This is a genomic window from Symplocastrum torsivum (genome assembly GCF_059505465.1).
In genome coordinates, this window is record NZ_JCACKQ010000113.1 from 147,810 (window position 1) to 205,480 (window position 57,671).

The window sequence follows — 57,671 nt, forward strand, 5'->3', positions numbered from 1 at the left end:
CAACAGTTCAACGAGGAATTTGGCTCTCAACATCAGATTATTGAGGCGGCTGAGTACCAAGTCCGAAAATTTCCCCAGGGTTAACACTATGCACCCGCCACAGGAGTGGGATGTTTAACTGAACGCGCTACTTACCTACCGATGCTAAATTGTCCTCGCTGTCATCAATCTCTCAATAGCAAAGCAGTTACTTGTTCCCATTGCGGAACGGTTCTCAAAGCCTATGGTCATCCCGGCATTACCTTGCATCGGGCAACAAGTGATCAGCCGTTGTGCGAAACTTGCAGCTATCAGGCAGACGATACCTGTACCTTTCCCCAACGTCCCTACGCCAAGGAGTGTACTCTCTACGATGACATTACCCAACCTAAGGTAGTCGCTAACCAACGTTATACTCCTCGTCAGAATCCACTGCAATCGCTCAAGTTCTGGTGCCAGCGAAATCCGGCTTGGTTGGGTTTGTTGGGATTACTAACCGCGAGTTTTCTACTTACACTACTTGCCGCATCTCGATAGGCTTAGGGCACACTAACAGTGGCTGAAGTGGCTTCTGTGGAAGGTGAGCTGTCTCTTTTAAGAGGCTGATTAACCGGAGTTTTTTTTTCCTTAAATACGTCTAAATCAAACCAGAAGGTTGTACCAACACCAACTTCGCTGACTAAGTGTACCCGGCTATGATGTTTCTGAATGATGTTTCTGACGATTGAAAGACCCAAACCCGTTCCTTCAAGGGTATGAACTCGGTTTTCTACACGGAAAAATCGGTCAAAAATCGCCTCTTGGTCTTCGGCATCAATACCAATTCCCGTATCTGAAATTTCTACCCGCACTTGAGCTGTTTCGTGGTGATGAGGGTCTGATTCCAGCAGATAGGCACGAATCATCACTCGTCCGCCTGGTTCCGTAAATTTTAGAGAGTTGCCTACCAAGTTCGCAAAAACTTGAAGCAACAAATCGTAGTGACCTAGAACAGGTGGTAAATCTGGGGCAATATCTTGAGCGAGTTCAATGCCTTTATCACGCGCATTTAGCTGATAGGTGCGTAGCGTCTGCTCTACAGGCTGAACGATATCTACGGGTTCAAAATGATAAAGCCGACACGATTCAAGGCGTGATAAATCTAAAACATCATTGACCAGACGAGTAAGCCTATCTGTCTCGCGATTGGCGGTTTCAAGGAACTCCCGACGCTCTGTTTCGCTGAGGTCTTCGCCATACTCGTGGAGGGTTTCGATAAATGATTTGATGTTAAACAGAGGCGTTCTCAGTTCATGGGAGACATTGCTGATGAACTGGCTTTTTGCCTCGTTTAGTTCTACCTCGCGGGTAATATCCTGTACGGTCATCGCAATGCCCTTGACACTCTCTCGGTATTGGTCGAGGACACTGGTTAAAAGGATGCGGACGGTACGAGGCGTTGGTTCATTAAGCGTGATTCGGAACTCTTCGCCTTCGCGTTCTCGTTCTGCGGAAGTTTGCCCAGCCGCAATTTGATAAAGCGATCGCGTTAGTTCCATTGTTACGGCGCTAGGCAGGTGATGCAAGACATTTTCACCCACAACGTCTGTCCCTTCCCAACTGAAAATCCGACGTGCTGTTGGATTGACCAAAACAACATCGAAATTGGTATCAATTAAGACAGCGCCATCAGCAATAGTAGAAACGAGGGTCTCTAGTTTGGCTTTTTCAGCCGTCAGTTCTTCAATATTTTGCTCTTCATAACGCTCCAACCGCTCTGCCATCTCGTTGAAGCTGAAAATCAGTTCACCCAGTTCCCCTTTTAAGGGCAGGTCGATCCGCTGCTTAAAGTTGCCAGTGGCAATATTTTTGACACCCCTTAGCAGTTCCTGAATTGGCTTGGTGATCATCAGGGCGTTAAAGACTGCCCCTAAAATCACCATCACCCAGATCGAGATAAAAACCGCGATCGTCACGTCTCGTGTCAAATTTGAGGAGGCAACCACCGTAGGATTAGGGTTGATCCCGATCGCTAACACCCCTAAGTACTTCCCTTCTTGCATCAGAGGCACAAAGACATCGGTCACTTCCCCATCCGGGGTTAGGTGCTGTCGCACCATCGGGACTTCAGAGTTCTTGGCGTAGTCTTCAGGTAGCTCAATCCAACGTTGAATCGTTAGAGAATTTTGCACTTCCGATTCCGAGAAAGGAATCCCAAAGAAAATTTGACCCGCCTCATCTGCGTAAATCATGTAGCGCACACTGGAGGTGCTGCTATAGAAGCGGTGGGAAAAGCGAGCGACTTCCGTCAGATTGTCTTCTGCAATCAGGGGTGCAACATTGGATGCCAACAATAAACCTAGATCACGACCAAAACGAGTGTCGTTCATTCTAGCGTCCTGTTGAATTGTGTTCACCGCCCAGAATGTCAAACCACTCATGATCAAAGAGACGACAAGGGTTGCCGCCGCCATGAGCCGGGTCTGGAGAGTAAACTCTGACCACCAATGTGCGATAACTTCTCGGATGGTTTTTAGCAAAGCGAACAAGGGTGATTCACTACAATCAACAGGAAAACTACAACAGCCTACTTAAAGGTAGATACTTTAGTCGAGACAACGCTGCTTAAAAAGAAGCGTCCCCCAATTATATATATATGCTTAGCTTGAAGCTGATGTTATATCAGGAGAACTGATCGCATCAAGGTCGTTATAATCTCAAACGAGTAAGGGGAAAGCGGCACAAAGCTAGCTCCTAGAGAGCCACTACGCTGAGACTTTATGAGCGCTATGTGTTCAACTTCACCCATCTTCGCTAAGGGAAACCGTTGCCTATCCTTTCTCTAAGTAGACTAACTGGGTAGGGAGCCAGCACCGCTGACACGATGACCGATATCTTTACGGTAATACATTCCTTCAAACTGGATACAAGCGATCGCCTCATAAGATGAAGCGATCGCCTCATCAAACGTCTCACCTGTCGCCGTCACACCAAGCACCCGACCGCCATCAGTAAGCAACTGTTGCTGCTTTAGCTTAGTTCCTGCACAAAAAACCGTTGCTCCTAGTTCCTCGGCTTGCTCAATTCCAGTAATCACATCACCCTTCTTATAGACTCCGGGATAGCCTTGAGCCGCAGCAATCACACAAGCGGCTGTCCCGGATTTCCAGGTTATCGGCGGCATTTGCTCCAGTCGTTGCTGGCTACAAGCAAGAAGCAGCTCTTCTAAAGGAGTCTCCAACAAAGGTAGAATCGCTTGAGTTTCCGGGTCACCAAAGCGACAATTAAACTCCAGAACCGTCGGATTACCTTGTGGGGTAATCATTAATCCTGCGTAAAGAACCCCTCGATAGTCAATCCCTCGTTGACGTAGAGCCTCAACTGTAGGCTGAAGGACTTCTCGCTCAATACGTTCCATCAAAGCCGGAGTAACAATTGGGGCAGGGCAATAAGCTCCCATTCCACCCGTATTTTCCCCAGTATCCCCCTCACCAATTCGCTTGTGATCTTGAGCCGGAAGTAAAGGGCGAACGCTCACGCCATCTGTTAGAGCTAAAACAGAAACTTCTTGACCCGTTACGCACTCTTCAATCACCACAGTTTTAAACCCATTTTTGAAGAGTGATTCAACAGCCGCTTGTGCCTCTTCAACAGAGGCAGCAACGATGACACCTTTGCCTGCCGCCAAGCCATCTGCTTTCACAACAATTGGGGCCCCTTGAGCCTTTACATAAGCGATCGCCGCTTCAGCTTCAGTAAATACCGCAAACTGAGGCGTTGGAATGCCCGCCGACTGCATCAACGTCTTAGCCCAGTATTTACTGGACTCAATCCTCGCTCCTTCTTTCGTTGGACCAAAAACCGTCAGACCTTGTTGTTGGAGATAGTCTGTGATTCCCAACGAAAGGGGAAGTTCGGGTCCAACAACAACCAACGAGATATTGTGAACCAGAGCAAACCGGGCAATTCCCTCAAAATCATCCACACGTAAGGGAAGATTCTGGCAACCCTTTGTAGTTGCTGTGCCACCGTTACCAGGAATACATACCACCTGCTGAATACGTTGAGATTGCAGCAGTTTCCAGGCGAGGGCGTGTTCACGACCCCCATTGCCAACCACCAAAATCTTCACTTTAGCCTTGCGCTCCAGAAGAATTGAACTTTAAGGGGAATCACGACCAACTACGGTCTGCAGCCGTCTGTTTTATCAACAAATTCAAAGCGTGCAGAACGCCTGACTCAAAAGTCCCAAGCTTTATGAGTCGAGCAAATGTCCTCCATTATGCCATGGGATTACCAGTTGACCCAGAAAAGGTCTCAAGTTAGCTGGCTATTGCTCACTCTGAAACACAGCAAAAGTAGCTTCCTGGAGAGATGAGGTACAACGGGAGGCGTGTGAAATAAGAGACAGAGCCTGGAAAACAAAAAAGCTGATAGCTGATAGCTGACGGCTTTCTGCTCTAATTACTCAGGGCTTTTTGCTGCTGATAGCGCTCCTTAAACTGGCGCTGTTGTTTGTTGTGATCCACAATCGGGGCTGGATAATCAAGAGCGTAGCGCTCCATGGGTGGTATATCTCCACTGAGCAAGTATTCTGTATCCACAGAGCGCAATTCTGGGAGCCATTCTCGAATGTATTCACCTTCTGGGTCAAATTTCTTGGCTTGACTAGCTGGGTTAAAAATTCGTACAGGTTTAGGGTCCATACCACTGGAAGCACTCCACTGCCAGCCGCCGTTGTTGGCTGAGAGGTCGCCATCATACAAGTTCTGCATGAAGTATTTTTCTCCCAAGCGTGGGTCAATCAAGAGGTCTTTGGTGAGGAAGCTAGCCACAATCATCCGACAACGATTGTGCATCCAGCCGATTGTCTTCATCTGCCGCATCGCTGCGTCCACAATGGGATATCCAGTTCTCCCTTCACACCAAGCTTGGAAGTACTCTGGGTTATTGTCGTAGGGGAAGTTTTTCAGGGTTTTGCGGAAGGCTCCTTCTGCTAGTTCTGGGAAGTTATACATCGCATGTTGATAGAACTCCCGCCATGCGAGTTCCTGTTGCCATGCCTTGATACTGGCTTCGGTTTCATCACTACGGCTAGCTTCTAAAGCCGTTAGAGTGGCTGCCCAAACTGTACGAACGCCAATGACACCGAATTTTAACGCGGCACTAAGTTGGGATGTACCGTGAACACCAGGAAAGTTGCGCTGTTCTTTGTACTCAGTAATGGACTGACGACAAAATTCCTCTAGTTTTTCCTGAGCGGCTGTTTCGCCTGGTGCTGTCACCAGTTCAGTATCCCAAGCAAAACCCAACTCTTTCGCTGTTGGTAGCTCAAGAGTTCCAGCTTGTTGTGCTGTCTCCTTTTCTTGTTGGGTTAGTCCTTCTACATCGGTGAGGGTTTCTACAGGCTGTGCTTTTGGTTTGCTACTCCAGTTGCGCCAAAAGGGTGTGTAAACTGTGTATGGCTGGTTTGAACCAGTCCGAATGTCTTCTGGTGGGTGTAATAGCTGATCCCAATTGTTATGTACCTGAATGCCCTTTTCTTTTAGGGCAATCATGACAGTGCGATCGCGTTCTTTGGCATAAGGCTCAACATCCCAATTCCAGAAAACAGCCTTAGCATTGAGAGCTGTTGCTAAAGCTGGGATCGCTTGAGTCGGTTTTGCTCGAAGAATCAACAATTGGCTACCCGCTTTGCTGTAGCGTTCTTTAAGTGACTGCAAGCTGCCAATCATGTAAGTTACTCTTGCTAGGGCAACATCATCCCGTTCCAGAATATCCGGGTCGAGACAGAAAACTCCCACCACTTTTTTAGTTTGTCGTCGGGCCGCAGCAAGTCCAATATTGTCTGATAAACGTAAATCGCGCCGATGCCAAAACAGAATTAAGTCAGACATGCAATCAATGCTTCAGTTAATTAGCTTCTTTTGCCAGCTTAGAGCTTACCGATATTTTCTCGCTACCCATTGAAAAAGCTGAGGATTTGTCCCGGATACCCTCTTGCCTTTGCTGTAACTTGCAACAGCGTCATTAGCTGTAGCGCAGTTTCACTGTCATATTTAGCCGCAGTGAAACAAAGTCTGCACTCTAGAAAAGGTCTGCCTTTAGCTCTTGAGTAGCAGTGGTCAAAGCCAGGATTTGAGGCTAGGTTTGTACTTCTTAATTCTGTCAGGGTGACCACGGCTGATCGAAAAGTTGACGGCTTGCACAAGCTATGACCTGCCGTCTTGGTGTTTGGAGGAGTGAAGGAGACATAATCCGTGGCAAACCGTCACCTGTTTGCTTGGCAACGAAGCTTATCGATTGCCTTAGTTTTAGCTGTACTTGGTTTTGTAGCTGGCTTTGGTTGGAGAGTCGATCACTCGACGAATCAGAAGACTGTATTACCAGTCAGCACGGGGATGCAGCAAGACAAAGCAGGGCTAGAAACCTCAAAGGCTAAAGCTATAAAAGTGCAGCAAGATGCGGCACATCAAAAAGCGATCGCTAAACTAGCACAAGAAGAAAAAGTAAAACGTCTCAACGCTGCTATCCCTGTCCAATTTCAAGGAAAAACGATTCGTGAGGTCAAGCTGAAGGGTAAAGACAATTCCAATACCCAAGTCAGGCAGACAAAAGCGATCGCACCACCCAAGCTAATCGCACTAACGTTTGACGATGGTCCTTGGCCCCAAATGACCTCAAAAGTTTTAGATATTCTCAAAAAACAAAACGTCAAAGCTACCTTTTTTGTGGTAGGAAAGCAGGTAGAAAAGCATCCACATCTAGTAAAGCAGACTGTAGCAGAAGGTCATGCGATTGGCAACCATAGCTGGAGTCATCAGTATCATCATTACAGCCCGTCAGCCGCCGCTCACGAACTCGATAAAACAGCCGCTTTGGTTCATAAACTAACGGGTGTCAAGACATCTCTTTTCAGACCGCCTGCTGGCATTTTGAATAATGGATTAGTGGCTTCTGCTCACCAGAAGAAATATGCTGTCGTGATGTGGTCTGTAGATTCAAAAGACTGGCGTTCTGGACGTACTACCAAGCAAGCACTAGTTGACAATTCGCTCAAGGAAGCCAACTCTGGGGGAATTGTCTTGCTGCACGATGGAGGAGGCGATCGCTCAGAGACAATTGAGGCTTTACCGCAATTAATTACGCAACTAAAAAAGCACGGCTACACCTTTGTAACCGTGCCAGAACTTCTAGAAAAGGGGGTTAGTTTTTAGTTTTTTGTTGTTAGTTATTTGTTAAAAAGTACCAATAACCAACAACTAACAACCAATTACTGAACTGGAGTTAACTCTCTTTCTGCCACAGCGTCAGCGTTAGCTTCTGGGGTATCAGCTTCCGAAGGCGGTACAACTTGCCAGAACTGCGGCAGGTATTCCGACCAGTAAGCCAAAATAGTCTTAGCTCTGGGGCTGCCAGTACGTTCAGCGTGGGCTTGGATTAAGTCCTTGAGCTGTAGCTCACCAACAGAGCTAGTAACCCGTTGAATTTTAACAATTTCCGGGTTGACTTTTGCAGGGAAACTCCCATCTTTATCCAAGAAGTAGGCTAGACCCCCGGTCATCCCAGCACCGACATTACGACCGACATTGCCTAAGACAACGATTACACCACCCGTCATGTATTCACAACAGTGGTCACCTGCTCCCTCAATTACTGCCTGACCTTTCGAGTTACGAACACCAAACCGCTCACCTGCGCCCCCGTTGGCAAACAAAGTGCCGCCAGTCGCCCCGTAGAGGCAGGTATTGCCTACAATCACGTTTTTGGCAGGGTCATAAGTCACTTCTGCTGGCGGCTTGATGATAATCTCGCCCCCGTGCATTCCCTTACCAACGTAGTCGTTGGCTTCACCTTCTAAGATGAGTGTCATTCCAGGGAGGTTGAAGGCACCAAAGCTTTGACCAGCAGCCCCTTTGAAGTTGAGGGTAATTTGCCCTCCGAATCCGGTATCTCCGTACTTTTTGGCGATCGCACCCGCAATGCGAGTTCCTACAGTTCTGTCGGTGTTTATGATGCCGACATCCTGAGTTACAGTGCCTTGGTTGCTAATCGCGTCCTGGATGGCGCTATCTGTGAGTAGCTGATCATCCAGAACTGGACCATTACTATGGACAGGTTCATGCTTCAGCCAACTGCGATCGCTTCTGGTGTCCGGCAAATTAATCAGACAATCCAGATTTAAAGCCGCTGTCTTGGTTAGATTAACACCTTCCCGAACTTTCAACAGGTCAGCGCGACCAATGATTTCTTCTAGTGACCGATAGCCTAGTCGTGCCAAAAGCGATCGCACTTCCTCGGCTACGAAGAAGAAGAAGTTGACTACATGCTCTGGAATACCTGTAAAGCGCTTACGCAGTTCTTCTCGCTGAGTGGCAACACCGACTGGGCAGTTATTCGTGTGGCAAATCCGCGCCATGATACAGCCTTCAGCAATCATCGCGACAGAACCAAAGCCATATTCTTCTGCGCCCATCAGCGCCGCCATCATGACATCCCAGCCTGTTTTGAGACCACCATCAGCGCGGAGCAAGACGCGATCGCGTAGCTGATTTTCCAATAGCACCCGATGTACTTCTGTTAGCCCTAATTCCCAAGGTGAACCGGCGTGCTTGATTGAGCTAAGGGGAGATGCACCCGTACCGCCATCATGACCAGAAATCTGGATGACATCAGCATTCGCCTTAGCAACCCCAGCCGCAATAGTCCCAATGCCAATTTCCGCTACCAGCTTCACAGATACTCTGGCTTCAGGATTAATCTGGTGCAGGTCAAAGATCAACTGCGCCAAGTCCTCAATCGAATAAATATCGTGGTGAGGTGGGGGAGAAATTAGCGGCACTCCTGCCTTAGATCGCCGTAGCATCGCAATATAGGGGCTAACCTTCGTCCCGGGTAGCTGACCTCCTTCTCCAGGTTTAGCACCCTGAGCCATTTTGATTTCAAGCTGCTTGGCGTTCATCAAGTACTCTGGCGTTACACCAAAGCGACCTGAGGCAACCTGCTTAATCGCAGAACTGACTGTATCGCCATTTCTCAAGCCCTTGAGGTGGGGGAACAGTTGCGAATGTCCTGTTTCATCGACATCATCAAGGACTTTGAACCGCACGGGGTCTTCGCCACCTTCACCGGAGTTGGATTTACCCCCAATCCGATTCATGGCGATCGCTAAAGTCTCATGGGCTTCTCGTGAGAGTGAACCAAGGGACATCGCACCCGTACAGAACCGATGGACGATTTCCGCCGCTGATTGTACTTCTTCAATGGGGATAGAAGTGCGATCGCTCTTGAAGTCCAACAAATCCCGAAGTGCTGTCGGTGGACGCTGCTCGAATAGCTGCGTATAGAGCTTGTAGTGGTCGTAGTTCTTCCCATCTGCGACTGCCTTGTGCAGCGCCTTAGACGATTCAGGGCTGTTCATGTGGTACTCGCCCCTGGGCTTGGCATTGATAAAACCGTAGTTCTCCAGCTTCTTGCTAGTTAATTCCGGGAATGCCCGATGGTGGAACGAAATAACTTCCCGCGCCAAATCCGCAATGCTCAAACCACCCAACCGCGATGTTGTTCCGGCAAAAGCAAGGTTCAACAAATCCGTACCAATACCAAGTGCCTCGAATATCTGAGCCGCCTGGTAAGAGGTTAGTAGAGAAATCCCCATTTTTGAGAGGATTTTCAACAGACCCCCTTCCACCGCCTTACGGTAGTTTTTCTGAGCCTCTTCTAACGAGACAGTCTCAATCTTGCCTCCTTCCATTAGTTTCTGAGTCTTGGGATTAGAGATCCACTGACGTACAGATTCCAAAGCTAAGTAAGGACAAACTGCAGATGCACCATAGCCAATTAAGCAGCCAAAGTGATGAGTATCCCAACACTGAGCCGTATCAACAATCAGTGACGCTTTCATCCGCAGTCCTTGGCGGATGAGATGATGGTGTACTGCACCCACTGCCAAAAGTGGTGGAATGTAGCTGTAGTTCTCGCTGAGACCGCCACCCGTTCTGTCACTTAAAATCAGAATCTTCTTCCCAGCACGCACAACCTCAGCAGCTTGCTCGCATAGCTGACACACAGCCGCCTCTAACCCGCTTGGACCCGCTGGAATTTCAAACAAGGTTGATAGCTCAGCCGTTTCAAACCCTGAGGTTTTGACCGCTTCCAACTCTGCCTCATTGAGGACTGGTGTCTCCAGCTTCAACAGTCGAGCATACTCAGCACGAGCATCTAAGAGATTCCCTCGCTCACCTAGCTGCATACTCAACGACATCACCAAACTTTCCCGCAACGGGTCAATCGGTGGGTTCGTCACCTGAGCAAAGCGCTGCTTGAAATAGTCATAGAGCAAACGCGGCTTATCCGACAGTACAGCTAAGGGAACGTCATCTCCCATGCAGAACGTGGGTTCCTTGCCTTGAGTAGTCATCGGCTGGATGATCATCTCGACATCCTCCGCCGTGTAGCCAAAGGCAATCTGCTGGCGCAGTAACACGGATGTCTCTAGCTTAGGAGCTGATTCAAAGGGTTGAGGCTTCAGCTCGACTCGATGCTGCTGTAGCCACTGACCATATGGCTCTTGGGTAGCCACCCGTTGCTTGATTTCCCAGTTTTTCAGAACCTCATGGGTTTCTAAGTCCACGGCAATCATCTGCCCTGGTCCCAATCGACCCTTCTCGACAATTTCTGCTTCGGGTAAGTCTACGACCCCTGCTTCTGAGGAAACGACAACATAGCCATCCTTGGTAATGCTGTAACGAGCCGGTCGTAGCCCATTACGGTCAAGCGTGGCTCCCACAGTCTTACCATCACTAAATACCAACAGAGCAGGACCATCCCACGGTTCCTGAATCCCACTGTAGTACTCGTAAAAGTCAACAATTTCTGGGTGTTTTTCCAAATCCGGCTGATTGAGGTATGCCTCTGGCACCATAATCATCAACGCTTCTAGCGGGCTGCGACCGGAGTGTACGAGTAACTCCAGCACGTTGTCTAGCGTCGCTGAATCACTATTATCGGGATTGACAATCGGCTTCAGGTCATCCAATTCTGTATTTGATGCTGACTCACGCCTACTCTCTACCGCTCCGCTATCTGAAGGCATACTGAGTGCTGCCTCTTGAGTCCTGATTTCTGACTCCTGAGTCCTAACTCCCCACAGAGGATGAGTTAAGTCAGCTTCACGCGCCATCATCCAGTTGATATTACCCAACAGCGTGTTAATTTCGCCGTTGTGTCCCAACAGGCGCATTGGCTGCGCGAGTGGCCACTTTGGCATCGTGTTGGTGCTAAAGCGCCGATGATAAACGGCAAAGGCACTTTGATAGTCTGGATTCTTTAGATCTGTATAGAAGTCTCCCAAGACGGTTGAGCGCACCATGCCTTTGTAGACAATCGTGCGATTGGAGAATGAGCAAATATAGAAATCCTCAGACCATTGAGCTGTGCCTTGTGCCTCTAATGTTTTGTGAACTCGACGCCTAGCTTTGTATAAAGCACGCTCTAGCTCATCCCCCCGCAAGTTTTGGGAACTCACGAATACTTGCTCAATTTGGGGCTGGTTTTCTCGTGCTTGGATGCCGAGGACTGATTCTTTTACAGGCACTACCCGCCAGCCCAGCACTCTCAGATCGTTTTGTCCTAATACATCCTCAACTGTTTGACGTGCTTGGTTGACCAAAGCCGCATCTTGAGGCAGAAACACCATACCGACACCAAGTTGGTCGGTGGCTGGCATATCAATTCCTTGCTCGATAAACCAGGGTTTGAACAGTTCCCAAGGGATAGCGGTCATTAAACCTGCACCATCTCCAGAATCTTGATCAGCGCTACAACCACCTCGGTGTTCTAAACACCCTAATGCCGACAATGCCTGCTCAACAAGTTCATGTGTCCCTGTACCTGATTGAGACGCGATGAAGCCAACGCCACACGCATCCCGTTCTTCTACCAACCAGCGTTGACCGGGAAAAGTCTGGTTGCCCTGATTCCACGGCTGAACGTGTTGGTTCTGTTTGATGCTCCTGTTGTCCATCGAATGATTCACGGTTTTTACGGATACAAATTTACGGATTGATCGCTGCTAGCGCAGCAACAGATTCATACGGCACTTCTACAAAGTGAAAATTTTAGAAACAATTTACGTTACACAGGGGTCTAGATAAACACACTTAGGCTAGAGTATCGAATGAACTACAGGACAGTAGCTGACACCAAAGCTACATCCTGATTAAACAAGGGATGAAATTTGACTCACAAGCTTATGAGTGGAAAGGCTTGAGTGCTTTAGATTGTCTAATGAACGTAACTCACCGAGCTGGTAGCGAGAGTGGCAAGTAGAGTTGGGGAAAAGAAGAAACTCTTAAAACCCCAATTCCAACGCTGGTTTCCTGCCAGATTGACAGAGTAGCAATATTATAGGAAATGCTCTACGCTAGCAATCCCCGCTTTCTAAGTTTCGCTACTGTAACTTTTACTACAGAAAATAATGGAAATTACTGTAGTTCAGGCTTAGTACTTGAGCCAAGCTTAATAAACAGTTTTCTTGGCAAGTCCGTGCCGCTGGCAAGCTCTGTGCTGTAAGCCTAGTGCAAGAAGCCAGAAGATTAGGAGGCAGAAGGCTTTTATGAAAGAAAGCTTACTGTGCAAGCTTTTTAACTGGATAGTTATTTCCGCCGTGCTGCACTAGATAGGTTTTACTGCCTTGGTTAGGACAGCAAGCACCTACCATGTCCTCCTATATTCTCAGATTTCCCAGTTGGGCAAATGAAGTTTGGACTGCGTGAGTAGTTTTACTTCTTATTATGAAGCTCTAACAGAGAAGGCGGACGTTGTAAAGTCATTATTTCTTGATATGCTGCCCAAGGCTTAATTTATTGACTTCTACAGACCAGAATCTTGGTCAAAGAGACAGCTAGATGATCAAAAGAGCAAAGCCACCCAAGCGGATCGGCGATCACGTACAGCCCTACACAACGACCCGCTTGTCTCCAAACAGTACTGCTAGTTCTAACGCTAATAGGCATGAAAGTGGAAAATCAGTTCCCATTGCGGTGCGATGCCGTAGAAGTCGAAGAGCAGCACGGCGGCAACGTGCTAATTCTATGTCTTGGGTAATGTTGTCCAAACGTACAGCGATCATTTTATTCCTGACACTGTGCGGTTCATCCTTTGGGTGGGCAAGTACGCGAGTCGGACACACCAAGCCCAAGCCACTGCTTTCATACAGCAGTGAAGTGATACTGAGTCAGCTAGCACCTGTAGTAGAGAAGCCTTTGGCTCCAAAACGGGCAGAGTTTTTGTCACCCGCCTCAACCCCATCTTCTCTAACCAAGGCGCTACTTACCCAAAGCCAAGTGCTTGATGATAATGCGATCGCACCGCGTCGAGCCGAGTTTTTGGCACAGGCATCACCTCAGGTCATTAGGCAGGGTACGCAAATCTCCTTAAATGGTCGGACGTTCAATGTAGCTTGGCAGCAGTGGCAAGTCGGAACGTCAGTTCGCTTTGGCATCAGTGACATCGGTCTGATGCAAAGCTTAGGCGTAGAGTTGCTGAGTACAAAGGATGTAACCCGACAGCCAGTGCAGTGGTTTTCTTCTCCACAGAGTACACCGCTTGTTCTTGCTAGCCAGTTGATGGGTTCCTATCGCTACCTGGATATTACGGACTTGGCTAAAGTGGCTGGTTGGCAGTTGCAAGTTGAGGGTGCAGCAGTAGCTTCAGGCGATCGCTTACGCATCTCTTCAACTCCTGCAAGGGTTAAGGAGATTCGGCAGGCACGTCAGCCTTGGGGGTCGCGTATTGTTGTTGATTTAGACCGTCCAATTCCCTGGCAAGTCAGTGACCAGCGTACCGCAGGTGTAATCACCTTGGAAGCGTCAGCTAGCCCGTCGTTGGTAGAGCAATTCAATGCCCCACCACCTCCAGAGAGGCAAGATGCGGAGGATGCCGCCCCTGTTTCAGTTGGGGCAGACGGTGAGAATGCCGTTATCCGTGTCGAACAGGGTCAAAAGCAAACGATACTTCGCGTTGATATCCCAACGGGTAAGCGCCTGCAAGTCTACTCCTTACCGAACCCAAATCGTTTAGTCATTGATCTTCGCCCCGATGCTTTGGTAGAAAAAGAGATTTCCTGGGCACCGGGAATTCGCTGGCATCAAAAATATGTAACTCTCAAAAATTCTCGCTTCCCATTGGTCTGGTTGGAAGTTGACCCCCGAACATCAGGTGCGAGTTTCAGACCAATATGGAGCAACCCCGCAACCCAAGTAGGAACCGCGCCTCTGATCCAAACGGCTCAGATGTGGCAAGCATTTGCCGCGATTAATGCTGGTTTTTTCAATCGCAATAACCAATTACCCTTAGGCGCAGTTCGCCGTGATGAACGTTGGTTTTCCGGTCCAATTCTCAATCGTGGTGCGATCGCCTGGAACGACAGTGGTCAATTCAAATTTGGTCGTCTGACGCTTCAAGAAACTTTAGTTACCTCAGCAGGAAGTCGTCTACCAATACTTTTTCTTAACACTGGCTACGTTCAGACAGGTTTTGCCCGTTATACGCCGGAGTGGGGTCCAACCTACACCCCACTCATTGATAATGAAGTACTGTTTGTTGTCCAGAATGACCAAGTAATTAGTCAACTGCCTGGAGGTATAGCAGGGCAGCAATCCTTCCCGATTCCTCTTGATGGCTACCTACTAACTCTACGCGGCAGTAGTCCCGCTAGTGCTTCTCTTAGTGTTGGCACACAAGTCAGCTTAGAAAGCCTTACTACACCCGGTGACTTTGGCTCTTATCCCCACATTCTGGGTGCTGGCCCCCTTCTGGTACAAAATCGACAAATTGTTCTGAACGCCAAAGCTGAACAATTTAGTGACGCTTTTATCCAACAATCAGCCATTCGCTCCTGTATCGGCACCACGGCAGCAGGCACACTCATAATTGCTGCTATCCATAATCGTAGTGGTGGGCTGGGTCCAACCTTAGCCGAAACAGCTCAGTTAATGCAGCTTTTAGGGGCAGCTAATGCTCTTAATTTCGATGGTGGCAGCTCAACTGGACTTTATTTAGGAGGTCAACTCTTAGACCGCTCTCCCTCCACAGTTGCTCGTGTTCATAATGGTCTTGGTATTTTCCGAGCGCCTTCTCCCTAGAGGTTGAGTTCACTAGCTACTCTCTATCTAGAAAATAATAGTAGGGAGTAGAAGTGGAAAAGAGGAATTTTCATTCTTTCGTTATGTGTGTAGTGCCTAGGGTCTAGCTAGTAAAGAGCAGGGGAAGGGCGAATGTGTTTTTTCAAGCTTCCCCTGCTCTTTACTTAAATTTCCCCGATTACTAAGTCGGCGATCTAATGCCACAACTTACAGGAAGAAACATCAGTGATTCTACTTATCTTTTTCTAGATGAAGCTGTAAACGTCTTCTCCCGTAATGCAATCGGAAGTTTTGTAATTTTAGTAACGCAATAACTGATGTTTTTGAAGTTTGCTTAAAGTAAAATCTTCATACCCTGCATAATGTAAAGACTTCTTGTAATTGACTCACTTGAACCGTTTACTGGTGACAAGAACCAGGGTTCATTTGCTATGTTTAGTTGTGGTTGGATTATTGGTTTGTCTCTTATCTGTCAAACACCAGTTTCTAGTAAAAAACTTTCCTTCAATTGTGTAGCCGTTCTCAGGAGAAAAAACTAACATGGTTCAGTCCCAAGAAGTTTCTCAAGTTCCAGCACTTTCCCTTCCTGCCTCTTTATCTGCCGATAGCGTCGCGGCTACAGAACTGCGCCCTTGGGGATCATTTACTGTTCTGGAAGAAGGGCGAGGCTACAAAATCAAGCGGATTGAAGTTAAGCCGGGTCACCGCCTCAGCTTGCAGATGCACTACCATCGGAGTGAACACTGGATTGTCGTCTGCGGTACGGCTAAAGTGACTTGTGGTGATAAGGAAGTAGTCGTTCATAGTAACCAGTCCACTTATGTTCCTCAGGGACATACTCATCGCTTAGAAAACCCAGGTGTCATTCCCCTGATCTTGATTGAAGTTCAGAACGGGGAATATCTTGGAGAAGATGACATTGTTCGGTTTGAAGATGACTATGCTCGCAGCAAGCCGGAAGGTAAGTAAGCGGCTGTACATCAAACCTTGCTTATCTGAAGGCTTCCTTGTGGTTGACGGTTGACAGTTAACTAGAACGCAAACATCACTTAGTACTCAACCGTCAATTGAATCAGCCAGTAGGCAAATATAGCTTGCGAGTGCTGTAGCATTAGCTAGCTGTACTAGTTGTGTACTCAGCTAATGATTAATATTAGTAAAGCTGCTCTTGCTGAAATTAGACGCTTACAGGCAAGGCGTCACAATCCAGAAGCCATATTACGATTGGGCGTTCAACGTGGTGGGTGTGCTGGTCTCTACTACACCATCGATTTTGATAAACTAGCGAATTCTAGCGATCGCGTCTTTGACTGTGACGGCATCTCGGTAACGGTAGATGCAGACAGTCTACAATACATTACTGGTTTAACATTGGATTATTCAGAAGACCTGATGGGAGGAGGATTTCGTTTTCATAACCCAAACGCGCTAGAAAGCTGTGGTTGTGGCAATTCCTTTCGTGTCAGTACTTGAGTCGCTGATACACCCCTGAGTTTGCTGTTTCCCCAATAAATTGACATTGGCACTAGAATGTCGATATATTTAGAATTTGTGAATAATTAGAACTTTCAAGGGAGCTATACACTCCGTAACTCATGCCCACTATCCAGCAGCTCATTCGTGACGAGCGAGCGAAAGCTAAAAAGAAAACAAAATCGCCTGCGCTGAAACAATGTCCGCAGCGCCGTGGTGTCTGCACAAGAGTCTATACAACCACACCCAAAAAACCAAACTCCGCTCTACGGAAAGTGGCAAGAGTCCGTTTGACTTCTGGCTTTGAAGTGACGGCTTACATTCCAGGTATTGGTCACAACCTTCAAGAACACTCAGTTGTGATGATTAGAGGGGGTCGTGTTAAAGACCTGCCTGGTGTTCGCTACCATATTATCCGGGGAACCCTGGACACGGCTGGAGTGAAAGATCGCAAGCAAGGGCGTTCCAAATACGGCACAAAGCGTCCTAAACAAGCTTAAAGCTCTTCCAGCATCAGCTTGACCGTTTGCCTAGTATCCTATCGATGTGATCAGGGTTTCGGCTATGCTGAGTAACAATGGTTCATTTTTTCCCAAGAGTTGTGCTGAAATCAAGCGCAACTCTTGTAATCTGAGAAAGTAATGTCCGTAGATTCACCAGGACATACAACTCTCTCTGACCTAGCCTAAGGCGACTTCAGCCCATTACATTAAGCGTGGAGGTCTGTCGAAGGGCAAATTCCTCAATTGTTGTCACTATTGTCTCTTTAATTTAAGGCTTAGTATGTCTCGTCGCACAGTTATTAAAAAGCGCCCCGTTCCTCCAGATCCGGTCTACAACAGCCGCTTGATCAGCATGATGGTACGGCGAATTATGCGTCATGGCAAGAAATCTATTGCCAATAGCATTATCTACGATGCGATGAAAACCATAGAAGAACGTACAGGTGGCGATCCTCTAGAAACCTTCGAGAAAGCAGTGCGGAACGTGACACCGCTCGTTGAAGTGAAAGCTCGTCGTGTTGGAGGTGCAACCTATCAGGTACCAATGGAAGTTCGCTCTGATCGAGGAACAACTTTGGCACTGCGCTGGCTGATCCGGTTTTCTCGGCAACGTCCTGGTCGTTCAATGGCAAGTAAATTGGCAAATGAGCTAATGGATGCCGCTAACGACACAGGAAATGCGATTCGTAAGCGGGAAGAAACCCATCGGATGGCAGACGCAAACAAAGCTTTCGCGCACTATCGATACTAATTACTGCTTCTGAGGCTTGAGCGGGTCTTTAGTAGACCCATGTTTACTCATGCCGAAAGATTTAAAGAAAGTATACAATTGTAAATAGATAGCAACGTGTAAAGACGGTTGGCACCAGACGAAGGAGGTAGCTGTGGCACGTACCATCCCCCTTGAGAGAGTACGCAATATCGGGATTGCAGCCCACATTGATGCGGGCAAGACAACAACAACCGAACGAATCCTGTTTTACTCAGGAATGGTTCATAAAATCGGTGAGGTTCATGAAGGAACAGCCGTAACAGATTGGATGGAACAAGAGCGGGAGAGGGGAATCACCATAACTGCCGCAGCCATCACCACGAGTTGGCAAGACCACAAGATCAACATTATTGATACACCGGGTCACGTTGACTTCACAATTGAAGTTGAGCGTTCGATGCGAGTATTGGATGGTGTAATCGCGGTTTTCTGCTCAGTTGGTGGTGTCCAACCTCAATCTGAGACTGTATGGCGGCAAGCAGACCGTTACAAGGTGCCACGCATCGCCTTCATCAACAAGATGGATCGGACTGGTGCAAATTTCTTTAAGGTATATGATCAACTACGCGATCGCTTTAGAACTAATGCAGTCGCCATCCAAATCCCCATTGGTAGTGAAAACGATCTACGGGGAATTGTAGACTTGGTGCGAATGCGAGCCAAAATCTACAACAATGACCTCGGAACGGATATTGAAGATACTGAAATTCCTGAAGAAGTCAAACAGCAAGCTCAAGAGTATCGCGCTAAGTTGATCGAGTCAGTTGCTGAAACTGATGAGGCACTAATTGAGAAGTACCTAGAAGGTGAAGAACTCACTGAAGAGGAAATTCGCAAGGCACTTCGCAAAGGAACTATCGCCGGAACAATTGTCCCTGTCCTTTGTGGATCCGCCTTCAAAAACAAAGGTGTTCAGCTGCTTTTGGATGCCGTAATTGATTACTTACCAGCTCCAATTGATGTTCCTGCAATTCAAGGAACACTGCCAAATGGCACAGTTGCTGAAAGAGCAGCGGATGATGAAGCCCCGATGGCAGCCCTAGCATTCAAGATTATGGCAGACCCCTATGGTCGTTTAACCTTCCTACGGGTTTACTCCGGAGTGCTGAAAAAGGGTAGCTACATTCTTAATTCCACCAAAGATCAGAAAGAACGTATTTCTCGCTTGATTGTCTTGAAAGCGAACGATCGAATTGAGGTGGATGAACTCCGGGCTGGCGATTTGGGAGCAGCAGTTGGACTGAAGAATACCTTCACAGGCGATACAATTTGTGAAGAGGATTCACCCGTTATTCTGGAGTCTCTGTATATTCCAGAACCTGTCATCTCTGTGGCAGTGGAACCGAAAACGAAGCAGGATATGGAGAAGCTCTCTAAAGCGCTTCAATCCCTATCGGAAGAAGACCCAACATTCCGTGTCAGTGTTGACCCAGAAACTAACCAGACCGTAATTGCCGGAATGGGTGAATTACACCTAGAAATTCTGGTAGACCGGATGCTACGTGAATTTAAGGTGGAAGCCAATGTTGGTGCACCACAAGTTGCCTATCGGGAAACGGTTCGCAAATCTGTTAAGACTGAAGGCAAGTTTGTCCGCCAAAGTGGTGGTAAAGGTCAGTACGGTCACGTCGTTATTGAACTGGAACCAGGAGATACTGGTAGCGGTTTTGAATTTGTCTCCAAGATTGTCGGCGGTGCGATACCCAAAGAATTCATCTCTCCGGCTGAGCAAGGGATGAAAGAAGCTTGTGAATCCGGTATCCTAGCTGGGTATCCTGTCATTGATCTGAAAGCTACTCTAGTCGATGGATCTTACCACGATGTAGACTCTTCGGAAATGGCATTTAAAATTGCTGGTTCAATGGCAATTAAGGATGCCGTTATGAAGGCTTCGCCAGTACTGTTAGAGCCTATGATGAAAGTTGAAGTTGAAGTGCCTGAAGACTTCCTTGGAGATGTCATGGGTGACCTCAACTCCCGCCGTGGTCAAATCGAGGGCATGGGTTCTGACGATGGCATTGCCAAAGTCACTGCCAAGGTTCCACTAGCAGAGATGTTTGGTTATGCTACGGATATCCGCTCTAAGACCCAAGGTCGCGGTATCTTCTCGATGGAGTTTAGCCAATACGATGAGGTGCCTCGCAACGTGGCTGAAGCCATCATCGCTAAGAGCAAAGGGAACGCATAAGTAGAAAAGGAACACGTAATTCATGGCACGCGCAAAGTTTGAACGGAATAAACCCCACGTCAACATTGGTACGATTGGTCACGTAGACCACGGCAAAACTACGCTAACCGCTGCAATCACAATGACACTAGCCGCGCTGGGTCAAGCGCAAGCGCGGCAGTACGCTGACATTGATGCAGCACCAGAGGAAAAGGCGCGGGGGATTACGATTAATACCGCCCACGTTGAATATGAAACAGCAGCGCGCCACTATGCTCATGTGGACTGCCCAGGACACGCTGACTATGTGAAGAACATGATCACCGGTGCAGCTCAAATGGATGGAGCAATCCTCGTCGTTTCAGCTGCTGATGGTCCAATGCCCCAAACACGGGAACATATCTTGCTTGCCAAGCAAGTCGGTGTTCCAAACTTAGTGGTGTTCTTGAACAAGCAAGACATGGTGGACGACGAAGAACTGCTGGAACTAGTGGAACTAGAAGTCCGTGAACTTCTCAGCAGTTATGAATTTGATGGAGACAATATCCCCATCGTTGCCGGTTCAGCGTTGCAAGCCGTAGAAACCATGACTAGCAACCCGAAAACCGCGAAGGGTGAAAATGAGTGGGTTGATAAAATCTACGCTCTGATGGATGAAGTAGATGCCTACATCCCAACACCAGAGCGTGATGTGGATAAGCCCTTCCTGATGGCGGTAGAAGATGTCTTCACCATTACCGGTCGTGGTACTGTTGCTACAGGTCGGATTGAGCGTGGCAAAGTCAAAATCGGCGATAAAGTTGAGCTGGTTGGAATTCGGAACACTCGTGAAACAACCGTAACTGGGATCGAGATGTTCAAGAAGAGCCTTGATGAAGGGATGGCTGGCGATAATGCCGGAATACTTCTCCGAGGTATCGAGAAAAAAGACATTGAGCGTGGAATGGTAATTGCCAAACCCGGTTCAATTACCCCTCATACTCAGTTTGAGTCTGAGGTATATGTCCTGAAGCCCGGAGAAGGTGGACGGCATACTCCCTTCTTCTCTGGCTACCGCCCTCAATTCTACGTGCGTACCACCGATGTAACAGGTACAATCAGTGCCTTTACCGCTGACGATGGTTCTCAACCTGAAATGGTGATGCCAGGCGATCGCATTAAAATGACAGTAGAACTGATCAACCCCATCGCTATTGAGCAGGGAATGCGCTTCGCTATCCGTGAAGGTGGTCGTACCATCGGTGCGGGTGTCGTTTCAAAAATTGTGAAATAGCACTGTTCAAGCTTAAGTAGGAGCAGAGGAGCAAATGCTTTTCTGCTCCTATTTACTCTGTGCTTAATTAAGCATAAGATTGGGGATTCGCGCCTGGAAAAATGTAAACTTAGCTTTCCATCCTTTCTCAATCCCCAATCGCCAATCCCTAACCACCAATCCATATAGAACCTGGACAACTAAAAAATGGCAACGATTCAGCAGCAAAAAATTCGCATTCGCCTTAAAGCCTTTGATCGGCGGTTACTAGACACATCTTGCGAGAAGATTGTAGACACCGCTAACCGGACGAATGCTACAGCTATTGGTCCTATCCCTCTCCCAACACGGCGTCGTATCTACTGTTTGTTGAGATCGCCTCACGTTGATAAAGATTCACGGGAACACTTTGAAACCCGGACTCACCGCCGGATTATCGACATTTATCAACCTTCTTCCAAAACCATTGACGCCTTAATGAAGCTGGATTTACCTGCGGGTGTTGATATTGAAGTCAAGCTATAAAGCCGTCTGAATACAGCTTAAGCGAGGTTCTGCCAACAAACGTGACGCTTTAACGGGTTTTTCTGGTTATTGTGCCAGAAGAAATCCGTTAAAGTAAGTAAAGAAGCGCACTTACCGTTTTCACCAAGGCACAATGGCATCCTCTTCCTCAATTGCTGTTAGAGAAATCCCCTTATTTCCACTGCCTGAAGTGGTTCTCTTTCCAGGGCGTCCTCTCCCCTTACACATCTTTGAGTTTCGCTACCGAATCATGATGAACACGATTCTAGATAGCGATCGCCGTTTTGGGGTGTTGATGTGGGACCCCGTCCAAGGTCAACCGGCTGCTGTTGGCTGTTGCGCTGAAATCATCCACTTCCAGCGTCTACCGGATGACCGGATGAAAGTACTGACCCTAGGACAGCAGCGATTTCGTGTATTAGAATACGTCCGTGAAAAACCCTATCGGATTGGGTTAGTAGAATGGATTGAGGATCAGCCACCAGAAACTGATTTGAAAGCAATGGCTAGGGAAGTTGAGCAATTGCTGCGAGATGTTGTACATCTTTCTGCTAAGTTGACTGAGCAGAAAATTGAGTTACCAGAAGACTTACCTGATTTACCCATTGAGTTGTCTTACTGGGTTGCCAGCAATCTCTATGGCGTTGCCTCAGAACAGCAGACACTTTTAGAAATGCAGGATACTGCTGCACGTCTACGGCGCGAAGCTGAGATTCTTACCTCAACCCGCAATCATTTAGCCGCACGTACAGTTCTCAAGGATGCCTTTAATTAAGGAACTGATGCATCAGTATTGCAGGGTTCTGTAGCTCTTTATCACTAAACTAAAATTCAATACCCCTAAAAGAGACACGAAAAATCGTGTCTCTTTGATTTTGTATTGAAGAGACTAAGCTTCAATTTTAGAGGTAGGTATGTACGCGACCTTACTACAACTCTTACCCTCAAGTCTCTAGAACGTCTGATGAGCTAACTGTCACAACACTATAGCTACCAAAAATTTTGAGAATTTCTGTATGCGGCGCTAATTCTGAAAGGGTAGCTTGAATTGATGATTGAGAAGCATCGGCTTCCAAATCAATGAAGAAAAGGTATTCACCAAGCGATCGCTTTGTCGGACGAGACTCAATGCGGCTTAGGTTAATCTCTCGACTTGCAAATACTTGAAGCGGTTTCACAAGCGCCCCCGGCACATTAGCAGGAACACTAAAAGCTAAGGAAGTATAGCTCCCACCAGGGGAAGGCTGTAAACCCATTACCCAGAAACGGGTACAGTTATCGGGATAGTCAGTGATGGCAGATGCCAGAACGGGTATTTTATAAAGCTGCGCTGCCCGTTGAGAGGTAATCGCTCCTGCTGTATTATCTTTGTCCAGATACTGTAATGCCTCCGTTGTCGAATTAGTCGGTATCAGTTGCACTGAGGGGAGAAACCGCTCTAGCCATCCCTGACATTGTGCCAGAGCTTGTGGATGGGAATAAACCGTTTGGATAGCTTCTATCGTTGATGCCCGTGATAGCAAAGCGTGTCTTATTGGCAAGACTAAAGCCTGTTGAATTTGTAGCTTATCTAGTTGCCACAACATATCCAGCGTCGTTACAACGCTGCCTTCAATCAAATTTTCCACTGGGACAACAGCGAGCTGAGTTTCTCCTTGGGCTAGTGACTTCAATGTTTGGGCAATACTGGGATAAGGACATAACAACGACTGACTAACCGCTTCGCTTGCAAGCGTGCGGACATAAGCTAAAGCTGCGGCTTCAGCGTAAGTACCAGGTGGTCCCAAATAGGCGATCGAGATAGACATAAGTAACAGTCAACCTAAGTGATAGATCTAGCTTGAGAGTTGGGAGTTGTGTACTTGTGTTACAAGGCATCTCTTGCGAAGGACAGTTTTTGCTACATCGTTCCTAGCACCTATCGCCTGTAGCGTTGTCCTTTATACAAGCAGTTTAATCATCCCTTTAAAGCTTCTTGAGCAACATGGTGTCAATCCCTATCCTTCGCAGGAAATAAGCTTGTGGAGTCAGTCTGAGGCTCTTTCACAGCTTCCGTAAGGAAGAGGGAGCCTCACCGTGTAAATTTCTATGATCCTGAGAGGATGAGATTATTGAGACTGTCTCAGCAAAGCGCCGATTCAGAATACTAAAATAAGAAATCCTTCTCAAATCGTTAAAAAACTGTAAAAATTAATTAACTTTAAGTAAGAAGCTTATAAGCTTACTACTTCCCTTATGAACACCCAGTTTGTTGCATCCCAATCAGTTGAAATTGCTGTACCGGAACAACCTGTTCCCATCCAGCACTACTTGCGTCAGCCTCAGCGGCTGGTATATGCGATCGCAGACTCGAATCGGATCGAGCAACTGAGTCAGGACAGTTTTCGTTTGACAATGCGTCCCCTGGACTTTATGTCGCTGAAGTTTCAGCCAACAGTAGATTTAAAAGTGTGGGCAGATGCCGATGGTACCGTTCATCTAACCTCTGTACGCTGTGAAATTCGAGGACTAGAGTATATCAATCAACGCTTTGCCTTGGACTTGAAAGGGAAACTTTACCCCTATCAAAAAAATGGCACAACCCAGCTTAAAGGCAGAGCAGATTTAAAAGTCAACGTTGATATTCCGCTTCCTTTTTCCTTGACTCCTAAGCCAATTTTAGAAACCACTGGCAACGGTTTGCTCAAGAGCGTTTTGGTAAGGATTAAGCAGAAACTAATGCACCAACTGTTGTTGGACTATCGACACTGGGCAAGCCAAGATGTACAAACAAGAAATTACCAGCAAACCCAGAAGTTGTCACCGGCTGATAATCCAATCATTTAATCAAGCTGGGTAGGCACATCTACCCCATTTCTTGTAATCAAGCATTTTAGATAATATTACAACTCGGCTTCTACCCGACAGGGGCTAAACGATAATCGATGTTGGCGTGTGGGGCCTTGTTGTTGAAGGGCGGCTAGGTGTCGCTGTGTACCATAACCTTTGTTTGCTATCAAGTCATAGTCGGCATACTTTGCCGCGAAACGAGTCACTAATTCATCTCGCCAAACCTTGGCAACAACACTAGCCGCTGCAATCTCAAGCGATCGCTCATCTCCCTTGACCATTGTTCGTTGGGCAACTGGTAAATCAGGAAGAGCGTGTTTACCATCAACTAGGCACAAAGTAGGCTGCACTTTCAACTTGAGAACAGCCCGTTTCATCGCTAACAGTGACGCTTGAAAAATATTAATCTGGTCAATTTCAGCGCTGGTGGCATAACCAATCCTCCAATCTAGCGCTAAGTATTGAATCTCATGAGCTAGCTTGACTCGGCGTGGATGAGATAGTTGTTTACTATCTTTAACACCCGCGATCGCAAGTTGTGACAGAGCCGAGGCAGGTAAGATTACGGCTGCCGCCACTACTGGCCCAAATAGAGCGCCCCGCCCAACTTCATCGACACCAGCAACTAAGCTTTGCGTGTCAGATAAATCTGGCAGATCACAAACATTATCTTGCCACGGCTTCCCCTGGACAACGCCGGTGTTGTCTTTTTTTGCCTCTACCGGCATGACCAGACCTCCTTCTCAACATGAAGCAAGCAAAACACTTGATGAATTTTGACATCTAGACATAGCACTGCTGAAAAAATCACAAAGCAACCAACTACTACTCACGATTCAAATGAGCTTACTACCTGAAACAAGCTCAACAGTCTAGAAATAAAGCTTTTGACTTTTGACTTCCGCATAGCAGCACTAGATTGTCTACAATAGCGTTTCGCCCTTACTATAAGGCACTCGAATCATCACCCTCTACAGCTGAAGATCGGCGGCGGCGGCGACGAATAATTGGACGGCTGCCGTCTAATTCATCGGTTGGCTCTGTTGATATTTCTGTCGTAGATACCTCAGTCGGTGAGGTTACAAGTACCTGAGCTGAACTTGGCGATTCATCTAGAGTTGCTGCCTCACCTGAAGGTGTTACTGACATTGGAGAAGTCTCGCCGTCATCAGTAGCCGAAGGTAGTGTAGAAGCTTCACTAGCTGATTCTACAGATGCCTCGTTTAATGTCTCAGCGTCGTTGGATTCTCCAGGCAGTACCACAGAGAGAATTACCGATTTTGGATTTTTGACCTCTCGGTTTAAGCGTATCAAAGGAGAGATTCCCATCAACGCATAAACATCTTGTTCCTCTGGGGTCATCTCAATAGCAATAACCTCCGGTGGTTCGATCTCTCTAGGAGCCTTGATCAGTTGAGGTTTTGCAATTCGTTCTATTGGTGACTCTGTTACCAAACCACGTCCTGTTACTTCTACCTCCTTTGGAGTGGTTTGTACACTGTCGCGTGCCACTTCGCTAAGGTTATCCGGCTCTAGCATTGGCTCCGACCTCGATTGAGGTACAGAAATAATGCGAGGGTTGACCTTCGTCGGGATGAATTCTTCCTTGGCTACTGGTTCATCTAAACGACGGCGACGGGTACGGCGGTTCTTATTATTGGCTAATCCTCGCTCTTGGTAGCTTGGATGATGCACAAGGTCATTTTCCTCGTTATCATCAACTGGAGCAAAATCGAGCGGATCAGAAAGATCGGGCAGCCGCGTTTCTCTAGCCACCAACGGGATAGCAGAAGGCTCCGCAAGCTCTCGGACTTGGCGATCAGATTCACCTGGGAGACGCACGAGATGTCCTAAACCACCACAGGTAGGGCAGGGTTGACCGAACAACTCGTAGATATTCTGACCTTGTCGCTTGCGAGTCAGTTCAACTAAGCCAAGTTCGGAAAGCTGAGCAATTTGTGGTCTAGCTTTGTCACCCTTCAGTGCTTTGTTGAAGTGTTCTAGCACTTGCAACTGATCGCGCCGTGCGTCCATATCAATGAAGTCAACAATGATTACACCCGCCAGGTTGCGTAGACGCAGTTGGCGGGCGATTTCTGTGGCGGCTTCGCAGTTTGTCCAGAGAACGGTTTCCCGTGCAGTTGCCGATCGCGTAAATGAACCAGAGTTAACGTCAATTACCGTTAGGGCTTCTGTTGGCTCAATGATGATGTATCCACCCGAAGGCAAATCAACTCTTGGTTTAAGCGCTTCTCGAATCGCTGCATTGACACGGAAGTAATCAAGAATTGGTAGGCGATCGCGATGATGGTCAATCAAAACCCCTTCTGGCGAACGTCCTCCACTCCAACTGACCAAATGCTGCTTGACCCGCTTTACTCCGGTATGAGAATCGACGACAATCCGATTCACATCTGCCGTGTACATATCGCGCAGGACACGCTGAATAAAATCATCATCTCGGTTGAGTAATGCGGGTGCGCGGGTGGAATTTGCCTCTTGCTGAACCGCTTCCCACTGTTTTTGCAGCGCTTCCAAATCTTCAATAATGGCTTCTTCCGCTCTGCCTTCCGCTTCCGTCCGCACTAACAATCCCATACCAGCCGGTTTGAGCAGTACAGCCAGCGCTCTAAGACGGTTACGCTCACTGTCACTCTTTATCCGCCGGGATAAATTGACACCCCGTCCGTAAGGCATCATGACTAAATAACGACCGGGTAAACTGATGTTCCCGGTGAGCCGAGGACCTTTATTGCCTGTTGGCTCCTTCATGACTTGTACTAAGACTTTCTGCTGAGGGGTCAGCAGTTCGGTAATCGCACCAGCACTGCGTTTCAGCCGCAAGGGACCCAAGTCAGTGACATGAATAAAACCATTCCGCTCGGAGTCCCCGATATTTACAAAAGCCGCATCTATCCCAGGTAAGACATTTTCAACAACGCCGAGATAAATGTCACCAACTTGGTGACTACCTGTAGCCACCACTAGCTCTTGAATCTGATCTTCCCAAAAAACGGCAGCAAGTCGATGTTGCTCCGCAATAATAATTTGCTTTGGCATTCAATTTCCTCAAAAATTGGCAGCACACTTAGGCACTAAGGCTTTCTCCCTTTGCTTTGGCTACCCAAGATAACTGTGTATGTGAAAACTTTAGCTTCACTTAGAAATGAAATAACGAGAACCGAATGAAAGTGACCATCGAGTGACTAACTGCACTGCCACTCTTTTTGGTCAACTCCTACGCCATGCAATTGGTAGCCAATGCCATGCCGTTCTATACAGGTTGACATTTCTCCGCCACCAAGCCTAGCGGCTGTAGTAGGCGAATCCCAACATCACTGCTGAGTTTTCCTGCTTCCTTGAGTTTACTCAGTATCTGAAGGTGTTCCCAGATACTACAGGTCATTCTCTCCACAGGCTTAAAATCCCGTCTGCCCCACGGTAATCATGTCTTGGATGCTTTTGCCGAATTCGTGCTTACTCATTAGAGTGGCATGGCTTTGGAACTCTTGATGCGTCTTATTGCACTAAATCCGGCATCTTTAATGATTGAGAAGATGATAGCACTACATCCCGTCTGCGATTCATCTCACTGCTAACCTTTAGACAGTTATAACAGGAGTCTGCTTGCGGTTCAAAGATAACACGCGAGTAGAAAGTTTCGAGGAGCAATTAGTTGCATGGCAGCATTTATATGCTAGTTTACACGGGCGGAACCCGGTGCAACGTCTATCCACAACGGCTTTGATGAATGGTGTATCTGAGGGCAGTGTTAATCAGATGCCACTCAACTCAATCAATTAGGTAGTTGCGACCGTATTGCTCCAACGGCAGTCGGCTGATCCCTCAATCACTACTTTACTTGATTTGAGATTCGATTAGAAGTGGTGGCTTGAGATTGCCGAAGTGAGTGAATTGTTGCGATCGCATGTTGAGCAACCTGATCAATTTCCTCTGTCGTATTAAAGCGCCCAATCCCAAAGCGTATCGAGGCATAAGCCAAAGACTCAGAATGCCCCAACGCTAAGAGAACAGGGGAAGGAGCCACCGTCGCCGACGAACAAGCCGCGCCAGAAGAAACGGCGACTACTGGTTGTAACCCCAACAACAGCGCCGAACCATCAACACCTTCGACACTAATATTAAGATTTCCTGATAATCGTTGAGTTGGATGACCATTTAGGTAGATGCCCCCTAAAGGACTAAGCGCATTCCAGAAATGTTCCCGTAATTGCAAAAGGCGTTGAGACTCCGATTCTTGTTCTTCTAATCCCAGTTCCACTGCTTTGGCTAACCCAACAATCTGAGGTGTATAGAGAGTGCCAGAACGCATCCCTCGTTCATGTCCTCCGCCATGAAGTTGAGGTGCTAGTTGAACTCTAGAGTTACGGCGACGGACATAAAGTGCCCCAATACCTTTTGGGCCGTAGATTTTATGAGCCGTCAGCGACATCAAGTCGATGTTCATCGCCTCCACATCCAAAGGAATTTTACCAAGAGCTTGAGCCGCATCCGTGTGAAATAGCGCCTGATGCTGGCGACACATTGCCCCAATTTCCGCCAATGGCTGCAACACCCCAATTTCATTATTTGCTGCCATCACCGACACCAAAATCGTGTCAGGACGCAACGCCTGTTCCAACTTGGCTAAGTCAATGAGTCCATCCTTTTTTACAGGCAGAAACGTCACTTCAAAACCCAGTGTTTGTAAATATCGACAGGGGTCGAGAACTGCACTGTGTTCCGTTTCTACGGTAATAATGTGACGACCTTTACTGAAATAAGCCTCAGCCACACCTTTAATTGCCAGATTGTTCGCTTCTGTGGCTCCACTCGTAAAGACAATTTCCTCTGGTGTTGCCTGGATAGCATCTGCCAAAATAGCTCTAGCTTGTTTTACAGCAGCTTCTGCCTCCCAACCGTAAGCATGGCTGAGGCTAGCTGGATTACCGAAATGTTGAGTAAAGTAAGGCAGCATCGCCTCTAACACCCGTTCATCCAGGGGGGTTGTAGCGTGGCAATCAAGGTAAATAGGTCGATGAGTCAAATTTTGCATCCAAAGAGTTGCTGTTGATCGATCGGTTTTACTGTATTCGCCATATCTTAATAGTCAAATCATTACTGCTACTAGCAAGGAGCTGACCATCTGAACTAATTGCTACAGAAGTCAATGTGTAGCTATAACAAGGTTTTGATTGCTAGTGTAGCCTTACCAATCTCTTCACTGAGGAGAAAGTAGGACTAGATGCGATCGCACCACCCTGCAATGAGATGTTCCTCAAATAGACACGCTACCGCATCGCCCAAATCTTGATGACATCGTTACGGCAACCAGTCGCGATCGCTTTTCCATCGGGACTAATCGTGACGGCTAAAATCGCCTCTAGATGACCCGTATAGGTGTGAACGTTTTTCCCTGTCTTCAAATCCCATACCTTAACCAATTTGTCATTACCGACACTCACGATTCTTTCCCCATTGGGACTGATGGCAACGGATGTCACACCACCAGCGTGTCCTGTCAGTGTGTGAATTTCTTGACCTGTATCAAAATCCCACACCCTAATCGTTTCATCGATACTGCCACTGATGATTGTTTTTCCATCGGGGCTAATTGCCACAGATGTCACACTGGCGGTATGACCTCTCAGCAGACCTTTGTCTCCCACTTGAATCGTGGCATCAGCACAACCACTAACGATGTTTTGTCCATCTGGGCTAAATGCAACCGAATAAACCCAATCGGAGTGATGGGTGAAGGTACGAAGTTCCTGCCCAGTTTTCAAGTCCCATAATTTAATCGTCGTATCTTTGCTGCTACTGGCGATCGCTTTTCCATCTGGACTAATGGCAACAGCATAGACAGCATCCGAATGACCGTTAAGGGTACGGATTTCTCTAGCGCTGCTTAAATCCCAAACCTTAATCGTTTTATCCAAACTGCCACTAACAATCGTTTGTCCATCCGGGCTAACGGCGAGACAACGAACCCAATCAGAATGACCCCTCAGCAGGTGCTGTTGTCGGGCAGTGTGAAAGTTCCAGACCCAAATCGCTCGGTGTGAACCACCACTAACTAACGTTTGTCCATTGGGAGTTATCGCTAGAGAATACACAGAAGTGCCAGGTGCAACCAGCCATGCTGCTAAAGTGCTAGGTGCAAGTCGCCATGCAGATATAGTCTGTTCTGGTTCCATCAATATGCTCTGCTATCTATGAATCACGGCAACTCGATCCTGGAAATGACCATGCATTGCCAGATATTCCGCTGACACGACAAAAATGAGAAAAAATCTTCTGCTTTCTAAGCTACAGCCTTCAGCAGGGAAAATAGGTCTATAGATGTACGGAGTTTTCTACTATCAGGTTGAAACTGAAGGGTACATAGTCTGCTTTAGTGTTCATTATGTCCCTTATGTGACAGCATCCTCCTAAAAGACTGCTAATGTTCTGCTGTTAGTGCTGTTAGTAGGGACACTACCCAGTAAAGAGTTTTAAGTTGTTATTCCCAAGAAGCGATATGAATCCTGAAATTGAAGAAAGCGGCTATTCTGAATACCCCAGTGACACGGATATGCCCAAGATTCTAGAAGGCAAAGGAGAAACTGAGCGTTTACTACCTGCAACGGTTTCTGTAAGCACCTCTAGTAACCAGTGGCAGGAGTATGGTGAACGTATCGCTGCGTTTCTCCAAGATCTGCCACGTTACGTCACACAGTTTTTTTCAAACTACAAAGGACCTCTGGGAACGGTTGGTCTAATCCTGGCTGTTGTGATTACAGTCAAAGTGACACTGGCTTTGCTAGATGCGCTTGATGATATTCCTTTGATTGCCCCGACTTTGGAGCTGATTGGCTTAGCCTACACAACTTGGTTCGTTTATCGCTACTTGCTCAGCGCTGCCAGCCGCCAAGAACTATCTCAGGACTTTCAGAATCTCAAAGAGCAAGTTTTTGGTACAGGTAGTTAAGAGGCAAACAGCCTGAACGTCCTACTCTTGATCATTCACGAAACTTAAACCCAACAGGGGGAGAATCATGGCATTTACAGGCAGGAACTAGGCTCATATTTGCCTGAACCTGCCTTTATTTCCTCAAGTAGTCGGTGTCGTCCGCCTTGATCATTCATGAAATCTCTAGAATTCACTGATTCAAAGCAAGAGCGAAAGGCTTTAGCCCAAGAGACACAAAGTGCTTCAGTGCAGCGTGTGCTAAGTGCGATCGCTTTAGGTAGCAACCTGGGCGACTCCTTGACTATTCTTAACAATGCCCTCAATGTGTTGGCTGATACAGCAGGTATTACTCTAGAAGCTCAATCTAGCTGGTATCAAACAGCGCCTGTCGGACCACCCCAACCAGATTACCTAAATGGTTGCGCCCTACTGGACGTTCAGCTAACGCCACAGGAACTGTTAGAAACCTTACTGAGCATTGAAGCCTTTTTTGGTCGTGTACGCCGAGAACGCAATGGGCCAAGAACTCTTGACCTCGATTTACTCCTGTTTGATGATTTAATCCTAAACAGTCCTATCCTTCAACTCCCTCACCCTCGGATGAGAGAGAGAGCGTTTGTATTAGTTCCCTTAGCAGAAATTGCTCCGAATTGGGTCGAACCGATTTCTGGAAAAGCGATCGCACAACTTGTCCAAAATTTAGACTGTTCTGGAGTCTACCGCTTGTAAAGGTTCATTAGTGTTTCATGCTTTAGTTCAACATCTAACCTTCTAATCTCTCCTATGGCTTCAGGTCGCGAACCCCCACAACTGCTAAAACAACGCCTAGTCTACCAAGGTCGTAAGTTTAATTTTGAAGTTAGCTCCCTCCGTCTGCCTAATCGAGTTGAGGGAGATTGGGAATGTATTCGTCACCCTGGTGGCGCACTTGCCGTTCCTGTGACACCCGACGGCAAACTGGTGCTGCTGCGACAGTACCGCTTTGCTATTCAAGGGCGGATTTTGGAGTTTCCTGCGGGTACTGTGGAACCCCACGAAGACCCGGCTGAAACGATCAAGCGAGAAATTGAAGAAGAGACAGGCTACCACGCCAACAAATGGCAAAAACTCGGCGAATTTCCTGTCGCACCAGGTTATTCGGATGAATTCATCTACGCTTTTCTCGCTCAGGATTTGGAAAAGCTTGAAGCACCTCCTAGTCAGGACGCTGATGAAGATATGGAAAACGTTTTGATGACCCCAGAGCAGTTAGAACAAGCAATCCTTGATGGTGAAGTGATAGATGCCAAGACCATTTCCAGCTTTTTCCTGGCACGTCCCTTCCTCAAATAAAATAAAAAAGAGATGTTAGACACTCCCAGACTGCAATCTCTGCCTGATGCCTGAATCCCACGTTTTATAAACGAGGGAGTGGCTCAATCTACTGAGAATCGGTATAGATAAAAATACAGCATTGAAAATTAAAAAAAGGATTCTTCAGCCTTTAATTTTTCATCCAAATTTCGCACTCTAGGCTATAACCTTTCCTAAGGTAGTTCCAACTGAGGCAAACTCACAACATAGCGATATCCTGACTCTAAAGAGCCTTCTATAGAAATTTGTCCCTTGTGGAGTTCCGCTAGCTTGCAGCTCAGTAAAAGCCCTAGAGCTTCACGGGAATCATGATTCCAGGGCTTCTGGTTTTGTTCCTGCGTCAGAGCTAAGGTTGCCCACGCCGCAGGGCTGGAGTATAGCGGATTATCAGGTAGCTGGTAATCACTCGCTGTAAATTCACTGCTTTTGAGCTTGTCCATCGTTAGTGAAGTTTCTAAAATATCAGACCCAGTAGCGCTGTCTGTTGTTGATAGTGAAGCGATACCCTCGTAGATTCTTGGTAAACTGTCTCCTAGCCAGGGATGAAACACCCAAACGGCAATATTCAGTTTGTCGTTTCTACGCGAGACATGGATACGAATCTCGCTTCCTGTCTGTGCTGAGTGAATCACGCTAAAGACCAGATGATAGAGTATTTGCCGCACCTTGTTTTTGTCCAGCAACCAGATACGACTTCCAGGCTCTACCGACAACCGTATTTGTTGCTGCCGTTGGTTCGCTATCTTGAACAAGCTATGAATGGCTTGCTGACAGAGCATATCGATATCTACAGAGGTGAGATCGAGTTGCTCACTGATTTCATCCAAAACATTAAGGGCAACAATTTCATCAACCAGCGAGACCAAATGCTGACCACTGTGATGGATAATTTCCAAGTATTCTTTTTGTTTACTAGTTAAAGGTCCATAGACTTGGCGATTGAGTACACTTGCCATCCCCATAACAGAGGTTAATGGGGTACGCAGCTCCTGTGTTAGCTGAGTTAGTAGCTTGACCTTAAGCGAAACCATTGAGGAGAAGTGATCACAAAGACTATTCACTCCCCAGCTATCAGCTATAAAATTAGGCTTCTGCTCTTGGTTGTCAGGTTCTGTGAGCGACGGTTTAGATAGCCGTTGAAGAGAGCTAGTAGGATGCTCTTTCAAAACATGGTTCCGCTCATATTCACTCATACACCAACGAGCTGTAATCGCCAAAAATTCTTTATCCCTGGTGGTAAAGTCGCGAGGCTCCCAATCCATCACAGCCAATGTACCCAAGCATTGACCATCAGCGGCAAATAGTGGCGCACCAAGGTAAGCAGAAATACCATAGTGCTGAACGAGCAAACTACTGCTAAATACAGGGTTAGTCCTTGTATCGTGAATCGCTAAAACCTGATGAGTCTCAACCACATAAGTACAAAAGCCCTCTTGGCGCGGCAACTGGCGCAACTGTGCCAGTGGATTCATTAATCCAACTGTTGATAAACCAACTGCTGATTTAATCTGTACCTGATCTAGCGTCATAAAGCCCAAGATGCAGATTGGTGCATCTAAAAAGCGAGCGGCTATCTGAGTTGCTTCATCAAACAAAGCGACTGTCTCAACGGCGAGCAAATCGAGTTCCTTAAGAGTCGTGAGTCGTTTTTGTTCTCGTGCGCCTGGTGTCAACCCATCAAGCCGACAAAAGATTCTGTTTTCTGGGTTTGCCATAATAACCCTTACCCCCATATCACTGCTTGCATCACAACCTCAGAAAGCCTGAAGTGTGAATCACTATATATAGCGTTCCCTAGTAATGTTCAGAACAAACATTATTGATGCAAGAGTTATCGCTTGGTTGAAGAAGGCAGACGGCTTTTATGGAACCAATTGGAAGGGGATTCAGACCCTACCCAATTGGGAGCCTCCAATTCAAAGATTTGGAGGGGGCTTGATACCCTTGCTCCCTTTCGGGTGCCAGAAGGCAGATGGCAATTGGGCATAAAAGCAAGCCGAAAAGCCCTCTGCCATCTGCCTCCTGTCTTTCTTTGTCAATTTTCACTTTTGGTCGTCCAAGCGGGGTGAGAGAGTAGAGATGCAATCACCCGCACGCCTCGTAGCTGATTGGAAAGAGGTAGATGACCTCTGGGCGCACTGAGATCCCAAGTAAACTCATTGGGGTATCGAGTCCAATTATTTCCAGTCTTCCAGCCGATCTTAGGCCATAGCTTTTCCCAGTTTTTGCTCAAAGAAAGCCAAAGCTCCCGCTGAACAGAAAAGCCAAATTTACCTTGAGAGTGAATTAACCAAAGAGTATTAATGGTTTGCAAGTCAGCAATTGGAAAGTTGTCTACTTCCGAAAAGTACAGCCACTTTCTTTGAAGGGCGGTTGAACCTGCTAGCTCACAGAGTTTTTCTAAGGTAAGTCGGTCAGCGGCAAGAAAGTCTTGCTTAACGAGCAGTTGTTGCAGGGTTGTGTAATCAATGCCGTCTTCGGAACGCAAAGGCACAACGCCAGTCGGGAAATGGTTTTGTAGAAACTCTCTTGTGCTTGGGGTGTCAGCGTCATAGAGGGCTTGGTAGACAACACCAGCCGTAAGGTTAGCAGGGTTTGACTGCTCCTTTAAAAATTCCATCAAGACTTCTAAGCCAGCAGCACCCGTGCTGACCAGTTCTGGAATGACCTGAAGTTGTTTTTTTTCAGAACTAGACTGGAGCTGGCGCGTTAGCTCGGCAATCTTAGTAGAAGCTTCTGATACTGAGGCAGTCGTTTGGTCTGTCATGCAGCGACTTGTTGGTTAGTTGTTAGTTGTTGGTTGTTAGATAGGAATAAGCAACAACGGAGAACTAATAACCTCTTTTCCCTCTTCCCATTTCCTTTTGCTTACTCAGTTGAAGTATGGAGGATACGGTCAATAAGTGCGGTGGTTGAGGTTGGAATTTCCACTTTCACTAATTCGATCCGTCCCCCATAGGCTTGAACAACAGGTGCTTCTGGTAGCGTTGACTGGCTATAGTCTCCCCCTTTTACATAAATGTCTGGCTGAAGTGCCTGGATTAAACGAGTGGCTGTGGTTTCAGAGAAAATCACGATACCATCTACGGGTTTGAGAGTTGCGAGAACTTCTGCCCGTTGTGCTTCGGGAACGAGGGGTCGGGGAGGAAATCCTGGTTTGTTGGGCTTAATCGTTTTTACTGACTGATCACTATTTAACCCCACGACGAGCGATCGCCCCAAGGATTTGGCAACTCGTAAGTAGCGGACATGACCCGCGTGCAGCAGGTCAAAGCAGCCGTTCGTAAATACTAGGGGTCGCCACTGGTCAGGGGATGCTGCGATCGCATATTGTAATTCACTTAAGCTATAGAGGCAGGGAATCATTGGGTCATTTGTCATCAGTCTGGAGGAGTCACTTTTTCTCTATACATTCACTGTCTTACCTTTGGGTGGGATATTGATACCCCTCTTGATAAGCAAAGCGAATGAGTTGAGCGCGATTCTCTACTCCTAGTTTATTAAGAATGCTACTGAGATGAGTTTGAACGGTGCGAGGGCTGATAAATAAGCGATCGCTTATTTGCTTATTCGTTAACCCTTGAATCACTTCCCAAAAAACTCGCTCTTCTGCGGGTGTCAACGGTAAGCGGATAGGGGTTGGTGTTGTCTCGGCACTCGTGATTAAGGCTCCCTCTTCTGGGATTGGAGCTGAGGATTCATTCTCTAGCTGGGGAGGGGAGGTTCCAACAGTCATCTGCATCAACCGGACAATCTCCGAATGAATTCGACGCGATCGCTCCAACTGGGCTTCAATTTTGGCAACTAGTTCTCTAGGGTCAACAGGTTTGATTAAATAATCATCCGCTCCAATTGAATGACCATGAATTCGGTCTTCTAATTCTCCTTTACCCGATAAAAAGATAAATGGCATCAGTTGACCAGAGGGAGTAGCTCGTAGTCGGCGGCAAAATTCTAGACCATCCATCTCTGGCATCATGACATCAGAAACCACCAAGTCAGGTGGATTTTTGGCAAAAGCGACTAAGGCTTCAACTCCAGAACTAACCTGTTCAACTTGGTACCCTCGATTTTCGAGGTAGCGTGTCAAGACAGTTCGCATTGTTCTATCGTCGTCAACCACTAAAATCTTTTTCATATTCTTCCGGAGCCACCTTTCCTGCCAAATCCCAATTTAACTAGGGAGAAGCAATTTATCTTGTGCGTTTGGGATTAGGGTTTTAGAGAGAAGCAATGAGCTAAGCACCATAACTTTACTTAGCGTAGCCGCTCCTCCAAGAGATAGCGGTAAGTAGTCTCAACTAGTGCCTGACTTAGTCGGGAAAGAACTAACGCTCGTGAAGCGTCTGCTGCACCAATACCTGACGAGGGCTGGGCGATTCAATAAGGAAAGGTCGCCTTAGCTAAATCAAGCACCCTGCTCTTGAAGAGTGCGATCACGCTGACTAACGCTGAACTGAGTCCGGCGAGAGCTAGCGCTGCCACTAACGTCTACTTTAGATGCCCTACTTCAGCATAATGGCTGATTGCAAGCCGTGCCTAAAAGCTGTACCTGTTTAGCAAGGCTTTGTATATTCCCTTGTCGTTGACGTTTTGACAAAATCCTTAGCTGCACCAAAGCCTTCAAAACTGAGGCATATCTAAGTCAGAGCAGCATCTGATTAAAGACGGATACTCTGTTTGAATGGAGTTCAGAACGGAGGAGTTCAGGAGTTCAGTGGGGGCTTGTGACCCCTGCTCCATATGAGGTCGCTCCTATCTTCAGTTCGTTCTAAATTCAGAATTCTTCTGAACTTCTGAACTTCTGAACACAGCCACTCCTGTATTCTTCTTGGTCAGGGAGCCTTATCATTAAGCAACCTTTGTTTTTCACGGCTAGCTTATAACTAACGACACAGAACAACAAATTCTGTTACAAATCCTTAAACAAACTCAATTTATTCAAACATTCTGTAACAGTTCTTTGATATCTAGCCTCAAAAGCCAAACGTTTCACTGACGGATAGCTAAGTGTTCCTCGCATTACCAAAGATGACAAGGCTTCTACGCCATTATTTAATGTTCGTGATGATGTACAGCGTCATCGTGATGACTTATCTGCAAAAAAGCTTAATTCAGCTCCTCCTTCTGTAGAATATCTGCTAACTTTCCTGAATAATTACTGCTGACGCTAACCTTGACTTAACCAAACTGCTCTATGTACGAGAAAATCACACCACCCGATACAGGCTCTCGCATTACCTTCAAAGATGGTGAACCCATCGTTCCCGACAATCCGATTATTCCCTTTATCCGTGGAGATGGCACAGGTGTTGATATTTGGCCTGCTACCCAGAAGGTAATTGATGCTGCTGTCCAAGCAGCCTATGGTGACAAGCGCAGCATTAGCTGGTTTAAAATCTATGCTGGTGACGAAGCTTGTGAGAAATATGGCACTTATCAATATTTGCCTCAAGATACGTTACAAGCGATTCAAGACTATGGCATTGCGATCAAGGGGCCATTAACAACCCCAATTGGGGGTGGTATTCGTTCATTGAATGTCGCCCTACGGCAAATTAATGATCTCTATGCTTGTGTCCGTCCCTGTAAGTATTACCCAGGAACACCTTCTCCCCACAAAACCCCTGAGAAGCTCGATGTGATTATCTATCGGGAGAATACAGAAGACATTTACCTGGGCATTGAATGGCGTCAAGGTAGCGAAATTGGTGATAAGCTGATCGCTCTGCTAAATGAAGACTTGATACCTGCCACGCCAGAACACGGGAAAAAGCAGATTCCTCTTGACTCTGGAATTGGTATTAAACCAATAAGTAAAACTGGCTCCCAACGTTTGGTACGCCGTGCCATGCTGCACGCTTTACGGCTACCGAAAGGCAAGCAACAGGTGACTTTGGTGCATAAGGGCAACATTATGAAGTATACCGAAGGAGCTTTTCGTGACTGGGGGTATGAGCTTGCTGTCAACGAGTTTCGGGCGGAGTGTGTTACGGAACGGGAGTCCTGGATTCTTAGCAACAAAGAGCGCAATCCCGATATCACGCTAGAAGAGAATGCCCGTCAGATTGAACCGGGCTACGATGCCCTGACACCAGAGAAACGTGCTGATATTGCTGGTGAGGTGGAATCTGTCCTCAATGCCATCTGGGACACTCATGGCAGTGGTCAGTGGAAAGAAAAGGTGATGGTAAATGACCGGATTGCTGACAGTATTTTTCAGCAAATCCAGACTCGACCGGATGAGTACTCAATTCTCGCCACAATGAACCTGAACGGAGACTATATCTCTGATGCCGCCGCCGCGATTGTGGGCGGCTTGGGGATGGGGCCAGGGGCGAATATTGGTGACACTTGTGCGATTTTTGAGGCAACACATGGTACTGCCCCAAAACACGCAGGGTTAGATCGGATAAACCCTGGTTCTGTGATTCTGTCAGGGGTAATGATGCTGGAGTTTATGGGCTGGCAGGAAGCGGCTGATTTGATTAAGAATGGATTGGGTGGTGCGATCGCTAATCGAGAAGTAACCTACGACTTAGCCCGCTTAATGGAGCCTCCCGTTGAACCCTCGTTAAAGTGTTCGGAGTTTGCCGAGGCAATCATCAAGCACTTCCATAGCTAAAGCTAACGTGCGTTCAAGTTGCATTTCGCTCTTGAGAGTTCAAGGGAAAGAGCTGAGTAGGGTAAGGGCGCACAGCTGTGCGCCCCTACAGAGGTTACTTCCCCTGCTTTTAGAACTGGTGGGCAACTTTCGTCGCAAAGGTCTAAGGATTGGAGAAGGTGTTAATCTGACCTCCGCCAATATATTGCCCTGGAACTGGATTAGGAGTGGTGAAGGTCGGTTGACTCAGTTGACTTGGTTGTGAGCCTGGACTAGTCAGCGTTGAGTTAAATCCAGGGTTAGTCATTCCGTTAACTTGAATTGGTGGTTGGGTAGAGTATTGCCCATAGCTACCCGCCGTTGTCGGTACTACGGGTGTCGTTGGTATTGCCCCTGGCACATTGGTAGTTGGTTGGGGGGGCACCAGATAGGTAAAGGAGTTTGGGGGCGTTGTAGGGGCAACAGAGTAGCCAGTTGTTCCAGGTACAGTTGTTGCTGGATAAGTCGTTTGTCCTTGATAGGTTGTAGTTGGTGAGGCCTGTCTCTGGATATTAGTGGGTGTCTGAGTCTCGTTAGTCGCACGAAGAGCATTAGTAGCAGCAACTCGGTCAAGGGCACTTTGTAGCGGGCTTACCGAGACTGTACCTGGGCTAGTGTTAAACCCCAAGGGAGAATCAGCCGTTGTGCCTGTCGAGGAAGACGGTTGATTAGTTGGGTTCCGATTCGTAAACAGGACACTCTCAGAAACTGAACTAGGATTTAAAAGTCCTTGAGCAGATTTAGCAAAGGGATTAGTCGTGTTTGCTGTCTGCTGCGGCTTGAGTGACAAGGTTTGGCTGTTTGAGGCAGGATTGGAGTCAGTTACTTCTGTCTGAGGCAGGGTTTGAGTAAACAATCCCCCTGTATTTGAGCTTTGAGGCTTCTGGTTGGATGCGGTCGTTAACGATAAAGCCTTTGTCCGATTAAATTCTTCCAAAAACACTGAAGAATTATCGATGTCAGTTGTAATGGCGGCGAGTTCTTCAGCAGGGAGTGTTGGTTTAACGTCTGGAGTATTTGAACCAGTCACTGAAGCCCCGCCAAGGATACTGAACGACTCTGGGTTTTTCCAGTACTCCCACGTAAAGAGCAGCACTAACAAAAGCCCTGAAGCTGATGCCCAAAATGCTGGTCGTTTGAATGGCTTTAGTCGAGCTTTGAGATAGCGGAGGTAAGCAGGATGGTGATTAGGAAATGACATCGCACAAGCCTTCAGCTGAACTCTACACAAATTGTAGAGTCTTTGACACGCGCACGCCTAAAGATGTGGGATTCTTATTTTGACTGCTGACACTTATTGCTTTGTCTATTGAGCGGCTTTGAATAACAAAAATCCCCCGGCTCCTAAACCAAAGAAATTTGGTAACCAAGCTGCCATAAAGGGAGAGAGGATATTGAGCTGACCAAATGCTCCAGACATAAACCCTAATAAGTAGTACGCAAAAATTACTATCACACTAATACCAAAACTTGTGGCTCTACCAGCGCGTTGAGGACGAGTTCCTAGCGACGCCCCAACTATCCCAAAAACCAGGCAGACAAAGGGAAAAGCGAATTTTTGTTGAAGGCGCACGTTGACCTTGAGGAGCCTTTTCTCATCGGCACCTAGCTTGACAATCTCTCGATAATCCAAAATCTGGGCAATGTTCATCTCATCCAATCCACGGCTTTGAGTTGCCAAGTCAAGAGGCGCTTTGGGAAGTTTGAGCTGTTGATTTTCAAAGGGTTGAATGTTGCGGTAGGAAGCGTTGGGAGAGATGAGATAGATCGTGCCGTTGAAAAAATCCCAAGCATTTTGAGTCGGATTCCAAACGGCTGATTTAGAGGTGACGATTTTGTTAAGCCCTTGCTGAGACCACTCAAGTACGGTTAAACCTTTCATTTCCTTGCCATCAAACTGGTCGGCATAGAATAAACGCCTCAGTGCGCGAATTTTTTCACCATCGGGCTGAGTGACTTCTCCATATTCGGGATAGAAAATATTGTTTTCCTTGAAGTCTGGCTTTTCCTCATCGAGGGCTTTGTCTAAGGTAGTAGAGGCTTGATAGTTAGCAGCAGGAACCACTAATTCGTTGAACAAGAACGTCATCCCGGTGACGACTAAGCTCAAAACTATGGCAGGTACGGCAAGCCGATAAACACTGATTCCACAACTGCGTAGAGCAACTAACTCACTATCACTGCTCAATCGAGAGTAGGTCATCAGTGCGGCTAAGAGCATTGACATCGGGAAGGCATAGGAGATAAACTCCGGCATCTTCAGCAGCATCACTTGTACTGCAATCGCCAGAGGGATTTCTGACTCGGTAACTTTCCTCACTAAATCAAAGAGGGTACCTATGGCAACACCAACAGAAGAGAATGCCCCAATACCAAACAGCAAGGGCTGAATTAGTTGGGCGGTAAGGTACCGATCCATGACTGATAAGCCAGGAAACAAGGAAATAAAGGGCTGAGATTTACCGAATGTCATTGCTTAAGCGTCGGGCTTTTTAAGGTTGTGAGTTGACGAGTTTGGAGTGTCAAATCTTCATCGCTGAAACTCATCACCCAGGTAATACTGCCGTACTAAAGGATTGTTGTAAAGTTCTTCAGCACTGCCAGAGGCGAGGATTTGCCCATCTCGCATGATGTAGGCTCGATCAGTAATTGCTAGGGTTTCTCGAACGTTGTGGTCGGTAATCAAAATCCCCATTTGGCGATCGCGTAATCCGGCTATGATTTTTTGTATTTCTGCTACAGCAATTGGGTCAACCCCAGCAAATGGCTCATCCAAGAACAAAAATTTTGGCCCTTCTACTCCAGAGGCTAAGGCTCTTGCCAGTTCAGTTCGTCGCCGTTCTCCCCCAGACACTTGATTTCCTTGAGTATTCGCGACTTTTTCCAAGCGAAATTCTTGCAGTAAGTTATGCAGCCGCATCCGCCACTCCTGACGCGGTACCCCCGTTTGCTCTAACACGAGTTGAATATTATCCCGTACACTCAGGTGCCGAAAGATACTAGCTTCCTGAGCGAGATAGCCAATGCCCAGATGCGCTCGCTTGTTCATTGGCAACGTTGTGATATCTAGATCATCCAACCAGACTGTACCCAAGTTGGGTTTTTCTAGTCCTGTTGCGATGTAAAACGTTGTCGTTTTCCCAGCACCATTTGGTCCGAGTAGCCCCACCACTTCCCCTTGAGCGACGGAAACATTGACACGATTGACAATTGTCCGCTTGCCATAGGATTTATGGATATTCTCTAATACGATTCTCAAGAACGCTACCTCTTTAGGCTCTGTTAGTTAAGCGGATAAGCGGTTGTGCCTCTCGCGCTTGAATGCTCCGAGAGCTTCTGCCTACCCGTTTACCCACGTTCTGATAACTAACAAAGTTAACGGTCAATAGTCAACCGTTAACAAACAACAAACTTGGGTTATTGCCCCGGTGCAGGTTCACTGACAGGAGTCTTGAAAGCAGGCTTGGGATTGAAGGGGGGAGTCACAGGTGGTGCTACAGGTTGTGCGGGAGCTTCTGGGTCAGCAACGAGATAAATGGATTCTACTTGCTGCTGCGCTCTAGGCAGTGCTACGAACCGCCCTTCATCAATTAAGTAGGTGATGGTTTCGCCGCGCAAGCTATTGCCTTGCTGCAAAACGTAGACATTGCCACTAAGGATGATGCGGCGTTCACGGCTAAAGTATTGCGCTTGAGCTGCCGTTGCTTGGATTTGTCGAGCGGGATAGTCCATTTGTACGTTGCCCCGTGCAGTGACAACGCCAGTTTGAGAGTTGGCTTCCTGAACATCCGAGCGAACGGTGAGGGCACGTCCGTCACCTGTTTGGGCTTGGGCATCTTGGAGGTGAGACGGAAATGCGATCGCGCCTACTAAAGTCGCTGGCAGTAATAACGCTAAACTCAGACGTTGCTTCAATTTGGAAGTGAGTAGAGAGGAGGACTTCATTGGTCTAAAGAGTTGGGAGTTAGGAATTATGCGTTATGAATTAACAACTTTTAACTCAGAACGCTTCATGATTCATCAGTCTTTAGTCATCCTTAACCTAAGGACAAAATACCAGAATTTAGATAAAGTTGTTCAGCTTAGAGCGATCTGTAAGCCTTATAGACGCTCAATCGTTACTATAAGTTTCTAGCCACTCCAAAAGAACTAGGGTAAGAGAGTTAATGAGTGAGGCTGATTACTCAAGGTTATACCCATTACCTATTGCCTAGTTGCTTGTCTAGTCAACTCGCGAAATTTTTGGCAAACGACCAACAGCATTACCACTTACCGATGTAGCATCATTAGTTTCAGCTACTGCCAGTTGTTTAACAAAATCAGCGACTTGCTCTGCTCCAGTTTCTTGCAATGCCTTCAACAGCTCAATACTTTGCGTCATTAGCTCAGTCACATCAACCCCCTCATAAACTGGCTGATAGTCTCCGAGGCGACCGATTCCCTCACCCAACAAAATTACAGCCCCTCGCCAGTTGAGATTACCTAGATGGTAGCAAGCAACAGCAATTTGTAAAATCCCCTGGTAAAACTGCTTATCCGGCTCAAAGGCTTCCATCCACAAGGCTTCTAGGGTGTCGTGACAGGCGTAAAACTCCTGCTGATTGAATTGTTCGACACCCTGCCAAAATTCTTCTGGTGGTACGACGGGCATCATGCCATGCTGTCTCGCACCGATTGAATTTCTTCCATCGCAATATCCTGCTTGTCACCCGAAAACTCGTTTTCCGGTGTCAGGAACAACATACAGTGGCACTCTTTGCGCTCACGCATGGGGATACAAGGACAATTCCAATAGGCAGCTTTCACTTCGGCTTCTTTGTCCTCGTAGTGGCGACAAGGGCATAAGGGCGCACCGAGTTCGTCCTTGTGTTTGGCAAGTCCTTCAATAACCACAGCCGTTACGGAAGGGTCAACACAGAAGTAGGTGCCTGTACGCTTGGCATAGGTTTCTGAAAAATTTTTCATCGCCTCCAGGTTTTTATCACTGGAGAGGTTAGAGGTTTTTGATGTACTCATGTAATAAGGTTCGGCAGATTAGCAGTCAACGTCTTTGCATTGTATCGCAAGGCTTTTACTCAGCAGTAGTCAGGGCATCTACGCCATAGGAATAGTTAAGGAAATGTGTCTAACCTGAAAATAGCAGGGGGAGAAGAATTTTCATTCAATCTTTTCCCTTTTCCCTTCTGCCTTCTGCCTTCTGCCTTTTGCCTTTTGCTATATATTGAGGCACTGCCGACGCTAAGGTTAATGGCTAATTCAAGGGTTGCTGTAATTGGCGTTGTAAAGGTTGTGCGGTGTCGATGACAAGACCGGGTTGAGAAGGTTTTATCGGTCTTTCGGAGTTACCTTCAGATGAAACTGAATTCCACAAAACCCAACGGCTGCCAGGAGGTAGGGAGTTGAGACTAACAGGATTTTGTGTCAACCAAATTAAGGGGCTGTTGGGGGGATTACCAGCAGTCGCCTCTTCTCCTGCATTAGTTGCAGCAAGCGCTTCTAAGACAACCTGATTACCGTGTAACAAGCCTGTTTGTGCTGTCCATAGTTTGACCTGTAGCTGACTTTTGCAAGCGTAGAAGTACATGGAGGCAGCGGCAATAACGGCTTGCTCAAAGTCTTCACCACGCCACAGCGCAGCACTATCGAGACAGATAATAACTTCTTGAGAGCCAGTAAAGATTTCTAGCTCACGCACTTGCAATTCACCATAACGCGCACTGGTGCGCCAGTGAATCAGACGAGTTGGGTCACCCACTCGGTAAGGTCGCAATGCTCTTGTGAGGTCTTCTGTTGCGGAATGAGAACGGCGATCGCTATAAAATTGGGCACTATCATCTTTCCCAATGTTATCGACTAAAGGACAGTTTGTAAGGGGTAACACAGTAGGATAAATCACTGCCACAACTGGCGCATCCCAAGCACGACGACACCAAAATAAACCTAGAGGTGTTGCTGTTCTTAGCTGTACCTCGTGCCAGCGATAGATACCCCGTTTTCGAGTCGGATGATAGTAAGTCCAGCGATAAACGCTTTGAGGGGCAATGGCTTCTACGGGTTTCTCCACTGGCTTTCCTAGTTCGGCTTGGAGAATATCCTGAACTTGCAACAGGGTTTTGGGCTTGGGGGTTGGATTTTCTATCTCTAATTCAATTGTTAAGTCGTCACCTACACTGACAGGTGGAATCGGGTGTCGGCGTACTTGAATGGATTTAAGCGATCGCGCTGGTAGAACAGCCGCCAACCCCAATAAAGCAAAAATAATCCCACTGATTACATACAGCCAGCCTGCCATTGTATTGGTTGCTGCCCCAAAAAAACACAAGGCAACGCCTCCCAAAAGCCAACCTGCATAGGCAGGTGTTACCCAATGAGTTTCTAGCCAGTCAGTAGTGCGATGAATGATTCCCATTGCCTTAGACTTACCCCTGCTGCCCTATTTGCCTTAGTTAAACTCCAGCCTAACAAGTTATCGAAATCAATACTGCACACCTCTCCATGCCAAAACTCTTTGACAATGAAGCTGAGATCAAAAACTATCTTATTCAGGCGGCATCTGAACCTGCAAATCTCAAAGTCACGGCTGATGGGAAACGCCTCAACTACCGTAACCTGGGCATTAAAATTGGTGTAACTTGCTACGTTTTAGATCAAAGTCGGGTTTTAATTTTGGAGCGATCGCCTTTGGTAAATTTTGGCGCTTGCTGGGGAACGGTTTCCGGTTACATAGATGACCTTGAAATCATCCAGAACTCTAGTCAAATTTGCCGCGATCACCTGATTCAGGAGTTTCAGGAGGAAATCGGTTGGACAATCAGCGACTCCATGATGTTGAAGTATTGTGGAACTCATGCCTTGATTCAGTCTCAGCTAAAAATTCACTTCGAGATTTTCTGCTTGCTAATCGATGAACCACCAGCCATTACATTAAATCAGGAACATAAACGCTGTAGCTGGGTAGACTTAGAGACAATAAACGAGCTTCGTCCTATCCTAATTACCCAATTTTTGGAAGGTTTAGAGAAAGTTTCAAAGGAACCGTAACTTACTTAATTGTTTGGCTCAGTGCCAAAAATTAATTTTCCAGTATCATAAACTGGAAGTTTTTCATTTTTAACTAAATCAACCTTGTCTTTTAGGTCTTGATAAGACCAATCATTATCAGGATTCCAGGCACCAGGGCTGTTGAAGCTAAATTGAACTTCTTTTTTGTAATGCTGTTCTCCTCCTGGATAAATCTTGGAGCCATCCAAATCAACTTGAACATAATAAATAGTTTTAGATTGCTTCCAAGGCTTTAAAGCTGAAACAGTAGCAGTTTGCTTATCATTCAAACTAACTTTTATATCCGAAGGCTTGCGACCTTCTTTCAATAGTTCACTAATATCAATAAAATATCTGAAGGATAGATTTTGAACCAGTCTTGCCGGCCAAGCAGACTGATTGTGGACAATCGCTCGAATTTCAGTAAATTTATCTTTACTAACGTTGACTTTTGCCTCTACAAAAAATTCATCGTCTTTCTTTTCGGGTTCTGGAAATTTTGCTAAAGGTTGTCCGCCATATTTGGCATACATTTTAGCTACAGCTCCTGTGAAGCCAGCATTATAATCTGTAGCGACTTCAGCCATGACAAAATTAGCGCGATCGTCTTTATAATTGTCATTCTTATCGGGTCCACCAACTAGTGCCCCGTAAAGAATATGCCGTGACTGTTCTGGGATACTTTTACTATTCGCCCAAGAACCATGGGCTGTTCTGTGATGAGGCTGAGTCGGAGGATTATTCTCAAAACCAACTACATAGCTTCTTTGCTTAGGATTTGATCCAAGCATATAGTTAATTTGTTTCTCAGCAAACGAATGGTATTTTACTCTTTTATAAGGAGTTTTAACCCAATCTCCGTAGATAAAGGCTAAAAACGCTGTCTTCGATGCATACCGAAGAGAACCCCATTCGTCTAGCCAAGCTAAACCTCCCTTAGTCTCGTAAATTCTTTTCCACTGGCATCGATCAGCCCAATAATCTAACCAACGTTCAGCATCTTTTGTATATTTTTCTTTCCCAGTTATCTTGGCTAAAAGCACATAACTTCCATAAGATTTATCATCCCAAGTATGAGTCCAATTGTAAGAATTAATTGAGTTTGGGCTATCACTTAAATTTGTGTAGTATTGCTCAGCTTTATCAAGATATTCTTTTCCTTCGGTTGCTTGATAAAGCCATGCGGCTCCCCAAACTAGTTCATCATCATATCCACTTTGAGACTTATAAAAATCATTAGCATCAGTAATACAATCCGAATATTTGCCTCTATAAGTTTCAGCAAAGTCATAGAGTTCTTTAGCGTGCCTGAGTAGTGTATTTGAGTAGGTTGTATCTGTCTTTTTAAACACTATAGAAGACGCTGCCATAGCAGCCGCCATCTCTCCGGCTAAATCTGAACCAGGACAAGAGGCATCTATTTTGTAGGAGGGACGCTCCATTTGCATCACTTCAGCGGGTCCCCACCAAGCATGATCTAAACTTCCTTTTCCCACCTGACCCCAAACTACATCTGGAGAAGAGTGTGTTTTGATAAAGTAGTCATTTACCCAGCGGAGATTATCCAACATATAGTTATATTGGCCGCTCTTCTGGTATGCCTCTTCGTATTCGATGACTCCCCAAGCCAGTAGAGTAGTAGAACTTGCCATGGGAAAGCTAAACTTCATATGATCTCCGGCATCATACCACCCGCCAGTTAAGTCAATTCGTTGATCGGAACCGTCTTTTAAACCAGAGTCGCCCCGCCATTCAACTCGATTGTTTTTCGGTAATTTTCCCGACCGTTGAGCTTCGTAGAAGTAAATAGATTTTTGTAATGCTTCCCCGTAATTATACGTTGTTTCAGCAATGTATTCTTTGACAGGAAGATTGAAGTAAGTGTAGATAGAAGCTACAATGCAATTAAATGTTAAGGCTATTACTGTAATAATAAAAAGAGTGGTTGCTGTAACTATAGTTCGCTTCGTTAACATTTTTCATTAAAATTATTGCAAAAATTATCTAAAGGCGAAGAGCGTAAAGTATCCAACTAAAATTATTAAGACGAACTACCAATCTAAGTTTAATTGCTTTCCAATCTCTGTTCGGATTCAGGTTGTAAGCTTGTTTAATCCTGAATGAGATATTTTTATTATTCTCATTAAATTCACTTGATGTAACTAAAAAGCTTATCTGTTCATCAATTCTTTTTTTCTCTAGCTGTAGGGTTCGAGAGCGCTTTAACGTTTAAGCACACCATACAAGCCCTTTATAGATACATTCTCTTTGTTAGACACAACTAGTTGCTCTAACGGTGACACAGACACATTAATAATCTACGAACCAACGCTGTGGCTGTCCGGATGCCTTTGAGATTTACGGAAGAGTAAAAGCTGAGCGACACGCAGCAGCAATCATCGCTTCATCTGGGGAGCATGTCAGCGCAAGCACGTAGTACTCATGTCGGTTAGTAGAGCGTAAGCGTTACCCAACCGACAAACCTTAGAGTTGGGTTGAGGAACGAAACCTAACTTAGAAGAATTTATTAGTAGCGGCATTTATGAGCATCTAAGCAAGTCACCTTTCCCCAATTAGCTACGGCTCAACACTCAAGTTTATTAAAGATAGTTAATCCCTAGATTGCTGGCTCCGTGAAAAAGTATCATAAAAATAATTACTTCTCGACTCAAATCTCAGCAACCAGCACTTACTGAGTGAGCGTTCTCAAGTTTTATCCTAATCCTAACTCCAATAGATAATCACAACTCCATAAGCAAAAAACTAGGAGTTGGAAGTTAAAGTTAGTAAGCCTATTTATAGAGCTGGATGTTACTGTTTAGTGCAACATCCTCTTCTTCAAAATCGGGCTATTTCATAAACTCAGGTGTCACTAGCAGAAAAATAATTGCGAAAGCAATTATCGCGAAAACGAGTTCTGGAGTAAGGAAGTCAGGCTGGACAACCAGATAGAGGACACCAAGGGATACCAAAATAAAGGGTATGTTCATTTTTGCTTTCCTCTAGTCTCTAAAGACAAATGTATTTTCCTGCCAATTTTACAGCTAGCGTCTCTAGGAGAGCTAACGATAAGGCGCATGGGTTGCAAGGTCTTCCCATCCCTCAAAATATCTCAAAAAGACAAGGAAGTCAGCTTATTGGTTGTTGATTGTTGGTTGTTGGTCACTGTGAATTGCTCCAGTGAAGAATCTTGCAGATCTGGTCAACTAAATCCATCGCCTTGAAGGGCTTTGTAATCACACCCGTTACACCTAGGTCAATAAACTGCCGTTGTTCACTAATTTTTGCTTTGGCTGTCAGCAGAATCGTTGGAATGTGTTTCGTTGCTGCATTAGCTTGTAACTGCCGAAACGTCGTCGGCCCGTCCATATCAGGCATCATCACATCCAGGAGAATCGCGTCAGGTAGCTCGGCTTGCGCGGTTGCTAGCCCCTCGCTACCCGAAGCGGCTGTGAAAACGTCCCATCCGGCTGCTGTTTCTAGACAGATTTGAATGATTTCGCGGATACCGTCTTCATCATCAATTACCAAGATTCGCTTGGTTGTCATAGCTGTTATCCTTGATTGCCATAGGCAGGGTGAAGTAAAAACTACTACCTTCACCCAGAACACTCTCAACCCAGATGCGTCCACCGTGCTGCTGCACAATGCTGCGGCAAATCGCTAAACCTAAACCTGTACCCCCTTTTTTTCGGGAATCAGAAGCATCAACTTGGTGAAAGCGCTCGAAGATACTTTCAACTTTTTCCGCTGGAATGCCGCGTCCCTGATCTCTCACTTGAAATAATATCGGAGGATGAGGAAGATCGCCCTCTTCTCCATTCCCAATTCCTCGTTCAACAGTTAACCAAACGGTAGAATCTCTAGGGGAGAATTTGATGGCATTACCCACTAGATTCGTCAGCACCTGAATAATGCGATCGGGGTCAGCATATAAGTCGATAGAGGCAAGAGAGGCACAAAGTTTAATCCCAGCTCGATTTGCCATCACCTGCATCATCTCGATCGCCTGATTGATCAGCTCAGCCGTATTGCAGGTTTGCTTGATCAGACTAATCTTCCCTGACTCCAAGCGCTCCAATTCAAGGATATCATTGACAAGTCGCACCAACCGTTCAGCACTTTCTGCCGCAATTTCAATAACGCGCCGCCCCTTGTCAGACTGGGTATTGACTAAACCACTTGATAGCAGGTTTAGTGCGCCATGGATCGAAGTCAAGGGAGTACGGAGTTCGTGGCTTACAACTGAGATGAATTCGTCTTTCATCCGTTCGATCACCTGGCGCTCTGTGATATCTTCCCCAATACTCAGCGTGCCAATAACATTGCCCTGCAAATCTTTTAGTAGAGTATTATTCCAGGCAATCACTCGTTCTTCACCATCCTTAGTCAGGATGACATTCTGATTATGGGTGTAGAATTCCTGTTGTAGTAAGTCTATAAAGTTGTTTTGCACCCGCTGCTTCTGGTGTTCTGGGAGGAATGTCTCAAACCAGTTTTGACCAACCACTTCAGCTACCGTGTATCCAACCAATTCCAGGAAATAGGGATTGACATAATCAACTGCCCCATCGTTATTCAGCCCTACAACGACTAAACGTACATTCTCTAAAAGGCTACGCCAACGTCGCTCTGATTCAACCAGTGTTGCCGCGATTTGCTGTTGGTACCTCATGTCGCGAGCAACCGTGGAAAGCATATTGATACTGCCGTCTGATGATTTATGAGCAAGGAGAAGCTGGTTTACTGGAATTTCTCGTCCATCATGGCTCAGAAATGCTGTTTCACCAACCCACATCCCATCACGTATGGCACTAGGAATTGCTTCATTGAGGATAATTTCATACGCCCACTCAGGGTGTGCCTGAGAGAGGGTGAAATGAGTTGAATTCTCATTCTCTCCAAAACCAAATATCTTCCGGGCAGCACTATTGAGGTAGAGAGTTCGCCCATCAATGCTTGCTGTCCCAACAATGTCAGGGGTAGCTTCAAGAATCGCTACCAGCTTCGCTCGTTCTTCTTCTACCTGCTTACGCTCAATAATTTTTTGCTGTAATTCTAAATTCGCTTTGGCTAGATCTAATGTTCGTTCCTGAACTCGGACTTCCAAATCATTGTGGGCACGACGTAGTTCTGCTTCTGCTTGCTTGCGATTAATGGCTGTCGCCAAGACATTTGCCGTTGCTTGCAGAAAGTGTACATCATCTTTAGTAAATTGCCGTTTCCGAGAGGTATGCGCTCCCAAAACTCCATAAGGACGATTCTGTCCTGGGATAATGACACTTAGACCACTGACAACTCCATGCTGATGGAGCAGACAAGGACTACTAAATCGTTGTTCTGCGCGTAGATCTTCAACGATAATGGGTTCGCTCGAAAGAAAGGTGTAGCCTGCTTGGGAATCCAACCCAACACTCAATGTTGCTTGTCCTACCAATCCTTCTTTCCAACCCACACCTGCTTGTAGGAGTAAAGAATTTCCATCGGGAAGGAGTTCTAAAACCTTGCAGTACTCTACTTCAAGGATTTGAGTAATGAGTGCAACAGCCTGATCCATCAGGTGGGAAACTTGGTTACCTGCCAAGGCTTGTTGACCTAGTTCAGCAACCGCTGCTTGCTGTTGAGCGCGAATCTTTAGCTCTGCCTCTACCCGCCGCCGTTCAGCATTTTCAATCTGTAACTCTTCATTGGCTTTAGCTAAGTCCAAAGTTCGTTTCTGAACCCGGATTTCTAGCTCATCATAAGCTCGGCGTAGTGCGGCTTCAGCAAGCTTACGATCGCTAATGTCACGGTTCACCCAAATTGTTGCGATCGCAGTACCCTGTTCGTTGTGTAACGGCACAACCACTGTTTCACAGACGCTCTTAGTGCCACCCTTGCCGGTTTCGCAGATGCTTTCTGTTTCCTCCTTACAGATGAAGTTAACCTCCCCAGTCCAGCGACCAGCGTTTAGCGTTTCATCAATAATCTTGTGTGTCAACTCATCGGAGTCTTCTGGTTTTTGCGAAATGTTGGGAGTTTTGCCTAATACTTCTGCTTTGGCATAACCGAACATCTTTTCCGCTCGCGGGTTCCAGTCAATGATGCGACCGTCTAAGTCCGTTAGGATGATGCCATCATGGAGGTTTTCAAAGATACAGGCTTGTTGCCGTAGGGTTTCCTCGGCTTGTTTACGTTCGGTTATGTCCGTATTGACTCCGATGGTAGCGATCGCCTCACCTTGTTCGTTGTACAAAGGCACAACAACAGTTTCGCATACGCCCTGAGTACCATCCTTATGGACAAAGTTAATCTCGCCGACCCATCGACCAGAATTTAGCAATTCTGCAAGAATTTCTCCAGCCAGAACGGGAGACTCTTTCAACCGATGTAAGATTGCAGGCGTTTTACCTAATACCTCAGCTTTGGTATAGCCGAATACCCTTTCTGCTGCTGGGTTCCAGTCAATAATACAACCTTCAAGGTTGGTTAAGATGACGGCATCGTATAGGTTTTCAAAGATACATGCCTGCTGGCGTAGAGTCTCTTCTGTCTGCTTACGCTCGGTGATGTCAGTTTCTGAACCTGTCATTCGCACCACATTACCTTCCTCATCCCAGAGTGCTTGTCCGCGATCGCAAACCCACATATAGGTATTGTCTTTACACAGAACCCGATACTCAGTGATACAAAATGGCGTTTTCTTGGCAAAGTGGTCTTGCACCGCTTGCATAACTCTATCGAGATCATCAGGGTGAATTCGCTTCGACCACTCATCTACATTGTTCCCGATTTCATGTTCTTCAAAGCCGCGCATCTGCTTCCAGCGGCTGGAGAAAAAGACCTCATTCGTTTTTACATTCCAGTCCCAAATCCCATCATTGCTACCGCGCAACGCCAACTGCCAGCGTTCTTCACTCTCCTGTCGTGCTTCTTCAGCAAGCTTGCGTTGCGTAGCCGCCGCCACGGCATCACTAATATCCCTATGGGAGCCGACCATTCGTACTGGGTTTCCGGCTTCATCCCACACCGCCTGCGCTCGTGACAATATCCATTTGTAGCTCCCGTCTTTACACCGCATCCGGTATTCTGCGATGTAATGCGGCGTTTTGCGTTCCAAATGAGCTTGGCGAGCTTGCATCACCTGTTCAATGTCATCGGGATGAACTCGCATCTGCCAGCCATCTTGAGGGTTTGAAACCTCATGTTCTTCATAACCCAGTATTTGGGCCCACCGTGCCGAGTGAAAGCAGTGATTGTTTTTAATGTCCAAATCCCAAATGCCATCATTGCTACCCTGTATCGCTAGCTGCCAACGTTCTTCACTTTGCCGTAGGGCACGTTCCACTCGTTCGCGCTCAAATAGTTCACGTTGGAGGCGGTCGTTAGCTTCTTGTAGTTCGGCTGTACGCTGGGCGACTCGGCTTTCTAGTTCTTCGTTGACCTGTCGCAGGATTGCCTCTGCCTCTTTACGTTGAGTAATATCTTGGGCAATCCCAGCTACTCGGTAAACCTCTCCAGACTCGTTCCGAATGGGAAATCCGCGATCGCGAACCCAGCGCACTGACCCGTCAGGTCGGACAACGCGATACTCTACCTCTCCAGCAAATCTTTGCTCAAGGCATGAAATTAGCTGTTGCCTGTCGTCTGGGTGAATCGATTCAAGGAATAATTGAGGCTTAGTGTATAAGCTTTCACAACTGCGTGCCCAGATTTGCTCATACGCAGGACTGACATAAAGAATTTCCTGGGTTGCTATGTTGCTCAGCCAAAAGACTTCATTGATGTTTTCTGCTAACTGACGGAACTTCTGTTCGCTCTCCTGTAACTTTCCTTCAGCTTGCTTACGCTCGGTTAGATCAAGAATAGTGGTGCGAGTTGCGACAAAATTTCCGGCTGCATCTCGAATTCCTGTTGAGGTGAAGAGGACAGGGAAGGTTGTACCGTCTTTCCGCATTAGCTGCATTTCCAAATCCTTGATACAGCCTTGTTCTGAGCTGTGGGGATTTTCCCGGAACAAGGTCGCATACTCGTCAGGGAGCAAATCAGTAATCTTAAGCTTCCCGATTACTTCATCGCGGCTGTAACCCAACCAACGCAGTTCTGTATCATTGATGGCGATAAAGGTGCCGTCTGGAGCTATGGAGTGATACCCACAGGGCGCATTGTTGTAGAGGTCTTGAAAATTGGCTTCTACTAGCGGATACTTCCTTAATTGGTGACTCAAGAAATCGTACACCAACAAAAAAATCAACACACCGAAGCAGGAGCCGAAGAACACGAGCAAACTTGTACTGTTAGTTTGTGTAGCCGTACTCCAGACCATTAGCAAGGCTAACCCCAATAGAGTTGTAATAATATTTTTTTCAACGGAGCTTTTCATGCCGTTTGAATTAGCTCTTTAGACATAGTTACTATTGTGTCTCTATGTACTGAATTTCGTTGAGTTATGAAGGGTCAAGATTTGATGTTAACTAAGTGCGATCGCTCAAAAACCCCTCTTTCCTCTAGTTCTCTCTGTCAAACTGGCACGAGTGATAATTTCACCAAATCTTCATATTTTTCAGTCGTCAGCTTTAAATGAAGCCACCTACTCTTGGCGGCTTGGTGGGTTGCCTCCGTTCGTGAAGCAGCGTTCTCATTGCAACCTGTGCAAGGCTTTTCTCCAAGAGCTAATAGCTGACAGCTTCGTGAAGAAATATTCTCTTTAAGCGCCTCAAGGTATCCTTGATCGCATCTGTCCTTTAGCCCTTTAGCCCTAACGATATGCTTTCACAAATTGTGCGCCCATTGGTACGCACCCAAATCCGGTTACTGGCTAACACTCAGGCAACTCGTTCAACACTGATTTCAACAATTGCTCAATGGCTTGGCTATCTGGGTGTACACGCTCAGGTCACTTCTCTTTCTACTAGTTCTGGGCAGATTCAGGTTTCTCTGACTGTCGGTAAGCCAGAGTCTTGTGAGTCTAGTGACTGGCAACAGATTCTCCACAATCTCAATGAACCTGCTGATAGTTCTCAATCTTCCGAGACAACCTATGCTCAGATGACTCCCAAGCAGCAGAGTAAACTACAACGGCTACTCGCTTATTTAGTTCAAGTGGGCGATCCAGATAATAAGGTCAACTGGGACACTCTGTATCCACAGCTAAAGACTTTAAATCTCGATGAAGACTTACTAAACGGCATTAAGTCAGCCCTGAAAGTCCCCCAGTCCCTAGACCAATTACTTGAGGGACTCGACCCCGATGTTGCTGCACTTGCCCTACCAAAAGCCGTTAGTATTGCTTTGCTAGATCGGCGAGTCAATGCGAAGGAAGACAGCACTCTCACCGCTTTGCTAAGTGCGATGAAATAATGTCCTAGAGCCAGGACAGGCTGTCAGGCAAAGTAGCTTCAAGATTACTTGGCAGAAGCGTCAGTGGTGTCGTTGGAAATGCTTATATCAGCCTTGGCGCGGCTCAACATCGCCTCTTGCAAGTTTTCATCGTTATGACGGTGTTGGGCAACCAACTCCCGTGCGTGTTTTTGAGTAAGGCTGTCGGCTGTATTGGGATCATCGACCTCAGCTTCAGCACGATTCAACATTGACTCTTTGAGTTGTTCATTGTGGTGACGATGCTGAGTCATTAATTCTCGTGCTTGTTCTTCTGTACTCATGTTCTGTTTCCCTATTTGACTGCTACAACGCGCTTCTGTTGAAGAATTTACACGTTTATATCTAAACAGTAGCCAAAGTTACAGAATTTTTCACTATTACAAGCTACTCCGAAAGTGAGAAACTGCTGATTGAGTAATTTGCTTAATGATGGCTAAATCAGGAGGTGGCACAAGGCTATCCATCGCTAGCCAGAGAAGATACTCAATATTCCCAGCTGGGCCTGTAACTGGTGACCAAGTTAATCCTTTGTAGACCCAGCCAAGCTTTTGGGCTGATTGCAAGACTTGGTAAATCGCATCAGCATGGTCATTGGAGTCACGTACCACACCTTTTTTCCCAACACGTTCGCGCCCAACTTCAAACTGTGGTTTTACTAACAACACAACCTCACGAGGGGCTTGCAGTAGATTCCACAAGGCATCGAGAATTTTGGTCAAAGAAATAAACGATACATCCACAACACCCAGATCAGCATAGATGTTCTCTGTTTCCCCTGCTTGATTAGGGGGGGTTAGGGGGGGTGAATTACCATACAAATCCGCAGGTTGAAGATTCCGCAGATTTGTGCGTTCCCTCAAAACAACCCGTTCATCATTCCGCAAAGTCCAGGCAACTTGTCCATAGCCAACATCAATGCCGTAGACTCGCTTTGCCCTAGCTTGTAGCAAGCAGTCAGTAAAACCACCTGTTGAAATGCCACCATCCAGACAAATCCGTCCCTCTACAGGAATGCCAAACTCTTCTAAGGCTTTAGCAAGCTTCTCGCCACCTCTGGAAACATAAGGCGACCTTTCTTTAACCTGAATTTGTGCAGTGGTTTCAACCTCAGTTCCCGGCTTATCAACTACCATTCGATTCACCATCACTTCACCCGCACGAATCAGCCGCTGCGCCAGTTGTCGGGACGAACAGAGGTTAAGGTCTACTAGTAACGTATCAAGTCGTTGTTTCAAGCTTCTAATTTGTTTAGATTACAAGGGTTTTAGGTATTTTTGAGATTGGACTAAATTTATAGCAAATAGATATAAATGTATTAATTTACTCAAATTTCTGCAATAGGAGCGTCATGCTGGGTTTTGCGAACTTAAGGAAAACAGGTACCGGATGGGAATTTGAGAGCGAAGCGGCTTTAGAAGATTTTGCTTGGGATAATTTAAAGCAGCTACTAGGTCTGACTCCTCTGAAGCGGCAATACTGGGTTAAAGGTCAAATTTGTGACATTTTAGCAACTGATGAAAATAAGCGATTAGTAGTACTGGAGTTAAAAAACGGTGAAGATAGATATATTGTCCAGCAGCTAACTCCTTATTATGATGCTTTGCTAGAAGAAAAGCCATTCAAGGAAGAAATAGACTACAGTAAAGCGATTAGTTTGGTTGCTATTACACCCAGTTTTCATAAAGACAATCTTATAG

49 protein-coding genes (2 of these 49 cut by a window edge) are annotated in these 57,671 nt (G+C 46.5%); 21 read left to right on the forward strand and 28 right to left on the reverse strand.

Annotation, left to right across the window (positions count from 1 at the left end; genetic code table 11):
- Together AC5JL3_RS27050 and AC5JL3_RS27055 are read left to right on the forward strand one after the other, a co-directional pair.
- Window positions 1-84 carry the 3' portion of a TIGR03792 family protein gene (locus tag AC5JL3_RS27050; protein WP_496077416.1) on the forward strand. Its footprint begins 225 nt before the window's first position, so only the last 84 of its 309 coding nucleotides appear in the window; its start codon lies off the left edge, out of view; the stop codon is at window positions 82-84.
- Between the two features lie 57 nt (window positions 85-141).
- Window positions 142-516, forward strand: a complete 375-nt coding sequence (locus AC5JL3_RS27055) for a zinc ribbon domain-containing protein (protein WP_192222664.1) — start codon at window positions 142-144, stop codon at window positions 514-516.
- Between the two features lie 2 nt (window positions 517-518).
- On the opposite strand, the gene nblS is transcribed toward AC5JL3_RS27055, so the two are convergent.
- The 3 genes from nblS to AC5JL3_RS27070 form a co-directional block, all read right to left on the reverse strand.
- Complete coding sequence (gene nblS, locus AC5JL3_RS27060; protein ID WP_496077417.1) at window positions 519-2,507, reverse strand: two-component system sensor histidine kinase NblS; 1,989 nt, start codon at window positions 2,505-2,507, stop codon at window positions 519-521.
- Between the two features lie 302 nt (window positions 2,508-2,809).
- Complete coding sequence (purD, locus tag AC5JL3_RS27065; protein ID WP_496077418.1) at window positions 2,810-4,090, reverse strand: phosphoribosylamine--glycine ligase; 1,281 nt, start codon at window positions 4,088-4,090, stop codon at window positions 2,810-2,812.
- A 328-nt stretch (window positions 4,091-4,418) separates the two neighbouring features.
- Window positions 4,419-5,855, reverse strand: a complete 1,437-nt coding sequence (locus AC5JL3_RS27070) for a cryptochrome/photolyase family protein (protein ID WP_496077419.1) — start codon at window positions 5,853-5,855, stop codon at window positions 4,419-4,421.
- A 363-nt stretch (window positions 5,856-6,218) separates the two neighbouring features.
- On the opposite strand from AC5JL3_RS27070, the gene AC5JL3_RS27075 reads away from it, so the two are divergent.
- Entirely contained in the window at window positions 6,219-7,175 is a 957-nt protein-coding gene (locus AC5JL3_RS27075) for a polysaccharide deacetylase family protein (RefSeq protein ID WP_496077420.1), read from the forward strand.
- Between the two features lie 56 nt (window positions 7,176-7,231).
- On the opposite strand, the gene AC5JL3_RS27080 is transcribed toward AC5JL3_RS27075, so the two are convergent.
- Window positions 7,232-11,983, reverse strand: coding sequence for a glutamate synthase-related protein (locus AC5JL3_RS27080; RefSeq protein WP_496077490.1), 4,752 nt, complete (start codon window positions 11,981-11,983; stop codon window positions 7,232-7,234).
- Window positions 11,984-12,866: 883 nt separating this feature from the next.
- Between AC5JL3_RS27080 and AC5JL3_RS27085 the strand changes: the two genes are divergently transcribed.
- The 9 genes from AC5JL3_RS27085 to AC5JL3_RS27125 all read left to right on the forward strand — a co-directional run bounded on the left by AC5JL3_RS27085 (window position 12,867) and on the right by AC5JL3_RS27125 (window position 22,571).
- On the forward strand, window positions 12,867-15,104 hold the full coding sequence (locus tag AC5JL3_RS27085) for a phosphodiester glycosidase family protein (RefSeq protein ID WP_496077421.1): 2,238 nt from the start codon (window positions 12,867-12,869) through the stop codon (window positions 15,102-15,104).
- A gap of 540 nt (window positions 15,105-15,644) precedes the next feature.
- Entirely contained in the window at window positions 15,645-16,073 is a 429-nt protein-coding gene (locus tag AC5JL3_RS27090) for a phosphomannose isomerase type II C-terminal cupin domain (RefSeq protein WP_192222669.1), read from the forward strand.
- A gap of 174 nt (window positions 16,074-16,247) precedes the next feature.
- A complete protein-coding gene (locus AC5JL3_RS27095; RefSeq protein ID WP_496077422.1) occupies window positions 16,248-16,577 on the forward strand; it encodes a HesB/IscA family protein in 330 nt (109 codons plus the stop codon).
- Between the two features lie 122 nt (window positions 16,578-16,699).
- Window positions 16,700-17,077 (forward strand): 30S ribosomal protein S12, encoded by a 378-nt coding sequence (gene rpsL / locus AC5JL3_RS27100; RefSeq protein WP_192222671.1) that lies wholly within the window; start codon window positions 16,700-16,702, stop codon window positions 17,075-17,077.
- A 283-nt stretch (window positions 17,078-17,360) separates the two neighbouring features.
- Window positions 17,361-17,831, forward strand: a complete 471-nt coding sequence (gene rpsG / locus AC5JL3_RS27105) for a 30S ribosomal protein S7 (RefSeq protein WP_496077423.1) — start codon at window positions 17,361-17,363, stop codon at window positions 17,829-17,831.
- A 133-nt stretch (window positions 17,832-17,964) separates the two neighbouring features.
- Window positions 17,965-20,040: an elongation factor G gene (fusA, locus tag AC5JL3_RS27110; RefSeq protein ID WP_192222673.1), complete on the forward strand. Its 2,076-nt coding sequence runs from the start codon at window positions 17,965-17,967 to the stop codon at window positions 20,038-20,040.
- A 22-nt stretch (window positions 20,041-20,062) separates the two neighbouring features.
- Window positions 20,063-21,292 (forward strand): elongation factor Tu, encoded by a 1,230-nt coding sequence (gene tuf / locus AC5JL3_RS27115; RefSeq protein ID WP_192222674.1) that lies wholly within the window; start codon window positions 20,063-20,065, stop codon window positions 21,290-21,292.
- A 186-nt stretch (window positions 21,293-21,478) separates the two neighbouring features.
- Window positions 21,479-21,796 (forward strand): 30S ribosomal protein S10, encoded by a 318-nt coding sequence (gene rpsJ / locus AC5JL3_RS27120; RefSeq protein ID WP_192222675.1) that lies wholly within the window; start codon window positions 21,479-21,481, stop codon window positions 21,794-21,796.
- A 133-nt stretch (window positions 21,797-21,929) separates the two neighbouring features.
- Window positions 21,930-22,571 (forward strand): LON peptidase substrate-binding domain-containing protein, encoded by a 642-nt coding sequence (locus AC5JL3_RS27125; RefSeq protein ID WP_192222676.1) that lies wholly within the window; start codon window positions 21,930-21,932, stop codon window positions 22,569-22,571.
- A gap of 169 nt (window positions 22,572-22,740) precedes the next feature.
- On the opposite strand, the gene pheA is transcribed toward AC5JL3_RS27125, so the two are convergent.
- Window positions 22,741-23,604, reverse strand: a complete 864-nt coding sequence (gene pheA, locus AC5JL3_RS27130; RefSeq protein ID WP_496077424.1) for a prephenate dehydratase — start codon at window positions 23,602-23,604, stop codon at window positions 22,741-22,743.
- A gap of 427 nt (window positions 23,605-24,031) precedes the next feature.
- Here pheA and AC5JL3_RS27135 point away from each other — a divergent pair, with 427 nt between their 5' ends.
- Window positions 24,032-24,622, forward strand: a complete 591-nt coding sequence (locus AC5JL3_RS27135) for a DUF1997 domain-containing protein (protein ID WP_496077425.1) — start codon at window positions 24,032-24,034, stop codon at window positions 24,620-24,622.
- A gap of 56 nt (window positions 24,623-24,678) precedes the next feature.
- Here the strand turns inward: AC5JL3_RS27135 and AC5JL3_RS27140 are convergent, their stop codons facing one another.
- The 3 genes from AC5JL3_RS27140 to AC5JL3_RS27150 form a co-directional block, all read right to left on the reverse strand.
- Window positions 24,679-25,353 (reverse strand): ribonuclease HII, encoded by a 675-nt coding sequence (locus AC5JL3_RS27140; RefSeq protein ID WP_496077426.1) that lies wholly within the window; start codon window positions 25,351-25,353, stop codon window positions 24,679-24,681.
- Window positions 25,354-25,570: 217 nt separating this feature from the next.
- Window positions 25,571-27,685: a ribonuclease E gene (gene rne / locus AC5JL3_RS27145; RefSeq protein ID WP_496077427.1), complete on the reverse strand. Its 2,115-nt coding sequence runs from the start codon at window positions 27,683-27,685 to the stop codon at window positions 25,571-25,573.
- A gap of 214 nt (window positions 27,686-27,899) precedes the next feature.
- Window positions 27,900-28,031, reverse strand: coding sequence for a hypothetical protein (locus tag AC5JL3_RS27150; RefSeq protein ID WP_277927632.1), 132 nt, complete (start codon window positions 28,029-28,031; stop codon window positions 27,900-27,902).
- A gap of 221 nt (window positions 28,032-28,252) precedes the next feature.
- Between AC5JL3_RS27150 and AC5JL3_RS27155 the strand changes: the two genes are divergently transcribed.
- Window positions 28,253-28,429 carry a hypothetical protein gene (locus AC5JL3_RS27155; protein WP_192222681.1) on the forward strand — a complete coding sequence of 59 codons (177 nt, stop codon included), beginning with the start codon at window positions 28,253-28,255 and terminating at the stop codon, window positions 28,427-28,429.
- Window positions 28,430-28,478: 49 nt separating this feature from the next.
- On the opposite strand, the gene AC5JL3_RS27160 is transcribed toward AC5JL3_RS27155, so the two are convergent.
- From AC5JL3_RS27160 to AC5JL3_RS27170, 3 genes are all read right to left on the reverse strand, one after another.
- Entirely contained in the window at window positions 28,479-29,672 is a 1,194-nt protein-coding gene (locus AC5JL3_RS27160) for a cysteine desulfurase family protein (RefSeq protein ID WP_496077491.1), read from the reverse strand.
- Between the two features lie 37 nt (window positions 29,673-29,709).
- Complete coding sequence (locus tag AC5JL3_RS27165; RefSeq protein WP_496077492.1) at window positions 29,710-29,796, reverse strand: hypothetical protein; 87 nt, start codon at window positions 29,794-29,796, stop codon at window positions 29,710-29,712.
- Between the two features lie 120 nt (window positions 29,797-29,916).
- Entirely contained in the window at window positions 29,917-30,822 is a 906-nt protein-coding gene (locus AC5JL3_RS27170) for a WD40 repeat domain-containing protein (RefSeq protein WP_496077428.1), read from the reverse strand.
- 323 nt (window positions 30,823-31,145) lie between these two features.
- Between AC5JL3_RS27170 and AC5JL3_RS27175 the strand changes: the two genes are divergently transcribed.
- The 3 genes from AC5JL3_RS27175 to AC5JL3_RS27185 all read left to right on the forward strand — a co-directional run bounded on the left by AC5JL3_RS27175 (window position 31,146) and on the right by AC5JL3_RS27185 (window position 32,909).
- A complete protein-coding gene (locus AC5JL3_RS27175) occupies window positions 31,146-31,595 on the forward strand; it encodes a CAAD domain-containing protein (protein ID WP_192222686.1) in 450 nt (149 codons plus the stop codon).
- A 156-nt stretch (window positions 31,596-31,751) separates the two neighbouring features.
- The gene (gene folK / locus AC5JL3_RS27180; protein WP_496077429.1) at window positions 31,752-32,306 is read left to right on the forward strand and encodes a 2-amino-4-hydroxy-6-hydroxymethyldihydropteridine diphosphokinase; all 555 of its coding nucleotides are present in this window, start codon (window positions 31,752-31,754) and stop codon (window positions 32,304-32,306) included.
- 54 nt (window positions 32,307-32,360) lie between these two features.
- Complete coding sequence (locus AC5JL3_RS27185) at window positions 32,361-32,909, forward strand: NUDIX hydrolase (RefSeq protein WP_496077430.1); 549 nt, start codon at window positions 32,361-32,363, stop codon at window positions 32,907-32,909.
- A 194-nt stretch (window positions 32,910-33,103) separates the two neighbouring features.
- On the opposite strand, the gene AC5JL3_RS27190 is transcribed toward AC5JL3_RS27185, so the two are convergent.
- The 4 genes from AC5JL3_RS27190 to AC5JL3_RS27205 form a co-directional block, all read right to left on the reverse strand.
- Window positions 33,104-34,645 carry a GAF domain-containing sensor histidine kinase gene (locus tag AC5JL3_RS27190; protein ID WP_496077431.1) on the reverse strand — a complete coding sequence of 514 codons (1,542 nt, stop codon included), beginning with the start codon at window positions 34,643-34,645 and terminating at the stop codon, window positions 33,104-33,106.
- Between the two features lie 320 nt (window positions 34,646-34,965).
- A complete protein-coding gene (locus tag AC5JL3_RS27195; RefSeq protein WP_496077432.1) occupies window positions 34,966-35,697 on the reverse strand; it encodes a GUN4 N-terminal ARM-like repeat domain-containing protein in 732 nt (243 codons plus the stop codon).
- 101 nt (window positions 35,698-35,798) lie between these two features.
- Entirely contained in the window at window positions 35,799-36,296 is a 498-nt protein-coding gene (locus AC5JL3_RS27200) for an adenylyltransferase/cytidyltransferase family protein (protein WP_496077493.1), read from the reverse strand.
- A gap of 55 nt (window positions 36,297-36,351) precedes the next feature.
- A complete protein-coding gene (locus AC5JL3_RS27205) occupies window positions 36,352-37,068 on the reverse strand; it encodes a response regulator transcription factor (protein WP_496077433.1) in 717 nt (238 codons plus the stop codon).
- Window positions 37,069-38,127: 1,059 nt separating this feature from the next.
- Between AC5JL3_RS27205 and AC5JL3_RS27210 the strand changes: the two genes are divergently transcribed.
- Complete coding sequence (locus AC5JL3_RS27210) at window positions 38,128-39,555, forward strand: NADP-dependent isocitrate dehydrogenase (RefSeq protein ID WP_496077434.1); 1,428 nt, start codon at window positions 38,128-38,130, stop codon at window positions 39,553-39,555.
- A 142-nt stretch (window positions 39,556-39,697) separates the two neighbouring features.
- Here the strand turns inward: AC5JL3_RS27210 and AC5JL3_RS27215 are convergent, their stop codons facing one another.
- From AC5JL3_RS27215 to AC5JL3_RS27245, 7 genes are all read right to left on the reverse strand, one after another.
- The gene (locus tag AC5JL3_RS27215) at window positions 39,698-40,774 is read right to left on the reverse strand and encodes a hypothetical protein (RefSeq protein ID WP_496077435.1); all 1,077 of its coding nucleotides are present in this window, start codon (window positions 40,772-40,774) and stop codon (window positions 39,698-39,700) included.
- A 105-nt stretch (window positions 40,775-40,879) separates the two neighbouring features.
- Window positions 40,880-42,046, reverse strand: coding sequence for an LptF/LptG family permease (locus AC5JL3_RS27220; protein ID WP_496077436.1), 1,167 nt, complete (start codon window positions 42,044-42,046; stop codon window positions 40,880-40,882).
- Window positions 42,047-42,103: 57 nt separating this feature from the next.
- A complete protein-coding gene (gene lptB / locus AC5JL3_RS27225; RefSeq protein WP_192222694.1) occupies window positions 42,104-42,832 on the reverse strand; it encodes an LPS export ABC transporter ATP-binding protein in 729 nt (242 codons plus the stop codon).
- Between the two features lie 158 nt (window positions 42,833-42,990).
- Window positions 42,991-43,518, reverse strand: coding sequence for an LptA/OstA family protein (locus tag AC5JL3_RS27230; RefSeq protein ID WP_496077437.1), 528 nt, complete (start codon window positions 43,516-43,518; stop codon window positions 42,991-42,993).
- A gap of 277 nt (window positions 43,519-43,795) precedes the next feature.
- A complete protein-coding gene (locus AC5JL3_RS27235) occupies window positions 43,796-44,224 on the reverse strand; it encodes a DUF309 domain-containing protein (RefSeq protein WP_496077494.1) in 429 nt (142 codons plus the stop codon).
- Complete coding sequence (locus tag AC5JL3_RS27240) at window positions 44,224-44,589, reverse strand: ferredoxin thioredoxin reductase catalytic beta subunit (protein ID WP_192222697.1); 366 nt, start codon at window positions 44,587-44,589, stop codon at window positions 44,224-44,226. The genes AC5JL3_RS27235 and AC5JL3_RS27240 overlap by 1 nt, the downstream gene beginning before the upstream one ends.
- Before the next feature lie 235 nt (window positions 44,590-44,824).
- The gene (locus AC5JL3_RS27245) at window positions 44,825-45,982 is read right to left on the reverse strand and encodes a DUF58 domain-containing protein (protein WP_496077438.1); all 1,158 of its coding nucleotides are present in this window, start codon (window positions 45,980-45,982) and stop codon (window positions 44,825-44,827) included.
- An 86-nt stretch (window positions 45,983-46,068) separates the two neighbouring features.
- On the opposite strand from AC5JL3_RS27245, the gene AC5JL3_RS27250 reads away from it, so the two are divergent.
- Window positions 46,069-46,614, forward strand: coding sequence for an NUDIX hydrolase (locus tag AC5JL3_RS27250; protein WP_496077439.1), 546 nt, complete (start codon window positions 46,069-46,071; stop codon window positions 46,612-46,614).
- 5 nt (window positions 46,615-46,619) lie between these two features.
- Here AC5JL3_RS27250 and AC5JL3_RS27255 read toward each other — a convergent pair whose 3' ends face one another.
- From AC5JL3_RS27255 to AC5JL3_RS27270, 4 genes are all read right to left on the reverse strand, one after another.
- Window positions 46,620-48,590, reverse strand: a complete 1,971-nt coding sequence (locus AC5JL3_RS27255) for a glycoside hydrolase family 9 protein (protein WP_496077440.1) — start codon at window positions 48,588-48,590, stop codon at window positions 46,620-46,622.
- Window positions 48,591-49,463: 873 nt separating this feature from the next.
- Entirely contained in the window at window positions 49,464-49,604 is a 141-nt protein-coding gene (locus AC5JL3_RS27260; protein ID WP_192222701.1) for a hypothetical protein, read from the reverse strand.
- 172 nt (window positions 49,605-49,776) lie between these two features.
- Window positions 49,777-50,163, reverse strand: a complete 387-nt coding sequence (locus AC5JL3_RS27265) for a response regulator (protein ID WP_496077441.1) — start codon at window positions 50,161-50,163, stop codon at window positions 49,777-49,779.
- Entirely contained in the window at window positions 50,135-54,976 is a 4,842-nt protein-coding gene (locus AC5JL3_RS27270) for a PAS domain S-box protein (RefSeq protein WP_496077442.1), read from the reverse strand. The genes AC5JL3_RS27265 and AC5JL3_RS27270 overlap by 29 nt, the downstream gene beginning before the upstream one ends.
- Window positions 54,977-55,359: 383 nt before the next feature.
- On the opposite strand from AC5JL3_RS27270, the gene AC5JL3_RS27275 reads away from it, so the two are divergent.
- On the forward strand, window positions 55,360-55,953 hold the full coding sequence (locus AC5JL3_RS27275) for a hypothetical protein (protein WP_496077443.1): 594 nt from the start codon (window positions 55,360-55,362) through the stop codon (window positions 55,951-55,953).
- A 44-nt stretch (window positions 55,954-55,997) separates the two neighbouring features.
- Here the strand turns inward: AC5JL3_RS27275 and AC5JL3_RS27280 are convergent, their stop codons facing one another.
- The gene (locus AC5JL3_RS27280; protein WP_496077444.1) at window positions 55,998-56,255 is read right to left on the reverse strand and encodes a hypothetical protein; all 258 of its coding nucleotides are present in this window, start codon (window positions 56,253-56,255) and stop codon (window positions 55,998-56,000) included.
- A 96-nt stretch (window positions 56,256-56,351) separates the two neighbouring features.
- Complete coding sequence (locus tag AC5JL3_RS27285) at window positions 56,352-57,209, reverse strand: TlyA family RNA methyltransferase (RefSeq protein ID WP_496077445.1); 858 nt, start codon at window positions 57,207-57,209, stop codon at window positions 56,352-56,354.
- Between the two features lie 113 nt (window positions 57,210-57,322).
- Here AC5JL3_RS27285 and AC5JL3_RS27290 point away from each other — a divergent pair, with 113 nt between their 5' ends.
- Window positions 57,323-57,671, forward strand: the 5' portion of a protein-coding gene (locus tag AC5JL3_RS27290) for an endonuclease NucS domain-containing protein (RefSeq protein ID WP_496077446.1). 755 nt of this gene lie beyond the right edge of the window; the window shows 349 of its 1,104 coding nt (coding positions 1-349); it begins with the start codon at window positions 57,323-57,325; the stop codon falls past the right edge of the window.

Bases quoted from the DNA above. Each gene is read 5' to 3' on its own strand.
- AC5JL3_RS27220 (WP_496077436.1), bottom strand. From the start codon at position 42,046: ATGACATTCGGTAAATCTCAGCCCTTTATTTCCTTGTTTCCTGGCTTA.
- AC5JL3_RS27185 (WP_496077430.1), top strand. From the start codon at position 32,361: ATGGCTTCAGGTCGCGAACCCCCACAACTGCTAAAACAACGCCTAGTC.
- AC5JL3_RS27265 (WP_496077441.1), bottom strand. From the start codon at position 50,163: ATGACAACCAAGCGAATCTTGGTAATTGATGATGAAGACGGTATCCGC.
- AC5JL3_RS27235 (WP_496077494.1), bottom strand. From the start codon at position 44,224: ATGCCCGTCGTACCACCAGAAGAATTTTGGCAGGGTGTCGAACAATTC.
- folK (WP_496077429.1), top strand. From the start codon at position 31,752: ATGAAATCTCTAGAATTCACTGATTCAAAGCAAGAGCGAAAGGCTTTA.
- AC5JL3_RS27230 (WP_496077437.1), bottom strand. From the start codon at position 43,518: ATGAAGTCCTCCTCTCTACTCACTTCCAAATTGAAGCAACGTCTGAGT.
- AC5JL3_RS27170 (WP_496077428.1), bottom strand. From the start codon at position 30,822: ATGGAACCAGAACAGACTATATCTGCATGGCGACTTGCACCTAGCACT.
- rpsL (WP_192222671.1), top strand. From the start codon at position 16,700: ATGCCCACTATCCAGCAGCTCATTCGTGACGAGCGAGCGAAAGCTAAA.
- AC5JL3_RS27260 (WP_192222701.1), bottom strand. From the start codon at position 49,604: ATGAACATACCCTTTATTTTGGTATCCCTTGGTGTCCTCTATCTGGTT.
- rne (WP_496077427.1), bottom strand. From the start codon at position 27,685: ATGCCAAAGCAAATTATTATTGCGGAGCAACATCGACTTGCTGCCGTT.
- AC5JL3_RS27140 (WP_496077426.1), bottom strand. From the start codon at position 25,353: ATGCCGGTAGAGGCAAAAAAAGACAACACCGGCGTTGTCCAGGGGAAG.
- AC5JL3_RS27275 (WP_496077443.1), top strand. From the start codon at position 55,360: ATGCTTTCACAAATTGTGCGCCCATTGGTACGCACCCAAATCCGGTTA.
- AC5JL3_RS27055 (WP_192222664.1), top strand. From the start codon at position 142: ATGCTAAATTGTCCTCGCTGTCATCAATCTCTCAATAGCAAAGCAGTT.
- AC5JL3_RS27085 (WP_496077421.1), top strand. From the start codon at position 12,867: ATGATCAAAAGAGCAAAGCCACCCAAGCGGATCGGCGATCACGTACAG.
- AC5JL3_RS27135 (WP_496077425.1), top strand. From the start codon at position 24,032: ATGAACACCCAGTTTGTTGCATCCCAATCAGTTGAAATTGCTGTACCG.
- AC5JL3_RS27175 (WP_192222686.1), top strand. From the start codon at position 31,146: ATGAATCCTGAAATTGAAGAAAGCGGCTATTCTGAATACCCCAGTGAC.
- AC5JL3_RS27095 (WP_496077422.1), top strand. From the start codon at position 16,248: ATGATTAATATTAGTAAAGCTGCTCTTGCTGAAATTAGACGCTTACAG.
- AC5JL3_RS27210 (WP_496077434.1), top strand. From the start codon at position 38,128: ATGTACGAGAAAATCACACCACCCGATACAGGCTCTCGCATTACCTTC.
- AC5JL3_RS27240 (WP_192222697.1), bottom strand. From the start codon at position 44,589: ATGAGTACATCAAAAACCTCTAACCTCTCCAGTGATAAAAACCTGGAG.
- pheA (WP_496077424.1), bottom strand. From the start codon at position 23,604: ATGTCTATCTCGATCGCCTATTTGGGACCACCTGGTACTTACGCTGAA.
- AC5JL3_RS27270 (WP_496077442.1), bottom strand. From the start codon at position 54,976: ATGAAAAGCTCCGTTGAAAAAAATATTATTACAACTCTATTGGGGTTA.
- AC5JL3_RS27195 (WP_496077432.1), bottom strand. From the start codon at position 35,697: ATGACAGACCAAACGACTGCCTCAGTATCAGAAGCTTCTACTAAGATT.
- AC5JL3_RS27205 (WP_496077433.1), bottom strand. From the start codon at position 37,068: ATGAAAAAGATTTTAGTGGTTGACGACGATAGAACAATGCGAACTGTC.
- AC5JL3_RS27125 (WP_192222676.1), top strand. From the start codon at position 21,930: ATGGCATCCTCTTCCTCAATTGCTGTTAGAGAAATCCCCTTATTTCCA.
- AC5JL3_RS27080 (WP_496077490.1), bottom strand. From the start codon at position 11,983: ATGGACAACAGGAGCATCAAACAGAACCAACACGTTCAGCCGTGGAAT.
- AC5JL3_RS27150 (WP_277927632.1), bottom strand. From the start codon at position 28,031: ATGACCTGTAGTATCTGGGAACACCTTCAGATACTGAGTAAACTCAAG.
- AC5JL3_RS27215 (WP_496077435.1), bottom strand. From the start codon at position 40,774: ATGTCATTTCCTAATCACCATCCTGCTTACCTCCGCTATCTCAAAGCT.
- AC5JL3_RS27255 (WP_496077440.1), bottom strand. From the start codon at position 48,590: ATGTTAACGAAGCGAACTATAGTTACAGCAACCACTCTTTTTATTATT.
- AC5JL3_RS27070 (WP_496077419.1), bottom strand. From the start codon at position 5,855: ATGTCTGACTTAATTCTGTTTTGGCATCGGCGCGATTTACGTTTATCA.
- AC5JL3_RS27190 (WP_496077431.1), bottom strand. From the start codon at position 34,645: ATGGCAAACCCAGAAAACAGAATCTTTTGTCGGCTTGATGGGTTGACA.
- AC5JL3_RS27200 (WP_496077493.1), bottom strand. From the start codon at position 36,296: ATGATTCCCTGCCTCTATAGCTTAAGTGAATTACAATATGCGATCGCA.
- AC5JL3_RS27250 (WP_496077439.1), top strand. From the start codon at position 46,069: ATGCCAAAACTCTTTGACAATGAAGCTGAGATCAAAAACTATCTTATT.
- AC5JL3_RS27280 (WP_496077444.1), bottom strand. From the start codon at position 56,255: ATGAGTACAGAAGAACAAGCACGAGAATTAATGACTCAGCATCGTCAC.
- rpsG (WP_496077423.1), top strand. From the start codon at position 17,361: ATGTCTCGTCGCACAGTTATTAAAAAGCGCCCCGTTCCTCCAGATCCG.
- AC5JL3_RS27090 (WP_192222669.1), top strand. From the start codon at position 15,645: ATGGTTCAGTCCCAAGAAGTTTCTCAAGTTCCAGCACTTTCCCTTCCT.
- rpsJ (WP_192222675.1), top strand. From the start codon at position 21,479: ATGGCAACGATTCAGCAGCAAAAAATTCGCATTCGCCTTAAAGCCTTT.
- AC5JL3_RS27245 (WP_496077438.1), bottom strand. From the start codon at position 45,982: ATGGGAATCATTCATCGCACTACTGACTGGCTAGAAACTCATTGGGTA.
- tuf (WP_192222674.1), top strand. From the start codon at position 20,063: ATGGCACGCGCAAAGTTTGAACGGAATAAACCCCACGTCAACATTGGT.